General features: G+C 56.2%; 50 protein-coding genes (1 of these 50 running past the window's edge). 19 read left to right on the top strand and 31 right to left on the bottom strand.

Translation table 11 applies throughout. The features are described 5' to 3' along the window. The 6 genes from ACUNV4_RS21285 to ACUNV4_RS21260 form a co-directional block, all read left to right on the top strand. On the top strand, positions 1-215 hold the end of the coding sequence (locus ACUNV4_RS21285; protein ID WP_430880636.1) for an ABC transporter permease. Its footprint begins 829 nt before the window's first position; 215 of the gene's 1,044 nt are visible here — the last part of the coding sequence; its start codon lies beyond the left edge, outside the window; its stop codon occupies positions 213-215. Positions 216-256: 41 nt separating this feature from the next. Next, the gene (locus ACUNV4_RS21280) at positions 257-1,240 is read left to right on the top strand and encodes a sugar-binding protein (RefSeq protein WP_430880635.1); all 984 of its coding nucleotides are present in this window, start codon (positions 257-259) and stop codon (positions 1,238-1,240) included. Positions 1,241-2,016: 776 nt separating this feature from the next. After that, positions 2,017-2,277, top strand: coding sequence for a hypothetical protein (locus ACUNV4_RS21275; RefSeq protein ID WP_430880634.1), 261 nt, complete (start codon positions 2,017-2,019; stop codon positions 2,275-2,277). A 43-nt stretch (positions 2,278-2,320) separates the two neighbouring features. Further along, positions 2,321-3,385: a radical SAM protein gene (locus ACUNV4_RS21270; protein WP_430880633.1), complete on the top strand. Its 1,065-nt coding sequence runs from the start codon at positions 2,321-2,323 to the stop codon at positions 3,383-3,385. 2 nt (positions 3,386-3,387) lie between these two features. Then, positions 3,388-4,635 carry an HlyD family secretion protein gene (locus ACUNV4_RS21265; RefSeq protein WP_430880632.1) on the top strand — a complete coding sequence of 416 codons (1,248 nt, stop codon included), beginning with the start codon at positions 3,388-3,390 and terminating at the stop codon, positions 4,633-4,635. Between the two features lie 2 nt (positions 4,636-4,637). After that, the gene (locus ACUNV4_RS21260) at positions 4,638-6,791 is read left to right on the top strand and encodes a peptidase domain-containing ABC transporter (protein ID WP_430880631.1); all 2,154 of its coding nucleotides are present in this window, start codon (positions 4,638-4,640) and stop codon (positions 6,789-6,791) included. A gap of 109 nt (positions 6,792-6,900) precedes the next feature. Here the strand turns inward: ACUNV4_RS21260 and ACUNV4_RS21255 are convergent, their stop codons facing one another. The 4 genes from ACUNV4_RS21255 to ACUNV4_RS21240 all read right to left on the bottom strand — a co-directional run bounded on the left by ACUNV4_RS21255 (position 6,901) and on the right by ACUNV4_RS21240 (position 11,705). Beyond that, positions 6,901-8,163: a TRAP transporter large permease gene (locus ACUNV4_RS21255; RefSeq protein ID WP_430880630.1), complete on the bottom strand. Its 1,263-nt coding sequence runs from the start codon at positions 8,161-8,163 to the stop codon at positions 6,901-6,903. Positions 8,164-8,221: 58 nt separating this feature from the next. Continuing rightward, positions 8,222-8,860 carry a TRAP transporter small permease subunit gene (locus ACUNV4_RS21250; RefSeq protein ID WP_430880629.1) on the bottom strand — a complete coding sequence of 213 codons (639 nt, stop codon included), beginning with the start codon at positions 8,858-8,860 and terminating at the stop codon, positions 8,222-8,224. Between the two features lie 97 nt (positions 8,861-8,957). Beyond that, complete coding sequence (locus tag ACUNV4_RS21245) at positions 8,958-9,986, bottom strand: TRAP transporter substrate-binding protein (RefSeq protein WP_430880628.1); 1,029 nt, start codon at positions 9,984-9,986, stop codon at positions 8,958-8,960. Positions 9,987-10,133: 147 nt separating this feature from the next. Continuing rightward, positions 10,134-11,705, bottom strand: a complete 1,572-nt coding sequence (locus ACUNV4_RS21240; RefSeq protein WP_430880627.1) for an FAD/NAD(P)-binding protein — start codon at positions 11,703-11,705, stop codon at positions 10,134-10,136. Positions 11,706-11,984: 279 nt separating this feature from the next. On the opposite strand from ACUNV4_RS21240, the gene ACUNV4_RS21235 reads away from it, so the two are divergent. Next, positions 11,985-12,854: an RluA family pseudouridine synthase gene (locus ACUNV4_RS21235; protein ID WP_430880626.1), complete on the top strand. Its 870-nt coding sequence runs from the start codon at positions 11,985-11,987 to the stop codon at positions 12,852-12,854. Positions 12,855-13,000: 146 nt separating this feature from the next. Here the strand turns inward: ACUNV4_RS21235 and ACUNV4_RS21230 are convergent, their stop codons facing one another. Beyond that, complete coding sequence (locus ACUNV4_RS21230; RefSeq protein ID WP_430880625.1) at positions 13,001-13,354, bottom strand: phasin family protein; 354 nt, start codon at positions 13,352-13,354, stop codon at positions 13,001-13,003. Between the two features lie 132 nt (positions 13,355-13,486). Next, the gene (locus ACUNV4_RS21225) at positions 13,487-13,837 is read right to left on the bottom strand and encodes a phasin family protein (protein WP_430880624.1); all 351 of its coding nucleotides are present in this window, start codon (positions 13,835-13,837) and stop codon (positions 13,487-13,489) included. A 443-nt stretch (positions 13,838-14,280) separates the two neighbouring features. On the opposite strand from ACUNV4_RS21225, the gene ACUNV4_RS21220 reads away from it, so the two are divergent. The 3 genes from ACUNV4_RS21220 (at position 14,281) to ACUNV4_RS21210 (ending at position 17,232) form a co-directional block, all read left to right on the top strand. Then, positions 14,281-15,657: a tetratricopeptide repeat-containing glycosyltransferase gene (locus tag ACUNV4_RS21220; protein ID WP_430880623.1), complete on the top strand. Its 1,377-nt coding sequence runs from the start codon at positions 14,281-14,283 to the stop codon at positions 15,655-15,657. Between the two features lie 253 nt (positions 15,658-15,910). Further along, positions 15,911-16,606, top strand: a complete 696-nt coding sequence (locus tag ACUNV4_RS21215; protein WP_430880622.1) for a CoA transferase subunit A — start codon at positions 15,911-15,913, stop codon at positions 16,604-16,606. Further along, complete coding sequence (locus ACUNV4_RS21210; RefSeq protein WP_430880621.1) at positions 16,606-17,232, top strand: 3-oxoacid CoA-transferase subunit B; 627 nt, start codon at positions 16,606-16,608, stop codon at positions 17,230-17,232. The genes ACUNV4_RS21215 and ACUNV4_RS21210 overlap by 1 nt, the downstream gene beginning before the upstream one ends. Positions 17,233-17,381: 149 nt before the next feature. Here the strand turns inward: ACUNV4_RS21210 and ACUNV4_RS21205 are convergent, their stop codons facing one another. Beyond that, complete coding sequence (locus ACUNV4_RS21205) at positions 17,382-17,810, bottom strand: MerR family transcriptional regulator (protein ID WP_430880620.1); 429 nt, start codon at positions 17,808-17,810, stop codon at positions 17,382-17,384. A gap of 266 nt (positions 17,811-18,076) precedes the next feature. On the opposite strand from ACUNV4_RS21205, the gene merF reads away from it, so the two are divergent. Continuing rightward, on the top strand, positions 18,077-18,295 hold the full coding sequence (gene merF, locus ACUNV4_RS21200) for a mercury resistance system transport protein MerF (protein ID WP_430880619.1): 219 nt from the start codon (positions 18,077-18,079) through the stop codon (positions 18,293-18,295). Positions 18,296-18,319: 24 nt separating this feature from the next. After that, on the top strand, positions 18,320-19,747 hold the full coding sequence (gene merA, locus ACUNV4_RS21195) for a mercury(II) reductase (protein ID WP_430880618.1): 1,428 nt from the start codon (positions 18,320-18,322) through the stop codon (positions 19,745-19,747). Positions 19,748-19,881: 134 nt separating this feature from the next. On the opposite strand, the gene ACUNV4_RS21190 is transcribed toward merA, so the two are convergent. The 14 genes from ACUNV4_RS21190 to ACUNV4_RS21125 all read right to left on the bottom strand — a co-directional run bounded on the left by ACUNV4_RS21190 (position 19,882) and on the right by ACUNV4_RS21125 (position 36,865). Continuing rightward, the gene (locus tag ACUNV4_RS21190; RefSeq protein WP_430880617.1) at positions 19,882-22,185 is read right to left on the bottom strand and encodes an MGH1-like glycoside hydrolase domain-containing protein; all 2,304 of its coding nucleotides are present in this window, start codon (positions 22,183-22,185) and stop codon (positions 19,882-19,884) included. Next, entirely contained in the window at positions 22,182-22,790 is a 609-nt protein-coding gene (locus ACUNV4_RS21185) for a cysteine hydrolase family protein (protein ID WP_430880616.1), read from the bottom strand. Before ACUNV4_RS21185 ends, ACUNV4_RS21190 begins: the two co-directional genes overlap by 4 nt. Before the next feature lie 44 nt (positions 22,791-22,834). Beyond that, positions 22,835-23,914 (bottom strand): ABC transporter ATP-binding protein, encoded by a 1,080-nt coding sequence (locus ACUNV4_RS21180; RefSeq protein ID WP_430880615.1) that lies wholly within the window; start codon positions 23,912-23,914, stop codon positions 22,835-22,837. Then, entirely contained in the window at positions 23,914-24,705 is a 792-nt protein-coding gene (locus tag ACUNV4_RS21175) for an ABC transporter permease (RefSeq protein WP_430880614.1), read from the bottom strand. The genes ACUNV4_RS21180 and ACUNV4_RS21175 overlap by 1 nt, the downstream gene beginning before the upstream one ends. After that, positions 24,702-25,571, bottom strand: coding sequence for an ABC transporter permease (locus ACUNV4_RS21170; RefSeq protein WP_430880613.1), 870 nt, complete (start codon positions 25,569-25,571; stop codon positions 24,702-24,704). Before ACUNV4_RS21170 ends, ACUNV4_RS21175 begins: the two co-directional genes overlap by 4 nt. A 42-nt stretch (positions 25,572-25,613) precedes the next feature. After that, positions 25,614-26,696: an ABC transporter substrate-binding protein gene (locus ACUNV4_RS21165; RefSeq protein WP_430880612.1), complete on the bottom strand. Its 1,083-nt coding sequence runs from the start codon at positions 26,694-26,696 to the stop codon at positions 25,614-25,616. A gap of 163 nt (positions 26,697-26,859) precedes the next feature. Then, entirely contained in the window at positions 26,860-27,978 is a 1,119-nt protein-coding gene (locus ACUNV4_RS21160) for a 4-oxalomesaconate tautomerase (RefSeq protein WP_430880611.1), read from the bottom strand. Between the two features lie 89 nt (positions 27,979-28,067). Further along, a complete protein-coding gene (locus ACUNV4_RS21155; RefSeq protein ID WP_430880610.1) occupies positions 28,068-29,426 on the bottom strand; it encodes a class-II fumarase/aspartase family protein in 1,359 nt (452 codons plus the stop codon). Between the two features lie 49 nt (positions 29,427-29,475). Beyond that, positions 29,476-30,300, bottom strand: a complete 825-nt coding sequence (locus ACUNV4_RS21150) for an HpcH/HpaI aldolase/citrate lyase family protein (protein WP_430880609.1) — start codon at positions 30,298-30,300, stop codon at positions 29,476-29,478. Between the two features lie 20 nt (positions 30,301-30,320). Beyond that, on the bottom strand, positions 30,321-31,502 hold the full coding sequence (locus ACUNV4_RS21145; RefSeq protein ID WP_430880608.1) for a CaiB/BaiF CoA transferase family protein: 1,182 nt from the start codon (positions 31,500-31,502) through the stop codon (positions 30,321-30,323). A gap of 1 nt (position 31,503) precedes the next feature. Next, complete coding sequence (locus ACUNV4_RS21140; RefSeq protein WP_430880607.1) at positions 31,504-32,358, bottom strand: FAS1-like dehydratase domain-containing protein; 855 nt, start codon at positions 32,356-32,358, stop codon at positions 31,504-31,506. A gap of 123 nt (positions 32,359-32,481) precedes the next feature. Further along, positions 32,482-34,494 (bottom strand): tripartite tricarboxylate transporter permease, encoded by a 2,013-nt coding sequence (locus tag ACUNV4_RS21135; protein WP_430880606.1) that lies wholly within the window; start codon positions 34,492-34,494, stop codon positions 32,482-32,484. Positions 34,495-34,616: 122 nt separating this feature from the next. After that, positions 34,617-35,723, bottom strand: a complete 1,107-nt coding sequence (locus ACUNV4_RS21130; RefSeq protein WP_430880605.1) for a Bug family tripartite tricarboxylate transporter substrate binding protein — start codon at positions 35,721-35,723, stop codon at positions 34,617-34,619. Between the two features lie 23 nt (positions 35,724-35,746). Further along, positions 35,747-36,865 (bottom strand): 2-methylaconitate cis-trans isomerase PrpF family protein, encoded by a 1,119-nt coding sequence (locus tag ACUNV4_RS21125; protein WP_430880604.1) that lies wholly within the window; start codon positions 36,863-36,865, stop codon positions 35,747-35,749. A gap of 141 nt (positions 36,866-37,006) precedes the next feature. On the opposite strand from ACUNV4_RS21125, the gene ACUNV4_RS21120 reads away from it, so the two are divergent. Then, positions 37,007-37,912: a LysR family transcriptional regulator gene (locus ACUNV4_RS21120; protein WP_430880603.1), complete on the top strand. Its 906-nt coding sequence runs from the start codon at positions 37,007-37,009 to the stop codon at positions 37,910-37,912. Between the two features lie 95 nt (positions 37,913-38,007). On the opposite strand, the gene ACUNV4_RS21115 is transcribed toward ACUNV4_RS21120, so the two are convergent. The 10 genes from ACUNV4_RS21115 to iolG all read right to left on the bottom strand — a co-directional run bounded on the left by ACUNV4_RS21115 (position 38,008) and on the right by iolG (position 49,540). Further along, a complete protein-coding gene (locus ACUNV4_RS21115; protein WP_430880602.1) occupies positions 38,008-38,862 on the bottom strand; it encodes an SEC-C domain-containing protein in 855 nt (284 codons plus the stop codon). Positions 38,863-39,003: 141 nt separating this feature from the next. Then, entirely contained in the window at positions 39,004-39,786 is a 783-nt protein-coding gene (locus tag ACUNV4_RS21110; RefSeq protein WP_430880601.1) for an ATP-binding cassette domain-containing protein, read from the bottom strand. Position 39,787: 1 nt separating this feature from the next. Next, a complete protein-coding gene (locus ACUNV4_RS21105; RefSeq protein ID WP_430880600.1) occupies positions 39,788-40,891 on the bottom strand; it encodes an ABC transporter permease in 1,104 nt (367 codons plus the stop codon). Positions 40,892-40,971: 80 nt separating this feature from the next. Next, positions 40,972-41,898: a sugar ABC transporter substrate-binding protein gene (locus ACUNV4_RS21100; protein WP_430880599.1), complete on the bottom strand. Its 927-nt coding sequence runs from the start codon at positions 41,896-41,898 to the stop codon at positions 40,972-40,974. A gap of 208 nt (positions 41,899-42,106) precedes the next feature. Next, complete coding sequence (locus ACUNV4_RS21095; protein WP_430880598.1) at positions 42,107-42,901, bottom strand: TIM barrel protein; 795 nt, start codon at positions 42,899-42,901, stop codon at positions 42,107-42,109. Between the two features lie 45 nt (positions 42,902-42,946). Next, entirely contained in the window at positions 42,947-43,753 is an 807-nt protein-coding gene (iolB, locus tag ACUNV4_RS21090; protein WP_430880597.1) for a 5-deoxy-glucuronate isomerase, read from the bottom strand. Then, complete coding sequence (gene iolE, locus ACUNV4_RS21085) at positions 43,753-44,682, bottom strand: myo-inosose-2 dehydratase (protein WP_430880596.1); 930 nt, start codon at positions 44,680-44,682, stop codon at positions 43,753-43,755. Before iolE ends, iolB begins: the two co-directional genes overlap by 1 nt. Then, positions 44,679-46,523, bottom strand: a complete 1,845-nt coding sequence (gene iolD, locus ACUNV4_RS21080) for a 3D-(3,5/4)-trihydroxycyclohexane-1,2-dione acylhydrolase (decyclizing) (protein ID WP_430880595.1) — start codon at positions 46,521-46,523, stop codon at positions 44,679-44,681. The genes iolE and iolD overlap by 4 nt, the downstream gene beginning before the upstream one ends. Then, complete coding sequence (locus tag ACUNV4_RS21075; protein ID WP_430880594.1) at positions 46,516-48,423, bottom strand: bifunctional 5-dehydro-2-deoxygluconokinase/5-dehydro-2-deoxyphosphogluconate aldolase; 1,908 nt, start codon at positions 48,421-48,423, stop codon at positions 46,516-46,518. Before ACUNV4_RS21075 ends, iolD begins: the two co-directional genes overlap by 8 nt. Before the next feature lie 124 nt (positions 48,424-48,547). Beyond that, entirely contained in the window at positions 48,548-49,540 is a 993-nt protein-coding gene (iolG, locus tag ACUNV4_RS21070) for an inositol 2-dehydrogenase (protein WP_430880593.1), read from the bottom strand. A gap of 306 nt (positions 49,541-49,846) precedes the next feature. On the opposite strand from iolG, the gene ACUNV4_RS21065 reads away from it, so the two are divergent. The 6 genes from ACUNV4_RS21065 to xsc form a co-directional block, all read left to right on the top strand. Further along, complete coding sequence (locus ACUNV4_RS21065; RefSeq protein ID WP_430880592.1) at positions 49,847-50,860, top strand: LacI family DNA-binding transcriptional regulator; 1,014 nt, start codon at positions 49,847-49,849, stop codon at positions 50,858-50,860. Between the two features lie 869 nt (positions 50,861-51,729). Further along, positions 51,730-52,110 carry a nuclear transport factor 2 family protein gene (locus ACUNV4_RS21060; RefSeq protein ID WP_430880591.1) on the top strand — a complete coding sequence of 127 codons (381 nt, stop codon included), beginning with the start codon at positions 51,730-51,732 and terminating at the stop codon, positions 52,108-52,110. A gap of 139 nt (positions 52,111-52,249) precedes the next feature. Then, entirely contained in the window at positions 52,250-53,626 is a 1,377-nt protein-coding gene (locus ACUNV4_RS21055; RefSeq protein WP_430880590.1) for an NAD(P)/FAD-dependent oxidoreductase, read from the top strand. A gap of 125 nt (positions 53,627-53,751) precedes the next feature. Next, a complete protein-coding gene (locus tag ACUNV4_RS21050; protein ID WP_430880589.1) occupies positions 53,752-55,320 on the top strand; it encodes a BCCT family transporter in 1,569 nt (522 codons plus the stop codon). Between the two features lie 164 nt (positions 55,321-55,484). Beyond that, entirely contained in the window at positions 55,485-56,075 is a 591-nt protein-coding gene (locus ACUNV4_RS21045; protein WP_430880588.1) for a helix-turn-helix domain-containing protein, read from the top strand. A gap of 145 nt (positions 56,076-56,220) precedes the next feature. Beyond that, a partial coding sequence (xsc, locus tag ACUNV4_RS21040) for a sulfoacetaldehyde acetyltransferase (protein ID WP_430880587.1) occupies positions 56,221-57,671 on the top strand: 1,451 nt, incomplete at its 3' end.

Genomic DNA, 57,671 nt, shown 5'->3' with positions numbered 1-57,671 from the left:
TGAATGTCATTGCCGCCAGTGTGATCGGTGGAGCGAACCTGATGGGCGGGATGGTTTACGCATTCGGCGCACCCATTGGTGCAGCATTGGTCGAGCTGATTCGCAATTCTCTGTTACTGGCCGGCATTCCGGCTCTGTGGCAGCAATTCTTTGTTGGGCTGTTTCTCATACTCGCCGTACTGCTGGAACAGCTCCGCAATCGCAGGGGAAGTTGATTCCCATTACTTCTTGTCACCAATTGTTGGAGAGGAAAAAAATGAAAAAAGTACTCTTGTCATCGGCGTTGGCCATGATGGTCACGTCGCTGGGGGCGCAAGCCGACTATACGTTTGCATTGGTACCCAAGGCGATGAACAATCCGTTCTTCGATCTGGCACGTGATGGCTGTTACAAGGCTCAGGAAGAACTGGCCGATGTGACTTGTGAATACATCGGTCCGGGTGAACACACCGAGCTTGCGCAACTGCAGATTGTTCAGGATCTCATCACCAAAGGCGTGGATGGAATTGCTGTCGCTCCATCGAACGCACCAGCCATAGCCAAGGTGTTGAAGGCAGCGTCCGATGCAGGAATACCGGTCATGACCTGGGACTCGGACCTGCTCGAGGAAGACATGGAATTGCGTACCACTTATGTAGGAACCAACAATTACGATATCGGTGTGAACCTGGCCGAACTGGCCATGGCACGTCACCCGGATGGTGGGACGATCTGTCTGCAGACCGGTGGTGCGGCCGCTGCCAACCATAACGAGCGATTGAAAGGAGCTCGGGACACACTTGCCGGCGAGGATACCGGTACGCCTCCGGGTTCCATGCTGCAAGGCGAGGGAGGCTGGACAGAGGTTTCCGGTTGCCCTCTGATCACCAATGACGACGGCAACGTTGCCGTGCAGGGAATGACTGATATCCTCGCGGCCAATCCTGACCTGACCGTATTCCTCTCGACCGGCGCTTTCACACAATGGTTCGACAATGCCTATCGCAAGGCAGCGGAACCATACAAGGACAAGATGGATGCCGGTGAGCTGACGATCGTCGTTGCCGACACCTTGCCGATGCAATTGGAACAGACCAGAGACGGTTTGGGTAATGGTCTGGTTGGTCAACGACCCTTCGAAATGGGGTACAAGTCGATGTATATCCTGAAGGACATTGTCGAAGGCAAGACAGTCGAAGATCCGATCTACACCGGACTCGACGTTTGCAATAACGACAACGTCGACACCTGCGTTCAGTAGCTAGCGAGCATCCTGATCAAGGGTGGCGGTACGTGGACCGTGTCGCCACTCTTTCCACTTCATTACGTGCGGTAAGCCCGTGTTCCCGGCTTCCGCCTGACTGGTGACGCAGACCGGTGTTTCAACGAAGCACACCTCTATAGGTTCTGACCTGGTTATTCCATGCAGTACCTATCCAGCCTTCAACGTTCGGCCAGTCAATGGCGCTATCCGAAGGGCTGAACTCGAGAGGGCTTGCCATACCTTGTTGCGTCTCTTCTGCAAGAACGACAATCAACGCCATCTGTCTCCCAGCCATTCGTCTACTGTCCCTTTGGACAGTTGCTGCGCAACGACTGTCTTCGCACTTGCATTATCTTCAAGACCTTGACTGTATCTGCCTTTGACGGTTGTTGAAGCCCATTCCCGGTAAGCGATACCACCATCAATTCGGTCAGTCTGCTACCGAAAATCGCCACATCCCGATGGCCGTAGTGACAGCAGTCAGCGTCATTGACCTGCACTCCTGAGTGAAAAAGACACTTGTTTTACAGTGGAAATCGACAACGGATGCAACCAAAGATTAGTTGATTGACGGATGGCAACATGATTATCTTGGCTCCCGTGAAAGGCGATATGCCTGCTCACCCGGTGATGATATTCGAAGAATCGACTTCGATATCCACGGAGCCCAGAGGTCATCCATGAAATGTTTGGAATGATAAAGACATTGCGAGATGGTTGATGCGAAGGGCATGACGTTCGAATAAGGAAACAACCTCAAGGAGAACAGAATCATGACTACAGAAAAACGCGGATCCGAAAAACTCTTGAACGCAGACGGCGGCTTGTGCGAGTTGACTGCGGAAGAAGTCTCTCAGGTAGCTGGCGCTCAGAAACCATTGAATGGACTTTGGCCCAGGGATAGCTTCCCGCTTGGAACAATCGATCCGGACCTGTTCCGGGAATTGGCGACTCTCAATGTGCAGATCAACCCCGACAAGCTGATCGATGTTGCGGGTATATCCGAACGCATGGACATGACCAAGCGCTACTGATCCAGAGCAGTCTGCAAACGGAAGCCACGAGGAGGTGAGTACAATGGGACCTACTGGAAAAACACGAATCGTTCAGATCCATCCGACACGAAAGTGCAATCTCAGTTGTCGGCATTGCTACTCATCCTCCTCTCCTAAGGAAACGGAAATAATCGAGCCTGCCTTGTTGAAACAGGCCATGACCGACCTTGCGCATGAAGGCTATGAATGGACCACATTCTCTGGCGGTGAGCCTCTGGTTTACGAGGCATTGCCGGAACTGCTCGATCATGGCCGAAAAAATCACATGCGGACCAGCCTCGTGAGCAATGGCATGTTGCTCAACGGAAGTCGCCTGCAGGCTATCGAGGGAAAATTCGACGCTCTCGTCATGTCACTGGACGGAAAACCGGCATCCCACAATCGCATGCGCAACTCTGCACGCGCATTTCAGGGTATGGCGAGGAACCTCTCGGGGTTACACCAGCGTGGTATCAGCTTTGGCTTCCTGTTCACCCTGACGCAGAACAACCTCGACGAGTTACCCTGGGTTGTCAACTTCTGTCTGGAAGCCGGTGCCAGGGGGCTACTCATTCACCCGCTGGAGAATACCGGCAATGCCGCAGCGCAGCTGACGGGAAAATCACCCGATGCGCTGGAGACTGCTCACGCATGGGCTTTGGTCGAACACTACAAACGAACAGTGGCTGGGCGATTGAACATCCACCTGGATCTGGTGCATCGTCAGGCGCTTGAGCTCTATCCCGATCAGTTCTTCCTCGGACCAAGCGACATCCCCTTGAAAGGCCGTCTTGCCGACTTGCTGTCGGTACTCGTCATCGAACCTGATGGCGAAGTTGTCCCCTTGCAGTATGGCTTCCCCAGACGGTACTCCCTCGGAAATCTCAGAGAGTGCCGCATCAGAGACATGGCTGAAGGCTGGCGTCAGCGCACAGGCCCCGAAGTCCACCGATTGAGTATCGGATTGCATGAATCGCTCGAGGCCGACAACGACACAGGCTTCATCAACTGGTACGAAAGACTGAATCAATACGCCAGGCGGTCTCACACTGTGACGATTCCCATTGAGGGATTGAGTCAGGGGAGCGCTGTAGCCGGAGCGGCCTGATCATGAGAACGTCACTGTTCCGGAAGGAGGCGCTGGAGCAACAGAATCAACCACTGGAGGGAGCATTGCTGATCGCCGTCTCTCCGCGTGCAGGCCTGCTGACCTTGCTGGCCGCTGGTTTCGCCATACTGCTGTTGATCTATCTGTGTGTCGGAGAATTCAACAGAAAGGCCAGTGTTCAGGGATATCTGTCTCCTGACAAGGGACTGGTCAAGGTATTCCCCCAGGTCGTGGGCACACTACGTGAACGCAGAGTTGACGAAGGAATGTCGGTACGCAAGGGTCAGGTTCTGGCAGTGATATCAACCGAGCGAGGCAGTCTTCAAGTACGCGATGCCAACGGTGAGGCCATTCGATTCGTGCAGGCGCGACTGGATAGTCTGCAAAACGAGTTGGAATCCCTGAACGAGGAGGATGCCTTGCGTCAACAGAGCATCGAGGATCAACGCAGCAGCTTGTCCGAAGAACTCGAGCAACTGGACAAGGCTATTCGCACGTTCAGGTGGCGAATGCAGAAATCCCGTGAGGAAAGTCAACGATTCGAGGAGCTGAAGTCATCCGGCTTCATAGCCAGTGCAGATGTCTACAGACAACAGGATATCTCGATGGAACTGCGCGGAAAGTTGCAGGTGCTGGAGCGTGATCGCATAGCTCTGACAGGGCGACTGCAAGTGCTCGCCAATGAGGGAGCCAGCAGTCAACTGGATTCACGATCAAGGCAGGAAACACTGAAACGCAGCATCATGGAACTTCAGCAGCAACAATCGGAATTCAGGACCAACGATGAGATCGTGGTTGCTGCACCAGCAGACGGTATTGTCACCACGATACTGATTCAGCCCGGGCAGCAGACCCGCCGAGATTCACCGTTATTGAGCATCATCCCCGAAGGGGCTCGACTGGAAGCGAAACTGCTCGTACCCAGCCATGCAATCGGGTTCATAACACCAGGACAGGAAGTGGCTTTGCGTTACGCCGCCTTTCCATTTCAGCGATTTGGCCACTATCGAGGATCTGTGGACTCCATAGCGAGAACCTTGTTGCTGCCGGGCGATGTGGACATGCCAACGCCTCTGACAACGCCAGCCTACCTGGTAACCGTTGAACTGGAGAAGCAGTCTGTGGCTGCCTATGACAGGGAATTTCCCTTGCAGGCAGGTATGTCGTTTGAAGGTGATGTACTCCTGGATAGACGAACGATCATCCAGTGGATGTTCGATCCCTTGTTCAGCCTGACACAGAGGAGCTGAACATGTCTCTGATCAGCATGCTGGATTTCATCGGCAACCCCAGAACACCCATCGTTCTGCAGAATGAAACAAGTGAATGCGGACTCGCCTGTCTGGTGATGATCGCCAGTCACCATGGTTACAAGACGGATCTGGCCACATTGCACCGACGTAACCTGAGCACAGCTCGAGGCGCACGTCTAGCCGATCTCATGCAAACTGCCGGTCAGCTGAAATTGTCCGCTCGTCCGGTAAAAGCCGATCTGGATGAATTGCACAAACTGCAACTGCCAGCGATTCTGCATTGGGACTTCAACCACTACGTGGTATTGACTCGAATCGGTTCCAGATACCTCGAGATACATGACCCTGGCCAGGGTAAACGGCGTCTGCCTTTCAAGGCATTTTCGAAACATTACACCGGTATTGCATTGGAAGTACTTCCGGAAGCCGACTTTGTCGCCAGGGAAGAGCGTCGCAGGATCAGTCTTCGACATTTGATGGGAAGAATTCAGGGACTCTCCAGAGCCATCACGACAGTACTGGTGCTCGCGCTAGCGCTGGAAGTGTTCACGCTTGCTGCACCACTTTTCCTGCAACTGGTGGTAGACAGCGCCATTGTATCCAACGACCGGGATCTGCTTGCCTTGCTCGCCATTGGATTCCTGCTACTGGGCATCGTTCAGGTCAGCGTCAGTCTGCTTCGTGGCTGGGTAATCATGGTGATCAGCAATCAGCTGAATCTGCAATTGCTCGGCAATCTGTTTCGTCACCTCGTCCGATTGCCGATGATCTGGTTCGAACGCCGTCATCTGGGTGATGTCATTTCACGGTTCGACTCCATGGGCACGATTCAATCGACACTGACTGGCAGCTTTCTGACTGCGATGATCGATGGCCTCATGGTCATCACGACACTTGTAATGATGCTGTTCTATGCGGGAAGTCTCTCCGCAGTGGTCGTCACCGCGGCGCTGAGCTACGCTGTGGTCAGGCTGATCCTGTACAAACCGTTGAGACAGGCGCAGGAAGAGGAGATAATGCGCGGCGCCAAGCGACAGACTCACTTTCTGGAAACTGCACGAGGCATTCAAAGCATCAAGCTGTTTGGCAGGCAGATGCTGAGGCGTACTCAATACGAGGGCCTGATGGTGGAACAGTTCAATGCCGGTATTCGCGTACAGCGGCTTGGCCTGGCCTATCAATGCGTCAACGGATTGATTTTCTCGCTCGAAAATATCGCTGTCGTGTGGCTTGCCGGCTTGATGATTCTGGATGGTCATTTTTCGGTTGGTATGCTTTTCGCGTTCCTGGCCTACAAGCAGCAGTTCGTTTCGCGCACCACCAATCTGATTGAAAAGGGCATCGACCTGAAGATGTTGAGCCTGCACACGGAACGTGTCGCAGATATTGCCTTGAGTGAGGTCGAGGCAGAGCCTCACAACGCAGAACATCTGGATAACGAGGATGAACTGGATATACGTGTCGACTCGATTTCCTATCGGTATTCCGAGAACGAAGAGAGGGTCCTTGATGATTTCAGTCTGCGCATTGCACCGGGTGAGTCGGTCGCGCTGGTCGGTGCATCAGGCTGCGGCAAGACGACGCTGGTCAAACTGCTGCTCGGACTACTGCAGCCGGAGCAGGGTGAGATCTACATCGGGGGGCGGTCGCTGGAAAAAATCGACCTGACAGAATACAGACGACTGGTTGGCACCGTGATGCAGGATGACCAGCTGTTTGCCGGCTCGATCAGCGACAACATCTCCTTCTTCGATCCTGCGCCCGATATGCAGCTGGTTCAGCAGGTCGCCAACATGGCAGCCATTCACCGCGAAATCGTCAGCATGCCCTTGCAATACCACACCATGATAGGCGACATGGGGTCCGTACTGTCCGGGGGTCAGAAGCAGCGATTGCTGTTGGCTCGGGCCCTGTACAAGAATCCCCGAATACTGATTCTGGATGAGGCTACCAGCCATCTGGATGTCGCCGGAGAGCAACTGGTCAGTGCCGCTGTCATGCAATTGTCCATAACGCGCATCATCATTGCTCATCGACCCGAGACCATTGCATCGGCTGATCGAGTCATCGAGATGCAGAATCGATTCAGCACCGACATTTCCGGAAACCAGGCATCGAATCGGGCGACGCCTGACAGGCAGCTCGTCAGCTGAGCGGCAAGGCACCGAACATCCCGGCAACACCAACGCGTAGTGGCCTGGTTGTCGAAAGAATCGGGATGCCTGCGTCTGATCAGCACTTCAACCAGATAGATGAGTCCATCTACCTGATTGCTATCCAGGGAAACATGATCAGAATGGCGACCGCGAAAATCTGAATGGCGATGAACGGTAAAAGAGACTGGAATATTTCGCCCAGGGAGATATCCGGTGGCGCGACACTTTTCAGGTAAAAGGCGGCTGGTCCAAAGGGTGGCGACAGGAAGGAGACCTGCATGTTCATGGCAAACAGTACACCGAACCAGATCGGGTCATAACCCAGAGATACGATGATGGGCACGAAGATCGGCATGGTGAGCAGGGCTATACCAACCCAGTCGAGAAACATGCCGAGTATGAAAAGAATGGCCATCATGAACAGGATGACGATGGTTGGATTGTCCGAGATACCGGTTATCAGATCGGAGACGAAATTGATGCCACCCATCAGGTTGAATACACCGACCAGAGCGCTGGCACCGATCCCTATCCACACGATCATGCCGCAGGTAGAGAGAGTCTGCAGAGCCGCTGACTTCATCATCTTCAAGGTGAATTCACCACGGATGACCGTCGAAAGCAGCACACCTGCAACGCCCACCGCCGACGCTTCAGTGACCGAGGCAATACCACCGTAGATGGATCCCAGCACGAAGAAGACCACCATGAGAGGCAGGATCAATCCTTTCAACAGCCTCAGCTTTTCTGCGCGCGAGCGCTTGTCCACGGTTGGTGGTGGTGCCAGGCTGGGGTTGATGGCACAGCGCACCAGCACATAGATGACGTAGAAGGATGCCAGCATCAATCCCGGTATGAATGCCGCAGTAAACAGCTCGCCGATGGAGACATTGGCGGTCAGGCCATAGATGATCAGCACGATGGACGGTGGCACCATGGTACCGAGCGAACCACCGGCACAGATGACCCCGATGGCCAGCCGCCGATCATAGCCAAGGCGCAACATCTGCGGCAGTGCCAGCAAGCCAAGCAGGACAATCTCGCCACCGATGATGCCACTCATGGCAGCCAGGATCACCGCAACGAAAATGGTCTGGACAGCTTCCGAACCGCGTAGTCGTCCACCCACCAGTTTCATCGCATCGAACAGATCCCGCGCAATACCGGAGCGATCCAGCAATGCTGCCATGAGCACGAACATCGGCACCGAGACAAAAACGAATGATGAGACAAAGCTGTAGACCCGACTCGTGATCAACGGCACGGATGCCGGGCCAAACCAGCCGAGGGCGAATACCAGTGCTACCAGCAAGGTGACGAAGGCCAGCGGTATGCCCAACAGCAGCAGACCCAACAACATGGCAAACATCAGCAGGGTACCGTATTCGATACCTAGCGACTTCAGATCGAATAGCGTTTCCAGTGCCTTAGTTCTCTTGTGAAGAAGCGGAGGTGGTCATGCTCGCCTTGCGCGCGTGGTTCCAGGCCAGTATCAGAAACTGCAACGCCATCACACTCAGCGTTGCCAGCAGGAACAGCTTGAGCCAGGCCGGGTAGGTCGGATCCCAGGCACTGCCCGAGGTCTCGAAATGCAAGCTGCCATCCGGACGATAAATGGCGCGTTTGACCATGATCCAGGCCGCCCAGGCGAAGAACAGGGACGCGATCATGCTGACAATGGATATGGCAACATCCAGCACGCGCCGAGCACGGCCCTTGACATGATCGTAGAGAAGTACAACCCGGATATGCTGGTCACGGGCCGTGCAATAGAGTCCCCCATAAATGAAGGCCAGTGCACACAGGAACACCGTCGTCTCATGCGCCCAGATGGTCGGTGCCCCGAACACATAGCGCAGAACGATCTCCTGAATGAGGATAAGCATCGAACACACAATGCCTATCGAAAACAGGATGCCGCCACGGTCGATGAGCCTGCCCAACCAGCCAGCTTCGGCAACGGCAGTTCTTCCGTCGCGGTCGAACTCGACAGCAGAAGCGATCTCGATGATATCCGGCTGATTCGCATCAGACGATGGAATATTGTCTGGTTCTCGAGGTGTCATCTGTCAATCCTGAAAAAGTTGTCACGCACGGACAGGGACAGCGACGCGGATTTCTGCAGCTTGCTGTCCTGTCCGGATCACGACCTTGATTACAGATTCACTTGATCAGACCTTCTTGCTTCAGATAGGCCGTCAAGTGGTCATAGACCTTTTGTGCGTTGGGAGACTTCTCGGCAACAGTCACCCATTTTTCAGCAGCGATACCACGAAACTTTGCACGTTCCTCATCGGACCAGTCATGGATCGTGATTCCTTTTTCAGCCGCTTCAGCCACGGCCTTTTCATCATTGGCTGCAAGCTGGGAAACCATGTTTGCGGAGAAGTCCAGAACCGATTCTTCCAGCAGGGTCTGCAGGTCTTCAGGCATGGAATCCCACTTCGCCTTGTTCATCGAGATCTCGATCAGTGGCATGGAATGGAACCCCGGATATATGGGGTGCTTGGCGATGTCATTGAGGCCTTGTGCCTGGTTGGTCGAGAACACGGAAAAGTCCGCCGCATCGATGACACCTTTGTCCAGTGAGGTGAATACCTCGGAACTGGGCAGGTTTACCGGTGTTGCACCTGCGGCTGCAAACACCTGGTTCACCAGGCCTTCCGGTGCACGCATCTTCAGACCTTTCAGGTCCGCTACCGAGTCGATGGGGACCTTGGAGACAAAGGCTTCCAGACCCGGGGTTGTCGCACCGATGAACTGCAACCCATAGGGCTGTACCAGTTCATTCATCAGCTCCTTGCCACCGCCCTTGTTGATGTAATCGAGCATCTGCTGTGGCGCAGACCAGGCACCCACCGGGTTGCCAATGAGTGAAAAGGCAGGATCCTTGCCGGCAAAATACGACGCATCTGTCACATGACCGTCAATGATTCCAGCACCGACCGCATCCTGAGTTTCCTGATACTCGACGATGGATCCTACCGGCAACAGCTCCAGAGACAATCTGCCACCACTGCGCTCCATCAGTGATGCCGCCCACTCCTGACCGATCACATAGTTCGGGTTGCCAGCCTGATCCGAGTGCTGGAAACGCAAGGCGTATTCCTGAGCGTGTGTGCTGGTGCCGACTGTAGCGGCCAACAGACCGGCAGCCAGAGTCAGGGTGCGTAAAGGGTACGTGGTCTTCATGTCTTGCCTCCAGAGCAGTGTTTCTAGTTCGGGACTGAATCCTCTTGGATAAGTATAGTGCCTTGTCCTCACTACACTGTCCAGCACACTGTCCAGGTGCCGTTCAACACCTCTCCGCTAGCCGTATGCTGGAAAACGACACGTTGTCTAACCCAGTGCATCCTCGACAGCCGTCTTCGAAAGCTCGCAGCAATTGGGCAATCCTTGCGAAAAGGGGTAGCGCTCCAGCAGTTGCGGCAGGGCCAGACAATAGACTCGCACATCAGTCGTTGGCGAGACGGCCACTCTGAAAGGTGCGCGTATGGGATCGTTGCCGTCGTCGAGAATGGCTGTCAATGAGGGGAAGGGGAGCTTGGAGAGGCTGGCAGGTGATTGCCCTCGCGCATCGAACATGCAATCGAAGCGCAGCATCTTGCCGCCGTGATCGACCGTTATCCGCCCGTCGTCCGCACGGGTGAAGGACGCCTCATCACCCGAGGCAACAATGGACAGAACGCCGGCTCGGTGCATGGCCAGGATGCGTGCAATGGACAAGTGTGGCACTGCAGCATAACAATCGGCGAAGACAGGCAGCAGATATTCCCTGAACTGCTTCCAGTCTTGCTCGTACAGATGCGGGAGAGCAATTTCGACATTCTCATGTCCTCTGAGCAATGCATAACGATAAGCGATGGTCTCCTCGCGTCGCATCGATTCTCTGACCGCCTGCAGGTCGTCGCGAACGGCCTCCAATCCTCCTCTTTGCTCTCTGTCCCTGAAATAGGCGGAGGCAAAACCTTCAATCGTGCGGGCACCCGCCCCCAGATGGTCAAGGTAATCCGGGTCGGCTGCTGCCAGTTCGTCAAGAAGCAACTGGAAAACACGCCCCAACAACCCCTCCTTGCCACGCTCCACTTCGACAGTGACAGCCTCTTTCGTGATGCAGTCCAGAGGCTCATAGGGAAAGGGATAATGGAAGTCTCCCTCTGGCATGATGCCGTCACGAGAAACCATGGTCACGTGCATGTCATCAACACCAGTGTTCGGCTTCCAGGAGATCTGTCCAGGCTGTTCGATGAAACTGCCATGCGCGTGACCCAGGGCCACCACGATATCAACCGCTGACAGGGAAGAACCCAGTATCCCTATCTGGCCAGGCAGCTGCCGTTCGATGTTCGTATACGGCCAGGGCGATAGCAGTTCAACATCTCCGATTGTCGGATGGGTCGGCCAGTCATGCCCGGTTGCGATGATGACAGTGTCGAGTGCCACCTCCAGGCTGTCACTTCTTGGACCAAGTACCACAGTGGCGGACCGTTTATCGACAACGATGTCGTTGACCCGGCATTCCGGCAGAGCATGCACTCGATGGCCTGCCTTCCGGGCGGCCTCGCACACGGCCTTGAATTCGGCAATCAGAAATCTTCCGATCAGGGTTCGCGGATAGAATGCACGAGCATCGACGTCATCAGGGCTTGATTCCCACTCATCAAGTTCGACGGCAGACTGCGTCTTCAGCCATTGCGCCAGAGTGCGGGTCAGCGGCGGAATCTCTCGGCTGAAGGCATTGCACAGCATGTAATCCGCATTCAACCCCTCGCTATAGGGCATGCCGCACCCCGGCTGCGCCGCCGAGTCGAAGATATGAATATCCAGCTCTTCCTGGCTTTCCACCAGATGCTTCAGCGAGTACAGACCCATGGCCCCGCAGCCGACGATTCCTACGCGTTTTCTACTCATGCTTGTATCAGACTCAGGCAGTAAGTGCCTGTTGCCGCGATACTGACGAATGCCAGCTCTGCTGTAATGCTAATAGCGCGAGCCAGGGGAATTTTTCGTTTGGAAAACTTGCATCGTCCAGGGTAGTTCCGGCCTTTGACTCGCTGTGGGAATCGTTGGCTGCGGGGCCATGGGGCGTGAGCCTGGATTGAGTTGTCAACTGGCAATTGCATGAACCCATGCGGCGTGGAATTGCAACAAATGGGGTAGAGTGGGCATCCGCAACTCGCCTTGACTTCAATGTCTGACATCATCGAACTCTGCTTGACCATCGATGCAGATAGCCATTGCATGAAAGCCAGTCAATTGCTGGCCACCCAGACTGATCTGCCCCAAGCCCGCATCAAGGATGCCATGCAGAAAGGCGCCGTCTGGCTGGTGCGAGGCAATGGCAGAAAGCGGCTGCGACGGGCCAGTAAACCCTTGCAGCCCGGAGACCAATTGCTCCTCAACTACAATGCGCGTTTACTTGAGCAATCGGTGCCCGCGCCGCATCTGATCCACGATGCTCAGGAATACAGCATCTGGTTCAAACCTTATGGACTGTATTGCCAGGGAAGTCGTTGGGGAGACTTTGCCAGTATCAACCGCTGGGTGGAAGTCCACCTCCCTGAACTGCTCGGCTGTCCACAGCGGCCTGTGTTCATCGTGCACCGACTGGATCGAGCAACCACCGGGCTGATTCTGCTCTGCCATGGCAAGAAGAGTGCACAGCTGTTCAGCACGCTGTTTCGCGAAGGGGGTATCGACAAGCGATATCAGGCGATCGTGCATGGTGACTTCAGCACGCACCCGCAGAACCACGAGGTGAATCTGGACGTCGATGGAAAGTCGGCTCGGAGCCTGTTTTCCCATGTGGAGCACCGGCAAGGCTACTCCCTGGTGGACGTCACACTGGTGACCGGTCGCAAGCATCAGATTCGCCAGCATCTGAGCGCATTGGGGCACCCCATTGCAGGGGACCGGCTCTATGGGGGTCATTCCGTAAATGCCGAAAACCGGGATCTACAACTGCAATCGGTGTCCCTGGAGTTCGTGTGTCCAATCAGTGGCACCGGGCAGCGCTTCACGGTTGCTGACAAGCAGCGATTACAGCTGTTTCCGGATTGATCCGAACCACGACCAGGATTGCTCGCCCGAGCCTGGAGACACTGTCTCAGCCAGCGGCCTGTTACGGCTCGGGCGAGTCAATTGGTCGAAGTCTCTCGTCGCTGTCTTGTCTGGCGACGAGGACCTCATCAAGCGCTAATTGCAGGTCAGGCTGCTTCGGCTTCCTTTTCCTTCACGGCAGGAGTGACCACCTTCGACTTCGCCAGCTCACCGAGCTCGTTGGCAAGTTCAACATACTCTGACGCACGGGCATTGACCTTTTCGGCAAACGCCTTGGTGTCTGCCATACACTGCTCGTAGGTTTCCTGCGGGTTTGCAGTATTGACCGGTGTCTTCACCTGAGTAACGGCATAGTCGACCATGTCACCCATCAAGTCGTAGTTCTTGCGAGCGATTCGCTCGAACGCCTCAGCGGCCACGGCAGTCATGTTCTGCATGGGTTCGAGGCTTTCCAGGGTCTTTTTCTGCAGTTCTGCAAATTGTTCGTTCACGTTTTTCATCGGTATCTCCTTTTATTGATAAAACAGGACAAGAGCATTCGGTGACACATGTCACCGAGCGCCTTTTAAGGCAGGGCATCAGCCAACCGTCAGACAAGTCTCGAGGAACTGCGAGCAGTCCTGAAGAGCGGCTTACTTGAAAGAGGCCGAGACAGTCTCTGAAGCTTCTTTCACCTTGCTGGAGAACTGCTGAGCAATCTCTGCGTATTCGTTGACACGGGTGCTCATCAGCTCGGCGAGAGCCTTGGATTCGGCCATCTGGGCGGAAGTCACATCGGCGAAGTTTTCGCTGGACAGAGGCAGTTGAGCCTGCTTGGTAGAGTATTCGAGTACATCACCTACCACTGCATAGTTCTTTCGAACGATCTGTTCGAATGCATCGGCTGCAACTTCGGCGTAGACGCGCATGGGCTCGAGGGTGCGAGCTTGCATATCCACCAGTTGCTTGAATTGTTCGGTCATGTTGTCCGTTACGTTCTGCATGTTCTGACTCCGATTGATTGAAAAAGACAGTCTCCCATCCCTCAGAACGGATTGTAGGAACGTTGATTTTGCAATGCAATATGTAAAGGGCTAGTTTTCACTTAAAATCCTGATGATTTTTTATATTATTCTAAATCAATTACTTACGATATTCATAGGACTTGTGAATCAGATTGACATTCAGCCATTGCTTTCCGTCAACACTCTGACATATTGCATTGCAATGTAACCTTTTCAAAAGAGCCCTGTCGTCGAGAAAAGGGAATGGCGGCCGGTCGAGATGCCTTCATTCGCCCATTCGTCGCTCTTCAATCAGGATTCGACTTGCATGGCAAGGTCACGATAGTCAGCCGCTCGCAAGGATGGATGGCCAGAGCCGCTTGTCCACGGAATGGCTCGGTACGAATTCTGCAGTTCGCAGCTCGGGACAGACGGAAAACGAGTTGCATGATGACACTGATACTGCCGCACACCGGCAAGTCTTCGACTGCGCGTTCGAGAACGGCATGATCAGCGCGGTGCTTATCGTCAAGGACGAAGCCAGGGTCCTGCAGCACACGCTGGAAACACTCAGAGAGGTTGTGGATGAGATCGTGGTAGCCGATACCGGCTCCCGTGACGAGACCATGACCATTGCCGAATCGATTGCCGATGTAGTGTGCAGCATTCCGTGGCAACAGGATTTTGCCAGCGCTCGCAATCAGGCCCTGGAGAAAGCCAGTGGGGACTGGGTGCTGTCGATCGATGCCGATGAAGTCGTGCGCGAACCTGCCGCGGCGCGCCAGCTGTTGATTGACTTCGTCAACCAACACTCCAGCCAGACGTCAGGCAGCGTGGAAGTGGTCAGCGCTACCTGCCAGCATGGCCAGCGAAGCAGTGTACGTTCGCATATGCAGCGCTTCTTCCATCGCGCATCGGTACGATTCGAGGGAGCCATGCATGAACAGCTCGTGCCGCTGGAAGGGCATCTGACGACTGCCTGTACGCAACTGATTGTCGACCATTCCGGCTATGCGCATGAACCGGATGACCCGGATCACAAGGCCCGGCGGAACATTCCCCTGTTGCAATCGCTGCTGCTGCAACAGCCCGATAACGAGTACTATCGCTTTCAACTGGGGCAGTCCTGTTTCACTGTCGATCAGCATGACGATGCTGCACGCGAGCTGACTACAATGCTCAATGGTCTCGATTACAGTGAATCTGACACTCCGACAGGACATGCTGGACCCGTTGCCCGGGAAGTACTGACCACGGCCATTGTCAGTCTTGCCTATGCGCAAGTGAATCGGCATCGTCTGGATGAGGCGCGCGCGCTGCTCGACCAGCACCGGAACATGGCCCACGGCGGTACTCGCTGGGCCGATTTTCAGCATGTCTGCGGTCATGTCGGATTCATGCAGGGTGATATCGATTACGCCAAAGCGGGGTACCAGGCAGCTCTGGAGCTGGGTGTGGCTTGCGAAGATGTTGACGGAACCGGCAGCTACGCCAGTTCCTATCACCTCGGATTGCTCGCTGAAGTGGAGGGAGCACCACTAACGGCCATTGACCATTACACCCGAGCGCTGACAGCCAGAGCCGATTACGATCCCGCTCTCGACAGGCTGGTTGACTGCCTGGTGGAAAACCGGCTGGACCAGGCATTCGCTGCCAGAGACATTGCCGATCCTGCCCCATGGCGGGAAAAGCTTCACTACAAGCGCCGACATTATCAGAAGGCTGGCGATGCATCGTCCGTAGCCATCATCGACTACCTCCTGACCAGTACCGACAGCCTGCCGCTTTCGTCCGGGGGAAATGTCGCGGACGCGGCATGACGAGTCCGGAATCTGCAGATGCTGCCCTGATAGAGTGCAGGAGTCGATGGGTCATGCGTCGATCATGAGGCAAAGCGTGATTCCAGACCGGTTCTGACCTACGCCGAACCTGCATATTCCGACCTGCAGATAGCCATTTCTTCAGTTATTATGTAGGGAATAGTGCATCACCTGTCTGGCAAAGACTACGAATATCCCCCCGTCTCTGGATGCTGGGGAGCCAGCCCCTCCTTGAATCAACAAAGGTCGCAGCATGAATAAAGTGTATGGCAGTGCCGCAGAGGCTCTTGACGGAGTTTTGCAAGATGGCATGCTCATTGCCGCCGGAGGCTTTGGCCTGTGCGGAATTCCTGAACTTCTACTGGGTGCCATCAAGGATGCAGGCACCAAGGATCTGACATTCGCCTCCAACAACGCGGGGGTTGATGACTTCGGTATCGGTATCCTGCTGCAGACCCGGCAGGTTAAGAAGATGATCTCGTCCTATGTGGGCGAAAACGCCGAATTCATGCGGCAATATCTGTCGGGCGAGCTGGAACTGGAATTCAATCCGCAAGGTACTCTTGCCGAGCGCATGCGGTCAGCAGGCTGTGGCATCCCCGGCTTCTATACCAAAACCGGTGTCGGTACTGTCATCGCCGAAGGCAAGGAGCACAAGGAGTTCAACGGCGAGACCTACATCCTGGAGCAGGGCATCTTTGCCGACCTATCGATCGTCAAGGCCTGGAAGGCTGACGAAACCGGCAACCTGGTATTTCGCAAGACTGCGCGTAACTTCAATCCCCCAGCGGCGATGTGCGGCAAGATCTGCGTGGTTGAAGTCGAGGAAATCGTGCCGACAGGATCACTCGATCCGGACAGCATCCATCTGCCGGGTATCTATGTGCACCGGATCGTTCAGGGCGAACACGAGAAACGGATCGAACAACGTACAGTGAGGACTGCATAATGGCTTGGGATCGCAATCAGATGGCCGCACGTGCCGCACAGGAACTGCAGAACGGCTGGTACGTGAATCTGGGCATAGGCATTCCAACGCTCGTGTCGAACTACATCCCGGAGGGTGTGGAAGTCACGTTGCAATCCGAGAACGGCATGCTCGGCATGGGACCATTCCCGACTGAAGACGAAATCGATGCGGATCTGATCAACGCGGGTAAACAGACCATTACCGAACTGCCCCAGACTGCCTATTTCGATAGCTCACAGAGTTTTGGCATGATCCGGGGTGGCAAGATTGCGATGGCCATTCTGGGTGCGATGGAAGTGGCTGAAAACGGCGACCTGGCCAACTGGATGATTCCGGGCAAACTGGTGAAAGGCATGGGCGGTGCCATGGATCTGGTGGCAGGCGTTGGTCGCGTGGTTGTCGTCATGGATCACACCAGCAAGCATGGTGACAGCAAGCTGTTGAAAGAGTGCACGCTACCGCTGACCGGCAAGAACGTCGTCGATCGAATCATCACCAATCTCGGGGTGCTGGACGTGGTAGAGGGCGGTCTGCAAATCGTCGAGTGCGCTGACGGCGTTACCGAAGAGGAAATCCGGGCAGCTACCGAGGCGACTATCGTCTGATCCACACGGTATCTGTGTAAGCCCTCCTGCCAGACAGGAGGGCTGTTGTGCTGTCAGGCTCGCGCATCAGAGCAAATTGGCTCAAATCATGATTGGGATCGTGTCTCCAGTTGGACGAGTCATCGTGATGGGGCAAGCGAGTTCATGGATCACACTCCACTCTGTGTCTCGGGATCAAAGAGCGCTTCAATGATCGGACATTCTGGCACATCACCGCGACTGCATTCGTCGGCCATGTGTGTCAACACCCTCTCAAGCTTGCGCAGATCCTTTATCTTCTGTCGGATATCCGCGACGTGTGCCGTGGTGATGCTGTGGACCTCGGCGCAAGTCACGTCTTCATGATCGACCATCGCCAACAACGCCCTGATTTCCGATTGACTGAACCCGATCCCTCGACAGCGTTTGATGAAAAACAGGCGCTGCAGTTGCTCATCGTTATACAACCGGTTTCCACCTTCTGAACGGTTGGGTTTGGGCATCAGACCGATTTTTTCGTAATAGCGCACTGTCTCGACGTTCACACCCGTGCGTCTGGACATCTCACCGATGGCGAATACATTGCCGTTTGAGTTCATAGTCACATTTTTCTCTTGCATCTGTAGTTACTACAGATCGGATAATAGTGAGTATGACAAAGAAAACCCATCACCTACGTCCACTGCCAGACTTTTGGTTTGACAACCTGCAGCCAGCCATCCACACCAGAATGGCCGGGATGGTAGCCGCTGGCGGAAATACTCCGGGCTCTGACGACACTCGCGTTAACGTGGACCATCGTGCTCCCACCCATTCCGGATCGTTGAGGAGGTACTCACATGAATTTGACTGCTGGTGAAGACTTGTGAAAGACAAGACACTCCTGACTACCGGGTTAGTAGGAACCGTTCTGGCTGCACTGTGCTGTTTCACGCCTCTGCTGGTCGTGCTGTTGTCCGCCGTTGGGCTGGCGGCTGCCATCAGCTATCTCGATCTGGTCTTGCTGCCGGCGCTGGCTGTTTTCGCTGGTATTACGGTTTACGCCTTGTGGCGGCTGAAACGCAACACCAGTACATCTCCGTAATTTCCCGTGCTGCCTGGAACCTCCATGTCTGATTGTCACGACCTCTCTGAAAACAACACCTTCGATCTTGCCGTGATTGGCGCAGGGTCAGCCGGTTTCTCTGCAGCGATTACCGCTGCGGAAGCTGGTGCTCGTGTAGCACTGATTGGTGACGGCACGATTGGTGGCACCTGCGTCAACGTCGGCTGTGTACCCTCCAAAACACTGATACGAACTGCAGAGTCGCTACACCACGCCGCAGCTGCAAAACGCTTCGACGGTATCGAAACCTCAGCGCGCGTCACCGACTGGCAAGCGGTTGTTCGACAGAAGCAGGCACTGGTGGACGAGCTACGCCAGGCGAGGTACACCGATTTGCTCCCGCGCTACGACTCCGTCACCTACATGGAGGGCAAGGCGTCATTCACTGACACCGGCTTACTGGAAGTCGATGGTGAGATCATCAATGCCGCCAAGGTGATCATTGCCACCGGATCGCAGCCTGACGTACCCGCGATCACTGGTATGGAACAGGTACCGTACCTCACCAGCACGACAGCTCTGGAATTGGAACATCTACCCGCTTCTCTACTCGTGATCGGAGCGGGGTATATCGGTGTGGAGATAGCACAGATGTTTTCCCGGGCAGGAGTGGAGGTCAAGCTGGTCAGTCGCCGGGGACTTTTGCCGAAGATGGAACCCGAAATCGGAAAAACCTTGACGCGTTATCTGCGTGAGGAAGGTGTCCATATCGTGACAGTAGATGCCTATACCGGCATGGATGTCATCGACGGAGGCGTTCGCTTGCAAGCGCAATTGAATCAGAAAGAGCTCATTCTCATAGCCGAGAAGGTGCTTGTCGCAACCGGTCGCAAGCCGAACACGGACAGTCTCAATTTGTCCGCTGCTGGTATTGAAATGCTGATTGACAATGGCGTGAAGGTCGATGATCACATGCAGACATCCCGACCTGGTGTTTACGCCGCTGGCGATGTCACCGGTGCCGACCAGTTTGTCTATATGGCAGCCTACGGGGCGAAGCTCGCAGCCAGGAATGCGATGAACTGCAACTCTCTCTCCTATGACAATGCAGCCATGCCAGCGGTGGTTTTCACCGACCCCCAGGTGGCCAGTGTTGGCTTGACAGAAGCTGGCGCCAAAGCAGCTGGGTATGAGATCCGGACCTCTACACTGACACTGAGCAATGTCCCGCGCGCATTGGCCGCCCGCGATACGAGAGGATTGATCAAGCTGGTCGCAGACCGAGAATCCGGCCGACTGTTAGGGGCGCACATACTAGCGCCGGAAGGCGCAGACAGTATTCAAACGGCAGCGGTGGCGATCAAGATGGGCATGACTTATCAACAGCTGAGCGAGATGATATTTCCGTATCTCACCACGGTGGAAGGCCTGAAGCTTGCTGCGCAGACTTTCGACAGGGATGTGAAAAATCTGTCTTGCTGTGCTGGTTGAGCCAATCAATTTCCCGACGTCCATTTGCAGCTACCACAGCATGGGATCAGATTACATGGAACGAACGCGAAAGTTGAAGCGCCGTGCAAGGCTCTCTGTTTCAGCCTCTCGAAAACGCCAAACCTGGATGTTCATCATCTTCCTGTGTCGAAACGCAGAACGAGCTGTCCTCCGTCATGACCGGCGGACAATGTGACAGTATCCGAGTTGACCATCAGATCAGATTGACCCAAACGTGCAGCAATAATGGTGCGACCGGTAAACCTGAGCGTCTCATCGATGCCTGACGCGTCAAGTTCCGCATGGAAAGACGATTCAGTCAGCAACACATGACTCAGGCGGCTGCATACCGTGCCCGACATCAGCTCAGCATCCTTGGCTCTGATAGTCCAATGCGACCCTTCATTGACAATGCTCAACACGCCCCATGCCGTTGTGATCGGTCCGAACTCGCCTTCAGCCTGAAACGGCGACAGACTCATACCTTGCCAGGGCGTATCATCGAACACCTCCTTGACATGCAGTGCAGGCAGCATGGCCCCCCAGGTGTAGAAGGTATCCGTGTCGGACTGGTCTGCAATGGCACCGGTCTCCGCGTGATAGTTCTCTCCACATTGTCGTTGTTCCCATCCCTGCTTGAACAGGTTCAGGCTCTTGCTGGCAAGTGTGCTGGCCTCGATCTCGCGCCCATAGCGGCGCAGGCCTTCATATACCCAGTAATTCAGGGGAGCCCAGATTCGGCCTCGCCAATAGACATTGTCCTGGTAGGCGGGATCATCGCGAGTGGCGGAGGGCAGCACGAATTGCCCGCCGAATTTTTCTTCCGGTTTCAGGTAGTTCCTGATGAGACTATCCACCTGAGCCTCCGTGGCAATTCCTGCGGCCATGGGAAAGAAGGAAGTTGGCGCCAGTGCTTGTACGAAACGACCATCCATCATGCGGTTGGCAAAGACCCCACGACTGTCATCCCACAGCCACTCCGCAATGCGTTTCCTGTGAGCCTCGCCTTGTTGTTCGAGACGTAAGGCTTCATCGTCCAGTTCGAGCAGCCTGGCCATCTGCGCAAGAATCTCACCGTCCAGCGCCAGTAGGGAATTCAGGCCGACATCAGCTGCCTGAATGAGGCCCGTACTGGCATCAAACTCTGCCGGATCATGTACCGCCATATTGTCCATCGATGATTCATCCTTCGCGGCAAGCTTGGTGCCCTTGTACAAACCATCGCCTACATCAAGACTGGTACCGTATGCCACCAGCCCGGTGTCATGCAAACTGCGTCTGCGCCACCACCAGTCATGGTTGGCCAGCAGTCGTGGAAAGGCCCATTGCAGTAGCTCCTTGTCCTGCGAATTGCGATGGCAACACCAGATGACATAACTGACGATGGGAGGTTGCGATCGATCCAGCCAGGCATCGTTGCCAGTGACCAGGCAGGGGAAATTGCCCTCATCCGTTTGCCAGGCAAATACGGCGTCTATATTGCTCCGCGCCTTTGCAGCATCGAAGCGACTCCACATCAGGGCGTGGTACATGACGTCGTTCATCCAGATGCCGAAACCGCCAAACTTCTGCTGATTCCAGAAGCGTGTCAACACGGTGTAGCTGCGAGCATTGATGGGATCATGCACATGGTTCCAGGCCAGGACGTCGTGCATGGCTTCAAGCGCATGCTGCGCCGCAGAGGTGTCATGTTCTGTTGATGGTCCTGATTCGTCAGATCTGGCACTGGTACCACCTGATGAGCCCTGCCTGTTCTCCGACAGTGCAGCGACCTCACTCGCCAGTGGCGCGACGGTGTTCGGCAAGACCGACTGGTCATTCGGCTGCCCGGATCCGGCAATGGTCGACTCGGCCATGCTCAGTGAAATGTGACAGGACATCGCTGGCGCTTCTTCCAGATTGAAGCGCAATACAGCGAAGGCACCAGATGTGCCACGAGAACCGAGATAGAAGTAGCCCTTGTCGCCATACTCATCGAGCAGTGCCGCCAGGTCGTCGTGGAAGGTTGCCATCAAGGGCAGCTTTGCGGTACGAACCGAGAGTTGCGGACCCGTCTCATTATCGCTGCGCAATACACCCGTGGCACGATCGAATCGGAAACCGATCCCCGCTGGTGCGCTGAAACACAGATTCACCCAGTAGCGTAATCCCCACTCACCGTGCGCGTCACAATGCCAGTGAATATGCGTGCTGGCCGACTCCGCCAGATCGTATCGCCAGCGAAGGTCGGTCTCCTCATGACGGGTCTCGAAACAGACCTGTCCATTGGTGATACCGCGTCGACCGAAGCGAACAAGCTCTCCGGGGGGAATGGCTGTCGCGCTGTTGGCCCGTGCCGAATACAGCACAGGGGTCATGGCAAACCCCGAAGAAAGATGCGACAGCTCGAGGGGTCTGTCCGCCGTCCAGGTGCCCCAGTCTGATTCTGCCCGAGTCATGCTGCGCTCCACGCTTGCAACAAGGTTGCGGTGTCGATCAGTTCGATCTGCTGATCGAATCTCGGGTAGATATGCGTCAGGCAGGCCGCATGCGACTCCGGAGCGGAACTGGCACAGGCGTCGGTGACCACGATGACGCGGTAACCCAGATCGACCGCAGAGAGTGCCGTTGCCAGCACACACACATCAGTCTCGATTCCGAACAACACCAGGGCGTCTGGCTCTGCGGCGCGAATGTGCTTGGCGAAGGTCTCACTGTCGAACGCATCATGAGTCAGCTTGTCAAAGCATTGCTCGGGCCTGGCAAATGCCTGTAGAGAGGGATGGACTGCCATGACCGCATCACCCACATGGTCACGCGTCACAGACGCCCAGTGACGGTAATAGCGCTGCCAGGTACCCTGCGCAGTGGCGGCATTTCGCGCAGTGATGAACCGGGTGAAAAGACAACGCTTGCCACCCGCCTGAGCCAGTCGCTCGCACTGAGGCAGAATGGACAGTCCTGTCTCGGCAAACCAGTCCCCAGGCTCGAGAAACAGCCGCTGCATGTCGATGCAGACCATCAGGCTGCGCGTGCTCAAGGGAGAATGAAGTGGTGAGGTCATAGTCTGTTCAAACCAGTCCGTAATCAGGGTGCATGACCAACTGCTCAGGCATTCATCACAATGGTGTGTGAGGGATGCCAGGCCACCGTCACCGGGCACCCTTCTGCAAACAGTGGCGCGCCGTTGTTCTGAGCGAAGACGCGAAGGGTCGTTTCGTGCCATGCCAATTCGTAGTTCAGGCTGCTGCCGGCGAAGAGGTGACGGATGACCGTCGCCGGCAATACGTTCATGCCAGGCTCGGGAGTTTCGTCTGCACGCAAGAGGAACATTTTTTCGGGACGAACGGCGCATACGATATCGCTGCCGTCAGCATCGCCCGTGTTGGTACTGTGGATGGTACTTCCACTTTCAAGGCGAACACTGCAACCGGCAGCATCCGGCAGATAACTACCGGCTTGCGTGGACAAGAGATTGGCGTCGCCGAGAAACGTGGCAGCGAAGGGAGTCGCCGGACGCTCATAGATATCCAGAGGAGCGCCTTGTTGCACCAGAACTCCGTGATCAAGGATGCCGATACGATCGCTCAGCGTCAACGCTTCTTCCTGATCGTGCGTGACCAGCAAGGTGGTGATACCGACTTCACGCTGGATGCGCTTCAGCTCTACCTGCATGTCCAGCCTGAGAGATTTGTCCAGCGCACTCAGCGGCTCATCGAGCAGCAAGACGCGAGGTCGAAAGACAATGGCGCGAGCCAGTGCCACGCGCTGTTTCTGGCCGCCCGAAAGTTCGGCAGGCTTGCGTTTTTCCAGCCCCTGCAGACGTACCAGCTCAAGCACTTCGTGCACACGATGACGAATCTCCGCTCGAGCAGTGTGTCTCACCGTCAGACCGAAGGCTATGTTGTCGTATACCGACATGTGAGGAAACAAGGCGTAATTCTGGAACATCAAGCCAACCTGTCGCTTCTCCACGGGAATGGACTCCACCGACTCTCCGCCGATGGTGATCGTGCCGGTATCGGGATACTCGAAACCGGCAATCACTCGCAACAATGTCGTCTTGCCACTACCCGAGGGACCGAGCAGCGCATGAAAGCCGCCGTCAGCAAATTCGATGGAGACCTTGTCCAGCGCACGAAACGAACCGAATTGACGACTGACGCCCTTCACCGATATGGCGGCCATCAACGATCTCCTCCGAATTTGTACAAGCGTGCAACAGCCAGCAGCAATACCATGGAGACACTGATCACGATGGTGGCAATGGCGTTGACTTCGGGGGTAAACCCCTTGCGAATGGCCGTGTAGATCTCCACTGGCAAGGTCGAGACACCGGGCACTGCCAGAAAATAGGAGATAACGAACTGATCGAATGACACGGCAAAGGCAAACAGGGCGGCCGCAACCACGCCGGGCAGCAGATAGGGAAGGGTGACGTAACGAAGCACCTGCAATGGTCCGGCACCGAGAGAACGTGCCGCCTCCTCGAGCGTTCTGTCAAAGCCTGCCAGACGCGCCGATACCACAATGACCACATAGGGCAGGGCCAATGCCACATGACCCAGCAACATGGCGTGCAGTCCGCGTCCGATGCCGATCCAGAAGAAGAAGATCAACATGGATGTGCCGATGATCAACCAGGGAATGGCGATGGGTGGATACAGCAGGGTCTGTAACAGACGCTTGCCGGGGAACTCATATCGAAAGAATGCCAGCGCAGCAGAGGTGCCCAGCAATGAGGCGATCACCGTGGTCATCACCGCCAGCTTGAGACTGTTGATACCAGCATCAATCAGTTTGTGATTGGAAGCCAGCGAGCGATACCAGTCCAGTGTCAACTCCAGTGGCAGCGCGTACAGAGGAGATGCGTTGAAGGACATGACGGCCATGACGACGATGGGCACGTACAGAAACAGCAGAATCAGTCCAAGGTACACTTTGCTCAGTGTGATCAGGTAGTGGCTGGGCCGCTTCATGTCGATACCCTGCGAATCACCGGTGCTGCCAGCAGAAACAGTATCAGTACAAATCCGAGCATGATGAACGACAAGGCTGCCCCGAGTGGCCAGTTGAACACGGCAGTGAACTGATCCTCGATGACCGTACCGATGAAGGTGCCATTTCGGCCGCCCAGCAAACGCGGCTCCATGAAGGAACCGATGACCGGGACGAACGTCAGAATGGCGCCGGCCATGATACCGGGCAGAGCCAGCGGCAGAAGGATACGCCGGAAAACCGTGACACGCCCGGCACCCAGAGAGCGCGCCGCTTCGATCAGGTCATCATCGATCGCCTGAATCGATATATAACAGGTAAGTATCATGTAGGGCAGGTAGGAGTGCACCAGGCCGATCAATACGGCAGGGTAGGTAAACATCAGGTTCAGGGAGCCCGCGTCAGGCAGGAACACGTTGACCAGACGTTCCAGGACGCCATTGCCGCGAAGCACCATGGTCCAGGAAAAGATGCGAACCAGCGCATTGCTCCAGAAAGGCAGGATGACCAGCAGGAACAGCGCTTCGCGCCAGCGTCCCTTGATCAGCTTGGCCAGTACATAGGCGCAAGGAAAACCGAGGAGAAAACACAACAGCGTGACTTCGGCGCCAAGCTGAAACGAGCGCCACATCAGAGTCCGATAAAACGCCTTGTCGAAAAACTCGGCGTAGTTGGACAGGCTCCAGAGCGCTTCTCGCCCACCGATGGGGGCTTCACTCAGAAAGCTGAAATACACCATGGCCGACAGCGGCAGGAATACCGTGACCGCCAGCCACAGATAGGCGGGGCCCAGCAGAAATGGTAGCGCACGGTTGGCAGGACGTCGAACACCGTCGGTCCCGCTCATCAATACAACTCCGTTGACGTCAAGTGCAAACGAGAGGGCAGATTATTCCTGGAGGAAAGTCTTGGTCTCCTGCCACAGCGCAAGAAAAGCCTCCCGCTGTGCATCTTCCATCGCCCCCATGAACTGCACGTTGGCAATCTTCTCTGCATCTCCCAGGATCTGGCGGTTGAAAGCCGACTCATCCAGCTGCGCCAGTGCCTTCGCATTGGCCGATGCCGGCGCACCAACCTCGGTGTCCCACTGCACATAGAATGCCGGATCGATCATCCAGTCGATGAATTGATAAGCGGCGGACTCATGAGGTGCGTCGGTGGCAATCGACAGCCCATCCAGCCAGCCAATGGCCCCTTCAGTCGGAATGACGAACTCCACCGGCAACTTGAACTGGCTTCTGGAACGCGATGCAGAACCACTCCAATAGGTGGCGAGATCGAACTCGTTGGACGACATGAACTGATTCCATTCGTTTTCCGACGACCAGAAGGTGCGTATCTGAGGCTTCAAGGCACGCAATTTCTCACGGATGGCATCCAGATCATCCGGATGGTTGATGTCCTGACCCGTGGCGATGGCCGCAAGCATCACGGATTCTACCGCGTCATCTCGCCAGCCGACTCTGCCTGCATGCGCCTCATCCCACAAGGCATTGATGCTGTCGGGGACAGGCTCGATATCAGTCGTATCCACCGCGAATGAGGTCAGCCCCCAGACCCAGGCAGCACCGAATGTCTTGCCATCGCGGTTCAGGCCAGCACTGTCTCGCATCTCCGGTGACAGATCCGCTGCGTTGTCGAGCCTGGACAGATCCATTTCCTGAATCAGGCCTTCATCGGCGGCGACGGATGTAAAAGCACTGTTGATCAATACCACATCGTAGACGCCAGGATTGGTCCGCAGTTTGGTCAGCATCTCCTGCTCGGAGTTGAAGTAGTCATGCACGACCGATATACCGGTCTGTTCCTCGAATGCTTCCAGCGCCCAGGCTTCATCGGTGCCGTACCCTTGCCAGTTCAGTACACGTATTTCCTCGGCAGCCAGCAGCACACCGGGAAATGCGACCAGTGCTGCAACGGCGATGGCTGATCGCTGCAATCGTTTTAGTAGAGTGCCTGCGTTGACAGTCATTGACTGAAACTCCCTGAATGAAGAAGGGTTCATTGTTCTGGACCGGGAAATCACACTATCGGGTAGGCAAGCATATCACGACATTTTGAGGGAGATATCGCATCACTCCCGATCGACTGTCGTGCTGTTTCCAGCCTGATGAGTTCCGCCATTCTTCAGACCGTCATGACGGCAGGCATGCGTTTGCAAGACTTGACGGCTGATAGTCAACCTGGACATGCACTGTTCCAATGAACAATGGCCTCGCTGTACGCACCAGTCCAGCCATCGAAAAGGAAGGGTTTTCCGCCGTTGAATGTCTTGCCGGACTCATGCGAATGTCAAGGGCACCGGCCGGGTGCTCGATACGATTCAGGTTCGGGTCGTTCCTGCGGTGCTGCGCGTACTGCGCAGGGACTGTTCCAGCGATGCTGGATGCGGCCGCAAGACACAAGGCTCCCGTCACGGCAAATGCCGAGTGGCATGTCCACGGTGTGAAATACCGGGCGGCAATGGTGCCATCACCGGCCGCTGCTCCTACCAAAGCGACCTTGGGCAACACCGATTCACTCACATCGCCGAGGCCTGCGCGTTTGCCGATCTCGATACGTATCTCTTCGATTCCGGCTTTCAGTGCCTTGTCAGCATCCAGCTCCTGTCTGGATTCGTGAGCAGTAAGACCAAAGGACTCCGCAGCGATGAACACCAGTGGCGAGGCGAAATCGACACAGCTCACACTGATGCCGTTCACCACTTCCATACGCTCTCCGGTGGGAAAAAGCTTACCTGTTCTGGCTCCGGCAGCATCGAGGAAATTGAGTACGATCGGAGCCCCCGTGCCGGGCACACCATCGATGCCGACGCTGCCTTGATAGGTCACTCTTCCGCCCGGGGTCTGAATGCTTGCCTCAACTATCTTGCCGGTATTGCGGTTGAGAATACGCAAGGTGGTAACGGGATCCTGAGCCTGGACCAGTCCACTCTCGATGGAATAGGGGCCTACCCCGGCCAGCATATTGCCGCAATTGGGCATGGTATCCACACGCATCTGATCAACCGACACTTGTGCGAACAGATATTCGATGTCGATATCGTCGCGTGTCGATGGACTGACAATGACCACCTTGCTCGTGAGAGTGTCTCCTGCGCCTATACCATCAACCTGACGAATGTGGGGCGAACCCATCGCCGCCAGTAGAACGCGATCGCGTTCTGCCGGATCGGAAGGAAGATCGTGTGCCTGGAAGTACGGTCCCTTGGAGGTGCCGCCGCGCATCAGGGTGCAGGGAATGTCGAGGAACATGCGTGTTTCACCATATCAGCAAGTTGAAGGTACGTGGCTCAAGCTGCCTCGGACAGACGCCACGAGGCAGATTCACAACAGGACTCGACCTATGCAGCGTGTTTCGCGGCGCGGCTGAGCACCTTGTCAACCATCACGCCGGCCTGGCCCAGATAGTTGGCCGGATCACACAAATGCGCCAGTGCAGGACGGTCCAGATGGGCACTGATTTCCGGGTGGTCGACCAGCAAGTCAAGCAGTGGTCGCTTGCTCTGTATCGCCTCGCGGCACAGGTCATACACCAGATCGTGAGCGTACTCCCGCCCAATGTAAGGTCCCAGTCCCATCATCACCGCCTCGGACATTACCAGTCCATTGGTGAGATCGATATTGGTTCGCATGTTCGCTTCATCGACTTCCAGGCCTTCCAGTACAAAACGGGTTTGCCTGAGAGCGCCGGCGAGCAGACAGAAGGCTTCTGGCAAAGCTATCCATTCGATCTCCCACGGGCCGGTGGAACGCTCATGGTCGGCAACCATGGCGTCCATGAGAGAGGCGGAATGCTGGCGCACCACGGAGATGGCAGCATGGATGTAACAACTGGATATGGGGTTGCGCTTCTGCGGCATGGTACTGCTCGATCCTCGTCCGGGCGCGAAGGGCTCATAGACTTCGGCCACTTCGTGCTGCATCATCAGCTTGACGTCCATCGCGATCTTGCCCAGAGAGCCACCCACCAAACCCAGAAAAGCGCCAACTTCGGCGATGGTATCGCGTACGGTGTGCCAGGCGATGTCCGGTTGTGCCAGCCCCAGTTCTTCCATCAGACCGGCTTGCGTTTCCATGGCGCCTTTCTCGATCGATGCCAGGGTGCCACAGGCACCGCCGAACTCTCCCATCAGTACGCGAGGACGTAGCTGTGCAAGACGTTCCCGGTGTCGTTCGATACCAGCGAGGATCGCTGCCGTCTTGAACCCGAATGTGACGGGTATGGCCTGTTGCAGATTGCTGCGGCCGATGACCGGCGTGTCTCGGTAGCGCGTGGAGAGCGACACCAGAGCCTCGGAGATGGCTTTCAGATCTTCATCGATGATCTCCAGGGCTTCACGAATCTGCATCACTGTCGCTGTGTCAGTGATGTCCTGCGTCGTGGCCCCCCAATGGACGAACTCGCCCAGTTTGTCACGACACAGTCCGTTGATCTGTGTGACGACACCCAGCACCGGATAACCGATACGCTCGGTCTGTTCACGCAACTGTTCCATGTCGATCTTGTCGATATGGCAATTGCTGACGATTTCGTCGGCAGCCTCCTGCGGGATGATGCCCAGTCTTCCCTGGACGACAGCCAATGCCCGTTCGAACTCGACGTAATGCCGCGTTCGATTGCGATCGGACCAGACGTCACGCATGGCGTCTGTACTGAAGATGTTTCCGAAGATTTGCGAGTCTATGATGCCAGCGGCCATGATGTCAGCTCCTTGTATTATCGGGATGTTGGTTGTTGATGAGAGAGGATCAACGCGCCGCAGAGACGTCACTGCGCGCGAGGATGGCCTGCGCCTTTAGCACGACGGGGCGATCGATCATCTTGCCGTCAAGCTGAACGGCGCCATCGGATGATCGCGCGGCCTGCATGACACGTTGCGCCCATGCCTGATCAGCTGCCGTTGGCAGACAGGCGGCATGTACGATGTCGATCTGTGCAGGGTGAATGCACAGCTTGGCAGCAAATCCGTAGTTGCGAGCAAAGGCAAAATCGCTCTTGATGCGCTCGATATCCTTGATAGAGGGGGTGACCCCTGCAACCGGGGAGGGCAGCTCAGCACAACGCGAAGCGATGGCGATTCGTGCCGAGGCGTAAGCAAGACCGCTGTTCTCGCCGGTAAGATCCAGATCTACGGCATAGTCCAGAGTGCCAAAGACCAGCCGCTGAACGCCTTCGGTTTCGGCAATTTCATCCACATTGCGTATGCCACGGGCAGTTTCGACAAGCGCCAGGACACGGACTCCGTCAGGACCATTGCCGATAACGGTCTCTATCTGCTGGCGATTTTCCGATTTCGGCAACATCACCAGAGGTATGCCGATACTGCGTAGCCATGCAAGATCGCCTGGGAACCATTCGGATTCGCTGTCATTGATGCGAACGGCAATGCGACCCGAAACTTCTGGATGATTACGAAAGCAACGAGCAATATGGTCGCGAGCGACAGCCTTGTCGGCTGGAATCACCGCGTCTTCAAGATCCAGAATGACAACGCCGGCGCTGGTCGAAAACGCTTTGTCAAAGCGATCAGGACGATTGCCGGGAACAAAGAGATAGGTAATGGGGAAACTCATGATGGCTTGCTCCTGGATACTCAGATCACACCCGTGCTCTTGAACTCAGCCACCTGTTCAGCGGTATATCCCAGTTGTGCCAGAATTGCTGCCGAATGTTGACCAAGAGCAGGGACAGGGTCCATGCGCGGCTCTCCTGTTTTCCAGGAACCAGGTGGCAGCAGTGCAGGGACCACACCTGCCGACGTTTCCACCTGACGCCAGCGCTTGCGGGCCTCGAGCTGCGGGTGATCCCATACAGCCTGCATGTCGTTGACTTGCGCGTTGGCGATATTGGCGGCGTCGAGTCGCTCGACAACCTGTTCCGCCGAAAGATCGGAGAAAGCATCCACGATGATCCGGCGCAGTTCCACACGCCCGGCACTGCGTCTGGAATTACCGGCAAAGCGCTCCTCCTCAGCCAACGCTGGTTGCAGCAGCACCGTGTTGCAGAAGGCAGACCATTCGCGCTCGTTCTGCAGACCGAACATCACCGTCTTGCCATCACCCGCTGGAAACGGCCCGTAGGGATAGATGGTGGCGTGACTGGCACCTGTACGTGGTGGAGGTGTAGCACCGTCAAAGGCGTAGTACAACGGGTAGGAGGTCCACTCCGCCAGACTCTCCAGCATCGAGATATCGAGATGCTGTCCGCGGCCGGTCTTCTGGCGTTCCATCAATGCTGCCAGAATATTGGTATAGGCGTACATCCCCGCAGCGATATCGGCGATCGACGGACCTGCCTTGCACGGTTCTTCTTCCGTACCTGTCACCGACAGAAATCCCGATTCGCTCTGAATCAACAGATCGTAGGCCTTCTTGTCGCGGTAGGGTCCGTTGTCTCCATAACCGGAAATATCACAGACAATGATTTCCGGCTTGCTTGCAGAGAGAACCTCATGGGACAGCCCCAGCCTCGCTGCAGCACCTGGCGCCAGGTTCTGAACGAGCACATCAGCCTCATCGACTATCAATCGCTTGAGCGCAGCCAACGCGTCAGGGTGCTTGATATCCAGGGTCAGACTCTCCTTGGAACGGTTGATCCACACGAAATGCGAGGCGAGACCCCGTACCCGTTCGTCGTAACCCCGGGCAAAATCACCCACACCTGGTCGCTCGACCTTGATGACTCGGGCGCCCAGATCGGCGAGTTGCCGAGTGGCGAAGGGTGCAGCAATGGCATGCTCGAGGGTAACTACGGTTATACCGTCAAGAGGTCTCATCTCATTCCCCCTGTCTGATGACCGCGGTTGCCTGCATGGTCAGCCAGCCTTCGTGGTCCTTTGCCCACAGCCGAAACGTCTTGCCATCGGGCTCGGGTTCTCCGCAGACATGGAAGTGATTGATATCGAATACGGGCCGTACTGCTCGGAATTCGAAACTGGCAAGCTCCGCGTCAGGTAACTCGTGGCGCAGCAGATCGAGCAGCAGGGTGGCGATCATCGGCCCATGTACAATCAATCCGGGATAGCCTTCGGTTTCCGTCACGTACTTGCGGTCGTAATGAATGCGATGACCGTTGAATGTCAATGCGGAGTAGCGAAACAGCAATACATCATCTGGCACCCATCTTCTTTCCCAGGTAGAGCTTGCCGGCGCGGCCACGGGCGAAGGCGGAACATCATCAGGCTTTGCTGCCTGCCGGTAGACGATATCGTGATACTCGGTCAAGGCTGTTTCCGTCTCTCCCTCACGACGTATCTCGTGGCGCACCTTGACGAACACCAGCGGCCCGGTTCGGCCGTTCTTTTCAGTGACATCATGAATTGTCGAGGTACGAGTCAACGCATCTCCGACACGCAATGGCTTGTGAAAGGTGAACTGGCTTCCTGCCCACATGCGTCGTGGCAACGGTACCGGAGGCAGAAAGCCACCGAGCCTTGCGTGACCGTCATGACCTATTTCGGACTGACGATGCAAGGGCAGAAAGTAGAGCCAATGCCACAAGCCAGGTAGTGGGGTACCCGCTTCCGGTCGTTCCGCAGGACGATCGAAGGTGGCAGACAAGGCCGCATAGGGCGTGGCCGTAACACTGTCAGAGACTTCTTCCGAACGACCGATCCATTCTTCAAGCTTCATTTCAAATACTCCTTCACGCAATGCGGCGCCACTGTCTGCTACCAGCCCTCTGCAAGAGGGCTGGCGACGAGCTGACTCCAGCGATGATTCAGTGGAAAACAGGATGTTTTTCAAAGGCCCGATCTACTTCAGGGGCCATGGCATATCGGTGTAGTGCTGCAATAACCCTGGCGGGAAATCCAGTGTCAGGAAGTGACCCAGAGTGCACATGAAAGCAATACACAGCACCGTGTAGATCACGCTGCGTGACACGCCAAGAGAGGTTCGTACCATCAGGAAAGTCATGATGAAAACGGTTATCGACAGGATGAACCCGAACAGTGCTGTCATACCGAACAGGAACACGAACCATCCCACCGATGGCCAGACCGTCGTGCCGTCATCGGCTCCTCTGGCCCTGGCAGCCACCTCCTGGTCAAAATGAGCCGAGTGCCCAGGCGCCCCATTCAGGAGCATCATCACCATATAGCCCATGAACGCGACCATCAAAACCGATGTGTAGAACGGAAACACGGACCCGAGAAAGCTCAGAGGTGCACTGCTCAGGACACCATACAGAAACGTTACGAACAGCAGAACGGCAAACACGATCTGCGGTCGTCGCTCTTTTCTGCTCGCACCACCCAGTATCGGCTTGTCCACCTTCTTGCCATCGGCATCGAGATTCACGGCACCATCCTCCGACACCCTGCTGCGCAGCGCCATGAGCGTGGAGCCGATTGCCAGCGCACCGATGATCAACACCCCGGGGCGTTGAACGAATTCCCAACCGTAGAATTGCAATGCCTGGTACAGGTAGTTTTCAGCCTGACTTGAAAGCACAAAGCCGATCAGGAATGCTGGCCTTGGCCAGCCGAAGCGGCGTAGAAAGATGCCGACCATTCCCACTGCAAACAGCACCAGAAGATCAGTCAGGTCCCGTCGCGCCTGAAAGGCGGCAAAACAGATGATCATGATCATGAAGGGCGCAATCAGATTGAATGGAACGAAGGTCAGTCGAGCGATCGGTACAGCGAGAAAAAAGCAGAAGGCCGCTCCGACGATGCTTGAAAATGCCAGCGTCCAGGCAATCGTGTAAGTCAATTGCAAGTCTGTGGTTACCATCGATGGACCGGGCTGCAAACCCAGCAGCGCCATGCCACCCAGAAACACCGCCATGCTGCCCGAGCCGGGGATTCCGAAGAGCAATGTCGGCATCAACGCGCCACCCTGAAGCGCATTGTTGGCAGCCTCGGGGGCAATCACTCCCTTGACTTCGCCCTTGCCGAACTCGCTGGAGTCCTTGCTGGCCTGCACGGCATGACCATAGGCAATCCAGTCAACCACGCCACCACCCAGACCGGGAATGGAGCCGATGAAAGTACCCAGGGCCGAGCAACGCATGACCAGGAACCAGTTTTTCAAGGTATCTCGCACGCCTTGCAGCCAGCCGTCTCCCAGACCTGAACCGGACGCTATCGGGCGAGAACGGCGAATCAGATCGGCAATTTCGGGAATGGCGAACAGACCCAGTCCGATGATGACCAGCGGAATGCCGTCTTGCAGGTAGTCGATACCCAGATCGAAACGACTCTCGCCGGTAGCAGGTGCGGCACCCATCGCGCCTACCATAAGCCCCAATCCGGCTGCTACCACGCCGCGCATGATGCTCTCGCCAGCCAGCACACCCACGACCGACAATCCGAGCAGGGAGAACATGAACAGTTCAGCCGTTGTGAATGACAATATCAGTGGCTTGGCGACAACCACGAAACCGGTCAGCATCACGGCGCCGAATACCCCGCCCAACAACGAGGCTGAAAACGCAGCACTGAGTGCGCGCGCCGCCTGCCCCTTCTTGGCCAACGGAAAGCCGTCGAGAACAGTCGCCTGACTGGCGCTGGAACCGGGTATACCCATCAGAACCGACGTGAAGGTGTCGCCGGTGGGGATTACCGCGACCATGCCGACCAGCATGGCCAGAGCTGATGTCTGATCCATGCCGTAGATGAAAGGCATGAGTAGCGACATTCCCGCAATACCGCCCAGACCGGGCAGGATACCGACGCCCAGCCCGACAACGATGCCGAGGAACATATAGGCAAAGTGATGAAACGATATGAGCGCGACGAAAGCACTCTGGATGGCTTCGAACATGAAATGACTCCGTGAAAGTGGACGGCCGGCGTGGCACGGCTGTTGCCGTGACGGGCATCAGTCAGGCGGAATCACCAACAGGGCAATTCCGCTGACTGACGCTTGAAGCGGCTTCGCGACAATCAAAAGCGCGCGTTGTAGTCTTTTTCAAGCAGCGCTCTCACCCAGTCTCGTGCCACCGGGTCGATCGTCGTGCCCTCGGCAAACAGTGCATCAGCCGCTTCGTCGGTGACCTGTTCATAACCTCCCAGTGCATCGACCTTGGCTGCCTGGTATTCCGGATCATCCTTCATGTTGCGCACAGCCTCGCGGTAGGCTTCCACGATATCCGCGGATGTCCCCTTGGGCAGCATCAACAGTTTCTGGGCTGGAAACCCGGCAATCAGAAAGGCCTTGAACGCATCCCATTCGATACCTTCGGGTGGCTTGCCAGTGACGGTTTCAACGGCTTCACCGATGTGCGGCAGATCGGGAAAGTTCGGATCACGAACGATGATGCCATTGTCGTCAGCAGCCCCCATGCTGAACAGGGGGACAGCCTTGCCTTCCTCAACCATGGGCAGTGAGCTCTTGAGATAGGCGGACGTGGTCTGGAAATCGATATTGGCTTCACCTCGTTCAAACGCCAGACGCCCTTCACCGCGGCTCTTCATACCGAAGACATGTTGTACATCGAGACCCAGCAGACGAAAGGCCAGTAACGGTACGAGATCCAGTGAAGTCGCGCCCTGGCTCCCATAGATCAGCCGCTGGCCTTTCAGCTTTTCCAGATCAGCAAGGGATTCGACACCCAGCTCGCTATCGAGATAGGCAACACCACCGGTTGGTGCCGCAAGCACCACCTGCCAGTCCTTGTATTCGTACTTGACGCGTTTGTCATCGAGCAGATAGGGGAACTGGGTAGATGCCGATGTACCCAGCACACTCATGCCGTCCGCTTTGGCACGCTTGGTAAACTGGTTGGCACCAGTGATCGAGCCGCCGCCGGGCACGTTCTTCACTACCACCGTGGGTTGTCCGGGCAGGTGCCGGGACAGAAACGGCGCGTTGAAACGAGCCCAGGTATCAGAGCCTCCACCTACGCCGAATGGCATGAAGAATTCTATCGTCTCATCACTGAAGTCGACTGCTTCAGCGTAAGCCGGCAGGGGTGAGAGCACGGTTGCAGCGACAAGGGCCGCCGTTGCGCCGAGCAGGTCTCGACGTGTGAGATTCATGGCGTTTTTCATGGTATTTCTCCGTTGTGGGTACATCAATTTTGTGGTGAAACGGTAAAAGCCGTTTCTGGAATGGTGTGTCTTTCAGGAATCACCACGACACCGCTGAGCAGCGGCCTTGCCGTGGTGACCACAGAGCCGCTGGCCACCAGCGGCATGTTGCCGGGTGTGTGATCGGTGACATCGACATGGCATTGCATGCTGCCGCCCGGATGCTCGACGACGATTCGGTCGTAGTGCTTGACATCCAGCTCAACGCAGGCTTCCGCGACAGAATCCGTCACATGACAGGCCGCAGCCAGTCCCAGCGCGCCAGAGATGGCAAACGTTGCGTGGCACCAGGTCGGTGAAAAATAGCGTGCCGCGATACTGCCGCCGTGGCGCGGAGATGCGACGATGGCGACTTTGGGCAGCGCGATACTTGCAGAATCCTCAAGTCGCATCAGCCTGGCCGCCTCCAGTCGAATGCGTTTCAGATTGCTGGAAAACTCGATGTCGGCATCGAGCTCTTCCTTTGACTCGTGACCTGTTTTGCCAAGCGACTCGGCTTCAACGATCGCCAGAGGAATCGCACAATCAATGCAAGTGACTTCTACGCCGCAAATGATGTCCCGCGCCTTGCCGGTCGGCAACAACACGCCGGTACGCGTACCGGCAGGATCGAGGAAACGCAGTTGCAGCGGTGCAAAACTGCCAGGCACGCCATCGAGACGACAGTCGCCCTCATGGTTGACCTTGCCCTGTGGCGTCGACAATGTGACCTCGACAATCTTGCCACTGTTGAGGTTGAGCACACGCACACAGCTCTCGGGGGAGGAGGCGGGAATGATTCCCTGCTCTATCGCGAAAGGTGCTACAGCGGCAAGCATATTGCCGCTGTTCGGCAGATAATCGACAAAGTTTCGGGCGACGGACACCTGGGCAAACAGATGTTCCACATCAACGTCCTCCCGGGCGGATGCCTGAACGATAACCACTTTGCTACTCTGGCTGTCACCACCGCCCATGCCATCAATTTGCCGAAGATCCGGAGAACCCATTGCAGCCAGCAACAGTCGATCTCTCTCATCTGTCGCTGTCGGTAGATCCTGTGCAAGGAAAAACAGTCCTTTGGACGAACCGCCTCGCATCAGAACGCAGGGAATGCATCTCATCCGTCTTGTCTCCTCTGCCCACTGCTCTTGCCTGGTTGTGCCAATAGTAGGGTGGAAGGTAGTTTGTACGGAAATGCAATAAATCGTATGATTGATTCGAAAAGCGCATAAGAGAAAGTCAGCGAACGAGGAAGCCAATCCATGAAATTCGACTTCGACGGCATTCAGGCCTTTGTCGCAATCGCCGAAACAGGCGGATTCACCGCAGCTTCCGAATACCTGCATGTCACACAGACGGCATTGACGCGTCGCATCCAGAAGCTGGAATCCTACCTCGACCTACGCCTGATTGATCGGACGACACGATATGTCGAACTCACGCCCGTGGGCCGCGAATTTCTCCCACAGGCCAAGTCCATTGTGGAAGAGGTCACAAGGGCTGTAGACCGCCTGAAGGACGTGTCAAAACACGGCGTCGGTCATTTCACGATTGCCAGCATCCCGACGATGGCCTCCTACAAACTACCCGAGGCCATCAAGCGCTATTCGCTCACCCACCCCGGTAACCACATAAGAGTCATCGACACCAACGCATTCGATGTGCGCGATGCCGTACTGCATGGCAAGGCCGAGCTGGGAGTCGGTATGTCCACCGAGCACCACCCCGAACTTGAGGAGACTCCACTGCTCGAAGAGCCGTACATGTTCTTTTGTCCGGCAGATCACCCCCTGGGTAACAAGAAGCGAGTCGTCTGGTCGGATCTCAACGACTCTCATCTGATTACCATCAGCACCTTGAGTGCAAACCGCGTGCTGATGGATTATCAGCTGGCCAAGCATGGCATCAAGCTGTCCGGCACCTATGAAGTACGCCATCTGTCCACAGCTCTCGGTCTGGTATCAGCAGGTGTCGGCGTTGCCATATTGCCTGAATCCACACTTGAGCCCCGCATACGCTCAGGCATCAGCAGAATCCTGCTCAGCGGTCCAACCATCAAGCGTCAGATTGTCGTGTTCCGCCGGCGAAAGAGCACGCTTTCACCAGCGGCCAGCGCCTTCTTCGATCTGCTCGTGAAGAACCAGGGCAGGGAAGACGACACACATTGATCGCCTGTCGAAGGTCGTTCGAAAGGCGCGCTTCTGGCGACGGCATGTGCAAACCGTGCTGAACGAGTGAAATCACGCCCCGCGAGCAGTAGCGCTCAGTGCAATCTGGATTTTTGCGCTTTTGACAAGAGCACGAAATACAGGCGTCTCAGCTCTGTGTCATGCAGATACAACAGCCGGCGATCCAGCTTGCCACCTTCTTCGGCCCGCCATTTCTCACGATGTGCCTCTATGGTTGCCTGTTCGTTGGCTGTCAGAACATTGGGCATGCACCCCAGAATTACCGACACACCATTGACCCCGACCACGGTACAGAACAGCACATCGCCTTCGGCAAAAGACCGGCTGCCAACAGCCTCCACCACGACATCCTGCTCCGTGTAGATTTCTCGCAAGTGCAGGCGGTCATCTTCGGCTACGGCCGTCACCGAATAAAAGCTGTACGGTGCCGTGGTGGCAACATCGATCGTGCCTTGCTCGACCGGACCCAGCTCACCCCGGTTGGCCTTGAGAAATTCAGCGGCAATCGGGTGGTCTGACAACTCGGAGGCGAAGGAGTCACGGCCCAGTGCCGTATCATCCGGTAACCAGGCATACAGATACCAGTCGTTGAACGCAGCCTTGTAGGCCTGTTCTTCACCGGCGATGGCCTCATGCCCCCAGCGGCTGAAATCCTGCCAGGCGGCATTCTCGACTGACTCTCCGTATTGCTCCCGACCGGCTTTCTCCAGCCTGGGGCACAACTGCCGCACCACCCGCAGGATGTCGTCTCCCGAGAGCCCTGTCTCGGTTTGCATACAGCATTTCTTGTACTTCCTTCCACTGCCGCAATGACACGGATCGTTGCGCTTGCTCTTCAAGATGTGTTTTCCGGACCGAAAGAATGTCGCTAGTGTAAGCGAGCTGAGACTCGAGGTCCATGAAGGCAATGGATACGCGTATTCCCTCACAATCGGCGATATTCGCCAATATCGGGAAAACCTCTGTTGTACTGTGCCAGCACCGATACTTTATCAAGAAGAATCCGGTACAGTCCCTGAACCGACGCAGTTCGACGTCCGTTCAGGGTATCCTACTTACCAGACTACCGGCTATACCGTACCACCCAGCGAACCTTCCAGCGTCGCCAGTTCCTGCCCACCCGCCATCAGATCCTGCAATTCCTCGGCAGTGATTTCGTCCTTGAGTGCCGTACCCAGCGTCTTGCCACGATTGAGAACGGTGAAGCGGTCTCCAACGGCCATGGCATGTCTGACGTTGTGTGTGATGAAGACAACGCCCACACCTTGCTTGCGCACCCGATCAATCGTGGCCAGTACATTCGAGGTCTGCCGCACGCCCAGTGCCGAGGTGGGTTCATCCAGAATCAATACCTTCGCACCGAAATAGACCGCACGAGCGATAGCCACCGTCTGCCGTTCGCCACCTGACAAGGTACCCACCGCCTGATCGGGGGCTCGCAGGTTGATGCCCATCTTCTTCATCTCCTCGATAGCGGCCTTGCTCGCAGCTTCCGTATCAAAGCGTTTGAACAGTCCTTTTCCTTTCGTAGGTTCACGGCCCATGAAGAAATTTCGGGTAACCGACATCAAGGGGATCATCGCCAGATCCTGGAACACAGTGGCAATGCCTGCTTCCATGGCATCCCGCGGACTATCGAAATTCATTGGCTTGCCTTCGAAATGAATCGAACCATGCGTCGGTTTGTGTACCCCGGACATGGTCTTGATGAACGTCGACTTACCTGCACCGTTGTCACCCAACAAGCAATGACACTCACCGGCACGAACATCAAATGACACCCCGTTCAAGGCAATGACGTTACCGAAATGCTTCTCGATACCTTCCATATGGACAATAGGATCGGTGGACATATCAGCGTTCTCCCGTGACACGCTTGCGTATCATGTTGTTGAAAAGTACGGCGATCAGTAGCATGCCACCCAGGAATACCAGGTACCAATCCTGATCGATCTGCGTATAGCTGAGGCCGATCAGTACCATGCCGAATATGATGGAACCGAAGAACGCACCGATGGCCGATCCGTAGCCCCCCGTCAACAGGCAGCCTCCGATGACCGCTGCGATGATGGCTTCGAATTCCTTCTGAAAACCTCGTCGTGCATCTGTCGAACCACTGTCAAGCACTGTTATGATGGCAACCAGCGCAGCACAGGCCGCCGTCACCACGAACAGGCCGATCTTCACCTTGCGAACGGGCACACCGGAATTGGATGCCGCATTGGCGTCACCTCCAGAGGCAAAGATCCAGTTGCCAACCGGCGTACGCAACAGCACATAGGTGGCAATACCGGCGATAAGGATGAACCAGAGAATTTCCACGGGAATGCCTTTGACCTTGGGCGTGCCATTCTGGAAAGTATCGATGAGTCCCATATCTGCCAGAGCCAGGAACAATCCGGGGAAGGCATCGCCGCTGAAGATCGGCGTCAGAAAGTCATTCTCCACGGCAGGGCGTATCCCGCGCAGCTGCGTTGACCCGTCGGTGGCCGCCTTCAAACCGACCAGTGACAGACCACGGTAAATGAACAGGAATGCCAGGGTCACGATGAAAGAGGGCAGGCCTGTTCGGATCACGATCTGCCCATTGACGGTACCGACCACCGCTGCGAACAGGAAGGTCAACGGGATGGCCAGTATCAATGGTTGCCCGAAGTTGACCACGCAGGCCCCGAAGAACAGGCCGATAAACGCAATCATGGAGCCGAGCGACAGATCGAACTCACCACCGATCATGAGCAGTGCTGCACCGATGGCCAGAATTCCCAGCTGCGCCGCCGGGGACATGAAGTTCATGAAGCCAGCCAGCGTGAACATGGCGCTGTCGGCAGTTATAAGAAAAAATATGGTGACCAGTACGACGCCGGCTATGGCTCCCAGCTCTGGCCGCTTCATCAGGCTGGCCATCGTGGATTCGGACTTCAGCCGTTCGTCGTCTACCGTTGTCTCACTCGACATGATTTTACCTCTCGGGATGCTGTATTTGGATTGGAGCGAGGTGACAATGACCACCTCGCTCCACAGGTTCCGTTAATGTATTAACGGATACCCTTGGACGACAGATCGATTACCTGCGCAGCCTTTTCCTGCGTGATCAGGTTAGGACCTGAAGGCACATCGCCACCTGGCATCAGGCCGTATTCTGCGTGCAGTGCCAGAAAGGCCACTGGCAGATAACCCTGCAGGAACTGCTGCTGGTCAATGGCAAAGGCTGCATTGCCTTCGGAAACCGACTTCAGGAAATTGCCGGAAAGGTCGAAAGAGCCCACGAGAACCTCACCCGTACGACCGACTGCATCGACAGCGGCAACAGCTGGCTCGCCGGCAAGCGACGCACCCAGAGCAATCACTGCGTCGATGTCAGGATTGGACTCCAGAGAGGCTTGTACCTTGGACTGGATTTCACTCGGATCATTGGTTGTCGGCATGACATCTACTGGTCCACCAAACCCTTCGGCAAAACCTGCACAGCGATCGTCAAGTGAAATGTTGCCCACTTCGTGGTTGATGCACAGACCGTGGTTACCGCCCAGCTCAGCCATCTTCTCGCCAGCAGCCTTGCCCGCATCGAATTCGGACTGTCCCACATGCAGCAATGCGCCAAGCTCTTTCGCCGCATCGCCACCCGAGTTCATTGAAATTACCGGTATACCAGCTGCAACGGCATTCTGGATGGAGGGGCCGAGTGCATCGGCATCCGGTACCGAGACAACCAGGCCATCTGGCTCCTGGTTGACGGCAGCATCGATCAGCTGACTCATCGCGATCATGTCGAACGTTTCGGGTGCCCGATATTCGACGTTTGCGCCAGTATCCGCCGCCGCTCTCTCGACACCATTCTTGACGACTGACCAGAAGGGATCACTGGCCTGTCCGTGACTGACGACAATGATATCGGCAGCCATCAAGGCGGGTGCTGCGACCAAGGTCGCGGCGGCGATAGTTGTTTTAACAATTCTTCTCATTCTTTACTCCTGTTGGAATGTCATGAAAGACAAGCGAGTGGCTTGCCGGTGTGTGCAGAATTTCTCCGCGTGGTAATTCGTCAAGCGATCCTATCCGGGAACACTCAGAGAGTTGTTCCGACATCGATTCGAATGACAAATATCTGGTCTATCTTTTCTTGAAAAGACAATGTGCGTGCAATTGCGCCAGTGGTCTATCAAGCACTCATCAGCCGATACTCGACGTCACGGTAAATGCCTGCCTGAATGCACTCAGTGCCACTTCCGGATCGCCGGAGGCAAATGCTTCCATGGCGACCGGTCCCCGGTAGTTCATCGCGTCGAGTGCACTTGCGATATGGGCGTAGTTGATCTCTCCGGATCCCGGCTCACAACGGCCCGGATTGTCCGCGACTTGTATTTCACCGATCCAGGGCAGGCATTTCTCGCACCAGCGCACCAGATCACCTTCTCCAATCTGCGTGTGATAAAGGTCCAGATTGATTCGCAGTTGCGGTCGGTCCACGGCCGATACCAGTGACAATACATCTGCCGTGGAATTGAAGGGACAGCCTGGGTGATCTTGCAGGTTCAGGTTTTCCAGCGTAAATACGACACCTTCGTCCTCCGCCAGATCACACAGCCTGTTCAGCGTATCCCGGGCTTTCAACCACATCGCGCCCGTAATTACATCAGTCTGTAACTTCGGTATTCCTCCTTCACCCAAACCCGTACCGTGCAGGTTGAGACGCGATACACCCAGCCGTCTACCGACCTGTATGGTCTCGCGGGCTGATTTCAGCAGTGCCGCAGCACCTTCATCGTCAGCCAGCCTGCCTTCCAGGTAACCATTCATGATGGTGTAGTCGGCACCCACGGCTTCGAGTCTGGCCAGGTCGTGCTCTGGCCAGTTCCATAAGCCGACACCAAAACCGAGTTCCGTCAGTCTTGACGCACGCCACTCTATCGGTTTGTCCTGCCACAACATTTCAGCGCAGGCGGCCAACTGGAAAGGGATGGTCATTGCATTTTTGTCCGAGGCGTTCAGTGATTCGAAGCGTGTATGCCTTCAGGCGTCGCGCTCGAGAATCCACTCGACTTCCGGAGCTGGAACAAAGCGCCACTTGCGCAGTGGGCCGGCCATCACGTTCAGGTAGTACATGTCGAATCCGTGTGGTGCGGCGCAGGGATGATGCCCGCGCGGCACCAGTACGACGTCGCCATCGGCTACGGCCATGGTCTCATCCAGTGAGCCATCGTCGGTATATACCCGTTGCACACCAAATCCGCTTGCCGGATTCAGGCGGTGGTAATAGGTCTCTTCCAGATAGGTGATACGGGGAAAATCATCCTCATCATGGCGATGACTGGGGTAGGACGACCAATTGCCGGCGGGGGTGAAGACTTCCGTGACCAGCAGGGAGTCGCAAAAATCCTCGTTCTCCATGGCGATATTGTTGATATAGCGCTTGTTGGAACCCTTGCCGCGTTCGGTCAGCGTGATCCCGTCAGGGCCTATCCTGCGTGCTTCATGCCCGCCCTTGCCGGGCGCAGTGCACACGGCAATGACGCAGTCGGTCTCGGCTTTCGCATCCCATTGCGTATCGTTGGGCAGATACAGGCAGTGCGGAGCCAGTCTTTCAAAGACATTCATGCGGTTGCCCAGTACGCCCCAGTGCTGGCCTGCGCCGTTGATCTCGGCCTTGCCTTCCACCATGACGAGAATCACTTCTCTGTCGCCCGTGGCTTCGCTGGCTGTTTCGCCGGCACGCAATCGATACAGAGAAAATCCGACATAGCGCCAACCGGCGCTGGTGGCTGTTATCTCATGGACCTTGCCATGATTCCCGAAGGGTTTTTTCAACAATACTGACATCAGATCGACTCCTGGTCTTGCTTGTTGGTGTTGATCATGAGCCCTGATTTCTGGCAGATCCTGACGATATGCTCATAGCCCATGTTGGCGTATTCATAGGGTGGCGCCTTGGCAGGATCCTGCTCGGCTTCAACGACAATCCAGCCCGCATAGTCCTGCTTGCGCAACAGGTCGGTAACACCCTGAAAATCGATGCAACCTTGCGGGTCACCCGGTACGGTAAACACGCCTGCTATCACGGCATCGAGGAAACTCATGTTCTCGCGTCGAGCTCGCTGCATGACATCTTCTCGCACATCCTTGAAATGCACGTGGTGTACGCGATGACCCCAGGTATCCAGTGTGCCGAGTACATCAGCGCCACCAAAATGCAGATGGCCTGTATCAAAGAGCAAGGTGACGTCATCCGAGCTGCCTTCCATCAACCAGTTCACATCGTCCTGATCCTCGATCATCGAGCCCATGTGGTGGTGGTAAGCCAATACCAGCCCCTGGCTGGCTGTCCAGCTTGCCAGCTCGGACAACTTGGCGGCATAGCTCAAGATGTCGTCTCGCGTCAGCTTGGGCCGATCGTTCACGGCAACCGACTGATTGCCCTGAACGGTGTTGGAACACTCTGCGTAGACGATGCACGGAGAACCCAGAGCCACAAACTGCTCGACTTGCTGTGAGATCATCTGCTTTTCATCGGCAACCGATGAATTCATGAGATTGCCGGAACACCAACCGCCACACAAGGCCAGCTGATTGTCAGCCAGGTAGCTGCGCAGGCCTTCCGTATCCTGTGGCATGCGTCGACCACGCTCGACCCCGGTGTAGCCGATCTTGCGTGCTTCCTGCAGTGCCTGCTCCATGGTGTAGGCGGCAGTCAGCTCTGGCAGATCGTCGTTTTGCCAGGAAATTGGGGAAATACCGATTTTTATGCTCATCGTGTTTTTCTATCTGTCACTGCAGCCTCGTAGGCAGCTCGAATCTCGTTCATGTTTTCTCGTTCGCTCACCTCAGGGACCGCGACATCCCACCAGGTACCGCCATGCGGGGTAGAGGGGTATGGGTCAGTGTCGATGACGATCACATAGGGACCCTTGATGTCCGCTCGTCTGTCCAGAGCCTCCTCCAGCTCGCCGATGCTGGATACCGACAATGCCGTTGCGCCCATGGAGCTGGCGTGTTGCACGAAGTCGATGCGCGACGGCTGCTCGTGGATGGCGTGTTCGAGCAGATTGTTGAACTCGGCGCCTCCCGTGCCCATCTGCAAGCGATTGATACATCCATAGCCGCGGTTATCAGTAACAACCACGGTGAAACTGATGCCCATCATCGCCGCCGTTGCCATTTCCGAATTGGCCATCATGTAGGTTCCATCGCCAGTGAAGCAGATGACGTCACGATCAGGTTCGGCCATCTTGATACCCATGGCACCTGCAATCTCATACCCCATACAGCTGAAACCGTATTCCATGTGATAAGCGCCCGGACGGGGGGCTTTCCACAGCTTGTGCAGCTCTCCGGGCATGGTCCCGGCAGCAGACATGACCGCTGTGTCCTGATGGGAGGCACGTTGCACGGCACCGATGACCTGCATGTCTGTGGGCAAGGCATTGGTGTCTGTTGGCGATGACGCTGGTGCATCAGTGAGCACGTCCACTTTCCCGAACCAATCCGCTTTCAGAGACTCAGCAGGTGCATCGAAGCGATGTGAACCAAGTTGTTCCGACAACTCATTCAGGCCCACCCGTGCATCCGACTGCAAGGGCATGGAACCGCGTTTCGCGGTGTCGTGCGCCGCGGTATTGAGGCTGATCACCGTACGGTCAGGGTTCGAGAACAGAGACCAGGAGCCGGTCGTGAAGTCCTGAAAGCGCGTGCCGACACCCAGTATCAGATCTGCCTCGGCACATACCGCATTCGCCGCTTCGCCACCGGTCACACCAATGGGGCCGAGGTTGAGTGGATGGTCCCATGCCAGCGCAGACTTTCCTGCCTGCGTCTCGGTAACCGGCACCTGATGCTTCTCGGAAAATTCCAGCAGCGCAGCAGTGGCATCCGAATAATGCACGCCGCCGCCGGCGACAATCACCGGGTGAGTTGCCGAGCGAATCGCATCGACTGCCCGTTGCAGCTCGGCTTCATCCGGGCGGATACGTCGGCGGTGCCAGACCGTGGGCTCGAAGAAGGACAGGGGGAAGTCATGGGCTTCCGCCTGTACATCCTGGCAGAAGGCCAGCGTCACCGGTCCGCAATCGGCAGGGTCTGTCAGCGTGCGAAAGGCTCGCGGCAGCGCCGTCAACAACTGCTCCGGACGCATGATGCGATCGAAGTAACGACTGACCGGCCGAAATACATCGTTGGCACTGATGGTGCCGTCATTGAAATCCTCGATCTGTTGCAACACCGGATCCGGCCCGCGGTTGGCAAAGACATCACCCGGAATCAGCAGCACCGGCAGACGGTTGACATGCGCGAGCGCTGCCGCAGTCACCATGTTGGTGGCACCGGGACCAATCGATGAGGTCACCGCCATTGCACGGCTGCGGCGCAGTTGCTTGGCATAGGCAATGGCGGCATGCGCCATCGTCTGCTCGTTGTGGCCACGCCACGTCGGCAGGGTTTCGCGTGCCCCGTACAATGCCTCACCAATGCCAGCGACATTGCCGTGACCGAAGATGGCCCAGACGCCGGCAATGAAGGGTGTTCCATCTTCCGTCAGCTGCGCACCCAGGTAGCGCACCATGGCCTGAGCCGCAGTAAGTCGAATCGTCTTACTCATGTGAGTCTCCTCGTGCCAGCGCTTTGTCCCAGAGCGTGCAAAGTCGTCGGTAGTTGTCTGCCATGGTGGCTATCGCGTCCTTATCAGAGAGTTCGCCTCGCATCCATCGGCTGGCGCTGTCTGCAAAGATGGTTCGTCCTACGGCAAACCCCTTGACCAGCGGATAACGGGCCGCAATGTCGAAGCTCTCGGCCAGCTTCTCTTCGCTTTCGCCCAGGCCCAGTACGACAATGCCGCGAGTATTCCGGTCATGCCGTTCTATCGCATCAATGGCCTGCTGCCAGGCTTCCGGCGTAGTCATGGGTTCCAGCTTCCACCAATCGGGATAAACACCGGCGGCGTAGAAGCGCTCGATGATCTGTGCGGTCGTGGTGTCGTTGACCGCTGCGACCTTCGATGGGATGACTTCCAGCAGAAACTCCAGACGATTGCGACGACAGGCCTGAAAGAGACGCACGATGGTCGCTTCATGATCGGCCCAGGTTGCCTCATCATCATCCGGGTGGCAGAAACACAATACTTTCACGACCTGGTCCCGAGGCCATTCGGACAATCCACCATAATCCGGTCCGATACCGGGCTCGAGAGTCAATGGGCGTGAACCCGGCCATTCAACCGGACGACCGATCCACAACGGGGTATCGACAGCCCGATAGAGGGCATCACGACCGAGGCGCTCATCGCACAGCAGGCCGTAACCGGGCTGACCTTGTGCGACCCTGTTGGCGGCGTCCAGGCACAGCAATTTGAACTGGCCGATTTTCTCGTTGGTAGCGCCTTCCAGCTCTTCCAGCTGTATTCGGTGGTCGAATGCAAAGATTCTGACCGAGGGCCAGTCCAGATGGCGGTTGCTCGCCCAGTGAACTTGTTCAAGCGCCACGTCATTGCGCAGATCCGGTTGCTTTATGCCTCGCTCGAAGAAGAACTGCAGCTCTTGCCAGCTGGGGTAGGCCGGTGTGCAACCGTGTCGACTGACAGCAAATGCACCGCAGGCGTTCGCGTACTTCAGAGCGGTAGGCCAGTCTTCACCGTCAAGCCAGCCTTTGAGTAAACCGGACATGAAGCCATCTCCGGCTCCCAGCACATTGAAGACTTCAATGGCAAAGCCAGGACCGCTTTCGCCATCATCCAGCGTGTCCGGAATGTCACCCGTAAACGCAACCGCGCCAGCGGCTCCACGCTTGCAGATCAGAGCGGCATTCGAGACGGCTCGAACCGCCTTTAGCGCCGCTATCGTATCCGTCGTTCCACCGGCAATATGAAATTCTTCTTCTGTGCCGACTATCAGGTCAAACAGATGCAGAGTCGACTGCAGCTTGGCCGTTACCTGATCGGAAGCCACGAAACGGCTCTCCCCCTCACCATGACCCGCAACTCCCCAGAGGTTGGGGCGATAGTCGATATCCAGCGCGGTCTGCATTCCTTCCTGACGGGCAATATCCAATGCCTTGAGAGTCGCCGCTTCCACTTGCGGATGACTCAGGTGAGTACCCGTGGCCACGACTGCACGAGCATCGCGAATGAGTGCCGGATCGATGTCGTCGACCGTCAGCCCCATGTCCGCACATTGCTCACGATAGAAGATCAGCGGGAACTGTTCCTGGTCACGTATGCCCAGCAATACCAATGCTGTCAGACGCTCGGCATCCACCTTGACGCCGCGTGTGTCGACACCTTCGCGCTCCAGTTCTTCAAGGATGAAGCGTCCCATGTGTTCATCACCGACACCGGTGATGACCGCCGACTTCAGCCCGAGTCGGGCCGTACCACAGGCGATATTGGTGGGGCTGCCACCAATGTACTTGTCGAACGAGCGCATGTCCTCGAGGCGGCCGCCAACCTGAGCGCCATACAGGTCTACTGAAGAACGACCAATCGTAACAAGATCAAGTTTTTTCACATCCGTTCTCGGCTGATAATCAGATTAGGTGAGTATTCGTATTTGCTGAAGCTGCTGATCGACTACAGGCAGCTCGACGCGCTGCCAGCCCGGCCAATCCTGGAATCTCCGGGCTGGCTGACAATCAAACGTCTGCCAGTCTTACCGGCAGACCTGTCTGCATCGATGTCGTCGCAGCTTCGGCCATTGCCAACGCGGCAACCCCATCTTCCAGAGTGATTGGCAGAGCCTTGTTGTTGATGACCGCGTCGACGAAAGCGGCCCATTCAGCATCATAGGCCGGCATGTAGCGCTCGAGAAAGAAGTAGGTAGGCCTGGCGTTGATGACACCGGTACTGGTGCTCTTGACAAGTGAGTTTTCGGGCACATTCACGACCTGAAGCTGACCTTCCGAACCGAGAAGCTCTACGCGCTGATCGTAGCCGTAAGCGGCTCGTCGAGAGTTCTTGATGACGGCAATACGCCCATCGGCATAGCGCAGGGTTGCAACGGCGGTGTCCACATCGCCTGCTTCGCCGATGGCGGGGTCGACTAGGGAAGACCCGATGGCCGTAATGGACTCGGGTAGATCGCCCATGATGAAATTCGCCATGTCGAAGTCATGAATCATCATGTCCCTGAACAAGCCACCGGACACATTGACGTAGCTGACGGGAGGCGGGGCAGGGTCGAACGAGGTGATGGACAGCAATTCACTCTTGCCGATTTCACCAGCGACAGAGGCGGCTTTGAGAGCGGCGAAGCTGGGATCGAAACGTCGATTGAAGCCGACCATGACGGGCTTTCCATTGGCACTGGAGACCTTCAGACAGGCCCTGGCACGCTCAAGGCTGAGATCCACCGGCTTTTCGCACAACACCGCCTTGCCGGCAGAGGTGGCAGCCTCGATCAGATCGGAATGCGTATCGGTAGAGGTCGCGATGAGGACGGCATCGATCTCCGGATCGGCGATGATCTGATCCACACTGCGGGCTGCCGCGCCGTGGAGAGCGGCCAGTTTTTTGGCACTCTCCGGGGCAACATCGGCAACGGCGGCCAAGGTGCTGCCGCGGTGAGCGGCGATGGCTTGTGCATGTACGGTGCCGATCCGGCCGGCACCCAGAAGGCCTACTCTCAACATATTCCTCTCGTTCCTTTTAGTGAAATCCAAACATGGGAGTGATGATGCCCCATCTTGCACGCGCGTGCAAGCTGTTTTTGCTCGCGCGTGCAAGATGGTAATGTTGATGAGAATGCGGGGCGATACCGTATCGCTTCAAAAGAGAGACACCGATACCCTGTAAACTGAAAAGAACGATGACGGGACAGATCTATGACCGGAGTCGCACTATCTTTCGGTAGTCGGCGACGGCAGACTCTTCAGCGGAACTCGGCCGGTGTGCAGGACATCAGCGATTGATCAGCATTCAGTGCAACAACAACCATGAAACCGGACAAACTCCGCGAATCCATAACCGCAAATGACGTTGCAGAACTGGCTGGAGTCTCGCGCTGGACTGTCAACAGGGCCTTCAAACCAGATGCCTCTATCTCGTCAGAGAGTCGCAGAAAGGTTCTGGAAGCGGCAGACCAGCTGGGCTATACACCGGATCTGATCGCCGCCAGCCTCGCATCTGACAGGAGCAATCTGGTATCGCTGCTCATCGATGACTTTTCGAACCCGCACAAACTTGTCATGATGGAGCGGCTCACGCGCATCCTGCGCCATAGTGGCTGGGGCACGCTACTGGTGAACACACTGGATGAGGATGATGCCGCGCTGGCTCTGGTGAATGCGCGACAACACCGTGTCGATGCCGCCGTGTTGATTGGCAGTCAATTCAGCGAATCCATTCTTGCGGCAGCGGGCGGAGCACAACAGGTAAAGAAGCTGATTCTCTTCGCTCGCTACTCGGCAGACCCAGGCACCATTTCCGTGTGTTGTGACGACAAGGCGGCGATGGAGAGCATCGCGGATCATGTCATCAGCCGCGGGTTCAGCCATCCCGTTTTCATTGCTGGACCGCAAACACAAAGCGCTCACCTGATGCGCAAGGAAACTTTCCTGAAACGATGGCAGGACGCCAAGGGCAAGCAAGCGGCATTTGCACCTGTCGAGACCTACGATCCTCAGATAGCATACCGGGAAGTCACTCGTTATCTGTCTGGTCTGGAGCGCTCAGAGTGGCCGGATATCCTCGTCTGCGAGAATGATGCACTGGCCATGGGCGCCATTGACGCCGTACGGCACGAGTTCGGACTACGAGTGCCTGATGACATCGCTGTCACCGGGTTTGACGACACCCCAGTGGCTGCCAACCCCAACTATCGACTGACCACATACCGACAGCCGATTACGGCTATGGCAGAAGGCCTGGTCGATGTATTGAGAGGGGAGTACGATCCGGATGCGCTCAGCCGTTTCATCGGACGCCTCGTCGTTCGCGAAAGTGCCTGAGCACAGACTCGCACGACAGAGGTTCGATCCATACCCTTCGGCGCGACCTGGAAAATTGCTCGTGGTTTGCGCGTACGGCAGTGATTGACCATGCGGTGCCTTGGGAGCCTGCAGTCGACACGCACAAGCGGCCAATTGCTGACAGGGCTGTTGATCGAAAATCATCGAGATACCGCGAATCAATGACGTCGGTACATTGCGTCGTCGCATGACGACTTGCATTACTGCAAGCGTCCAGTGACAGACCGACCAGGAGCTTGCCGGCAGGTCCACACTGCCTGTCCATGTCAGCGAACCGGACTGAAACCGTGAAAACAGCGTGAGCTGCATTCAGGCCACCCGGGGTTTCGCGCCGGTTCAAGCTCATGGTCTGGCCTCTTGCCTCCTCCTGTCAGAGGCGAACTCGCTGGCTGTCGCAGTGCCCCCAACATTACAAATCTTCAATTGCATGAAAATATGTTTGTTTATTTCATGAAAATTGATATTATTTTTTCACCGACTGATACGATCCTTTCATGGAACGGGGGGCAGACAAACCGTGAAGACGAAACACCAAGACCTTTCGGGTCACGTGAATCGCACGCGCAAGATGAGCAACACAGCCTGTTTCCGTGAATTGAAACAAGGTGTCTGCCGCGCAGAACAGCAACGCCTCAAGGCGAATCCACCCTGCGACAGACCCACTACCGTGAGTTGATCAATGACTGAAGACTGGCCGGTCCCCGCCTGACCGAGCCATCTTCCTGATACCCCGACCCTTGCAGGTCGAATCTCCATACAGAACGGCAATTACCGTTCTGTACGGGAGAGTAGTGCCTGACCGCTCTTCCTGAGCGATTGAACCACAACCAAACTTGAGGAATATCCCCATGACCGCGGACGACTTTGACGTTCTGTTCGATGCATTCAATCGTCACGACATAGATGCCGTGATGCCATATTTTCACGATGACATTGTCTTTGACACCGTGTCTGGCCCCGAGCCCTACGGCACGCGCATCGAAGGAAAAGATGCCGTGAGGCAACAGTTCGAGAACACGTGGGGGACCATGCCCGACGTGCAATGGAAAAACGGCAGCCATTTTCTTGTATCCGACGATCGAGTGGTATCAGAGACCACCTTCATTGCAACCAATCCTGATGGCAGACGACAACATGCCGATAGCGTGGATCTGTTCACCATCAAGGATGGAAAGATCATTCGTAAACAGGCATTTCGAAAAAATCGTCCACTGCTGGATCCGATCTGAGGCACAAGCCTCCCACACGAAAGCGTCGACTTTGCAAGCATGACTCCCTGGGAGAGTCTGCATGGCCGGCACCTGTCCATTGGAAGGCAGGTGCCTGTATCAACGTCGTCTGTTCACCACACACCCCATGGATAGTTCAATGTCAACCAAACAGCCCTATAATCCCGGTTACGATCCACTCTACGACAAGAACCCCGGTACCGGGGTGGAGTACGCCCCCACCTATTGGGTCGATAATGCAGGCCCGCCTCCAGAGGATGATGGACCCGTCAATGCCGATATGGATGCCGATGTCGTTCTGATCGGCGGTGGATTCACCGGCACGGCCACAGCCCTGTTTCTCGCCCGCGAGCATGGCGTCAAGGCCGTGGTGCTGGAAGCCAATCAGATCGGCTGGGGTTGTACCAGCCGCAATGGGGGGCAGGGACACCTGGCATGGGGACGCTTGAGTCGTAGTGACTGGGTCAGGAAATGGGGTCTTGACATGGCACGCCGATTACACGCCAACAGCCTGGAAGGGTATGAAGTCTTCCGATCCATGACCGAAGACCCGGAAATCGATTGTGACCCACACGGCGAAGGCAATATGTGCATCGCACATTCGCAGGATGCCTACAAGTATCTGAAAGGTGAAACCGAGCTTTGCAACAAATTGCTGGGCTATGAGGTGCGAATGCTCAGCCGTGGCGAAGTGCACGAGCAATACATCGGCGATCAGGAGTCACACGGTGCAATGCTGGAACCGGTGGGTATCGCCGTGCAACCTCTCAAGTTGTGCTACGGCTATGCCCGCGTGGCCCGTCGACTGGGGGCGAGAATCCATACCAGCAGCCCGGTTCTGGAGTGGACAAGCAGGGAAGGCTTGCATTATCTGCGCACACCCGGTGGCACCGTACGTGCCCGCTCGGTGGGGGTGTGCACTGCTGGCTATACAAGTCCCAATCTGCACAAGCTGACTCGCTTCAAGAACATGCCCATCATGGCCAATTCAGTGGTGACTCGCGAATTGACCGATGATGAAGTAGAGGCCTGCGGATTCCGATCCAACATCATGTTCACGGATTCCCGCAAGCTTCGTTATTACTACCGTTATCTGCCCGAGAAGCGACTGCAGATCGGATCACGCAGTTCCATCAGCGGTGCTGATGCGCAGAACCCCAAACACTTGCAGATTGTCCGTGAAGCCATTGCCCGAAAATTCCCGGCGTTGGCAGGCATCGAAACACCGTACTTCTGGCACGGCTGGATGGATATCTCGCATGACATGATGCCTCGAGTCCTGCAACCGGATCGCAAGCAACAGATCTTCTATGCGCAAGGCTATAGCGGCAACGGTGTTTCCTTTTCGGCCTATGCCTCACGGCAACTTGCAAACCTGATATCGGGGAAAGGCATCAAGGAATCGGATATTCCCATCTTCAACTCACCGCTCCCGGCTCATCCACTTCGGCCGATCCGTCGATTGGGTCAGCACGCCCTGTATCGCTATTTCGAAGTGTTGGACAAGATGGGCTGACAACCCATTCACCCAGGGGGAGGGTGCAACTCCCCCACTCACCATCGTACTTGAACATGCTGCCGGAATGACCAACGGGCGAGCGCCTGCGTCTGTCCCTGCACAAACAGGATGTGACACTTCTTATGGCAAATACCGATTCGATACGGGACGACCTTGATGTATCCAATGGTCTGTTCGGAAAATATGATCACAGTCTCTTCTGGCCAATTCTGATTGCCTACACCGCTATCATGCTTTGCGCCTACCTCCTGCCTGACGCAACAGGTGCTGCACTCTCGGGCATGCGAGACTGGTTGATCAGGAACTTTGGCTGGAGCTTTCTATTGGGCGTCGGCGCGACACTGATATTCTGCTTCTATCTGCTATTCAGCCCTTTCGCATCGCTCAAGCTAGGGGCGGATGATGCAGTACCGGAGTTTTCCTATCTCGCCTGGGTCTCGATGATGTTCAGTTGCGGCCTGGGTATCGGCTTCGTTTTCTTCAGCGTTGCCGAGCCGCTGTATCACATGTATACCTCCTCTCATGTCGAGGATATGGGAGTGACAGGGCAGGAGGCCAGCGTGGCCAAGGCTGTCCAACTGACCCTGCTGGACTGGGGCATGCACGGCTGGGCGCTTTATGCCATTGCAGCCTGGGCCATTGCCTTTCCGGCATACCGCCTGGGTCAGCCCTTGACAGTGGCAACCGGCCTCTACGGGATTCTGGGTGAGCGCAGCAACACCAGCGTCTGGGGACGTATCGCCAACTTCCTGGGGATTCTCGGCACCATTGGTGGCAATGCAACCATGATCGGCCTGGGTGTCGCTTCGATCAGCTACGGTCTCAACGTGCTGTTCGGTCTGGACCTGGGCGACCTGGGAAAAGCTCTGGTCATGTTGGTCGTGATCATCGCCTATGTCATCTCGGCGGCCACCGGCGTTGAAAAGGGCATCAAGCTGCTCAGCGAACTCAACATGATTCTGGCCGGCGCAGTTCTGGTTGCCATTCTGTTTTTTGGCGCGGCCCCGACCAGCTACCTGTTGAATCTGACGACCCAGATGTTCGGCGACTATTTCAGTGGCGTGCTGGGATTATCCTTCTGGAGCGATGCCGGCAACTTCGAGCAGCGTGACTGGGTCGGTGGCTGGGTGGTGTTCTACTGGCTCTGGTATGTTTCCTACATCCCCTTCTGTGGTGGCTTCATCGCCCGAATCTCGAAGGGTCGTACGCTTCGCGAATTCATCTCCGGGGTTATCCTGGTCCCCATGGTTCTGACCGTGGCCTGGTTCAGCATCTGGGGCGGTACGGCGGGATATGTCGAGGTCAATCAGATCGCCCCCCTGTGGGACGGCGTTCAGGCAAACCCCGAATCCGGAATCTACGCGCTTCTGGACACCATTCCGGTAGGCGGTTGGTGGCTCAGTGTCATCGTGTTGTTCAATCTGATCATCTTCGCGGTAACCACATCCGACTCTGCATCCTTCTTTGTTGCCATGCAAGTGTCCAATGGCAATGAGAATCCCCGCATCTCCATGCGTCTGCTCTGGGGCTGTGTCATCGGGTTCACGGGCATCGTTTTCCAGCTTGCCGGAGGATTCGATGCCATCAGGGCTCTCGCGATCGTGGTCGGCGCTCCGTTCTTTCTGGTCGGTATCGCGTACATGGTGTCTGTCTACAGAATGCTTGTCGCGACCAATGAAGGACGCCTCTGATACAGCGGAAACGTCAGCCTGAGCCAGTGACTACCTCAGCACAGGCCTGCCACTGCCAGCCAATCTGCGTTGCGCCTGGCGTGTCAGTCAGATCGATCATGATTGACAAACCTTGCCAAATTCCTGTTCCTGCCCGTCACGGTGAAAACCCCTTCGAGAATTTCATGTCGAGTGTTACCATTTTGACGAATGCAGAGCAGGAGACGAATGTGCTGACAGGTGCCGATCTAAGAACATTGCGAAAGAATCGTTCGATGACACTGGCCGAGTTGGCATCCGCCATCGGCCGGTCAGTGGGGTGGGTATCTCAGGTGGAACGCGGGATCTCACAGGTCAGCGAAGCGGAAGTCGAGTTATTGGCGAAGGTGCTGGACGCTCCTCTCGCCATGCTGACAGTGGCAGAAGCGGAGAGCGAAGAGGAAGCCGGCCGAATAGTGAGGGCCGATAATCGTCGCATCGTGGAGCATCGGCGTGACGGTCTTTTCGAAGAACTGATTTCACCGGATCTGACCGATGATTTCGAGATACTTCACTCGACGTTCGAAGCCGGTGCATCACTTGCCGAACCGATTCAACGTGCCACTCAGGAAATAGGCTTCATCATTTCGGGCAAGCTGGATCTCTGGTTTGATGGCGACGTTTTCACGGTAGGGCCCGGCGACAGTGTTCGAATCAGGAATGAGCCCTATCGCTGGGCCAATCCCTACAAGAAGCCTGCGATTGCCCTCTGGGTGATCGCCCCACCGGTGTATTGAGGATAAGCCAGATTCTATCAGCTCCCCGATACCGCCACGGTTCGGGGAGGCATTCGATCAGCCGCTGATCCGAACATTTTCAACCTCAACCTGCTCGGCCAGTATGGGCGGGCGTCTTTACAGCAAGCGATAGAGAAATCACACAATGAAGATGACCACCGAAGAAGCCTTCGTGAAGGTCTTGCAGCGCCATGGTATCGAGCATGCGTTCGGCATTATCGGCTCCGCCATGATGCCCATCTCGGACCTGTTCCCCGCAGCGGGCATCAAGTTCTGGGATTGCGCCCATGAATGCAATGCCGGTATGAGCGCCGATGGCTACACACGAGCCACTGGCAAGATGTCCATGGCCATCGCACAGAATGGCCCGGGTATCACCAACTTCGTCACGCCGGTGAAAACCGCCTACTGGAACCACACCCCCATGCTGCTGGTCACGCCGCAGGCGGCCAACAAGACCATCGGTCAGGGCGGGTTCCAGGAAATCGAACAGATGGCTCTGTTCGAAGACATGGTGGCCTATCAGGAAGAGGTGCGTGATCCGTCGCGTATCGCTGAAGTGCTGAATCGCGTCATCCAGCAGGCGCATCGCCTGGCCGGTCCTGCGCAGATCAACATTCCACGTGACTACTGGACGCAGGTCATCGATATCGAACTGCCACAGGTGGTTCGCATCGAACGTCCACGTGGCGGCGAGAGCGCCATTGCCGAAGCAGCCAAACTACTGTCAGATGCAAAGTTCCCGGTCATTCTCAACGGTGCCGGTGTTGTACTGGCCGGTGGCATCGAGGCCTCCGCCAGGCTGGCCGAGAAGCTCGATTCGCCGGTTTGCTGCAACTACCAGCACAACGATGCGTTCCCGGGCAGTCATCCTCTGTCCATGGGCCCACTGGGCTACAACGGTTCCAAGGCGGCGATGGAAATCATCGCCAAGGCTGACGTCGTGCTGGCACTGGGTACTCGTCTGAACCCGTTCTCCACCTTGCCGGGCTACGGTATCGATTACTGGCCAAAAGAGGCCAAGCTGATTCAGGTTGACATCAATGCCGATCGTATCGGACTGACCAAGCCGGTCACCGTTGCCATCCAGGGCGATGCCAAGCGTGTCGCCGAGCAACTGCTGAGCCAGCTCTCCGGTAGCGCCGGCGACAACAACCGTGACGAGCGACGTTCACTGGTGGATCAGTCCAAGAAGCGCTGGGCCCAGGAACTGGTGTCCATGGAGCATGAAGATGATGATCCGGGTACCGACTGGAACGAGCGTGCTCGTAGCCGTGATCCCGAGCGTATGTCGCCGCGCAATGCCTGGTTGGCGATCCGTGATGCCATGCCCGAGGATGCCATCATCTCCAGTGACATCGGCAACAACTGCGCCATCGGTAATGCCTATCCAACCTTCGAACAGGGCCGCAAGTACCTGTCGCCAGGTCTGTTCGGACCGTGTGGCTATGGTTTTCCGGCGATTCTGGGTGCCAAGATCGGTTGTCCCGACGTACCGGTCATCGGTTTCGCCGGCGACGGTGCCTTCGGTATCTCCATGAACGAGATGACGGCCTGTGGCCGTAACGACTGGCCGGCGATCACCATGGTGATCTT

It is taken from the genome of Granulosicoccus sp. 3-233 (assembly GCF_052681095.1).
Note: the sequence above shows the minus strand (reverse complement) of the source record. Positions and strands in the feature narration are given on the sequence as shown.

Bases quoted from the DNA above. Each gene is read 5' to 3' on its own strand.
- ACUNV4_RS21270 (WP_430880633.1), top strand. From the start codon at position 2,321: ATGGGACCTACTGGAAAAACACGAATCGTTCAGATCCATCCGACACGA.
- ACUNV4_RS21225 (WP_430880624.1), bottom strand. From the start codon at position 13,837: ATGCAGAACGTAACGGACAACATGACCGAACAATTCAAGCAACTGGTG.
- ACUNV4_RS21045 (WP_430880588.1), top strand. From the start codon at position 55,485: ATGTCGAGTGTTACCATTTTGACGAATGCAGAGCAGGAGACGAATGTG.
- ACUNV4_RS21210 (WP_430880621.1), top strand. From the start codon at position 16,606: ATGGCTTGGGATCGCAATCAGATGGCCGCACGTGCCGCACAGGAACTG.
- ACUNV4_RS21170 (WP_430880613.1), bottom strand. From the start codon at position 25,571: ATGAGCGGGACCGACGGTGTTCGACGTCCTGCCAACCGTGCGCTACCA.
- ACUNV4_RS21150 (WP_430880609.1), bottom strand. From the start codon at position 30,300: ATGAGTTTCCCCATTACCTATCTCTTTGTTCCCGGCAATCGTCCTGAT.
- ACUNV4_RS21125 (WP_430880604.1), bottom strand. From the start codon at position 36,865: ATGAGATGCATTCCCTGCGTTCTGATGCGAGGCGGTTCGTCCAAAGGA.
- ACUNV4_RS21165 (WP_430880612.1), bottom strand. From the start codon at position 26,696: ATGACTGTCAACGCAGGCACTCTACTAAAACGATTGCAGCGATCAGCC.
- ACUNV4_RS21255 (WP_430880630.1), bottom strand. From the start codon at position 8,163: ATGTTTGCCATGTTGTTGGGTCTGCTGCTGTTGGGCATACCGCTGGCC.
- ACUNV4_RS21215 (WP_430880622.1), top strand. From the start codon at position 15,911: ATGAATAAAGTGTATGGCAGTGCCGCAGAGGCTCTTGACGGAGTTTTG.
- merA (WP_430880618.1), top strand. From the start codon at position 18,320: ATGTCTGATTGTCACGACCTCTCTGAAAACAACACCTTCGATCTTGCC.
- ACUNV4_RS21280 (WP_430880635.1), top strand. From the start codon at position 257: ATGAAAAAAGTACTCTTGTCATCGGCGTTGGCCATGATGGTCACGTCG.
- ACUNV4_RS21060 (WP_430880591.1), top strand. From the start codon at position 51,730: ATGACCGCGGACGACTTTGACGTTCTGTTCGATGCATTCAATCGTCAC.
- ACUNV4_RS21230 (WP_430880625.1), bottom strand. From the start codon at position 13,354: ATGAAAAACGTGAACGAACAATTTGCAGAACTGCAGAAAAAGACCCTG.
- ACUNV4_RS21065 (WP_430880592.1), top strand. From the start codon at position 49,847: ATGAAACCGGACAAACTCCGCGAATCCATAACCGCAAATGACGTTGCA.
- ACUNV4_RS21235 (WP_430880626.1), top strand. From the start codon at position 11,985: ATGTCTGACATCATCGAACTCTGCTTGACCATCGATGCAGATAGCCAT.
- ACUNV4_RS21260 (WP_430880631.1), top strand. From the start codon at position 4,638: ATGTCTCTGATCAGCATGCTGGATTTCATCGGCAACCCCAGAACACCC.
- ACUNV4_RS21265 (WP_430880632.1), top strand. From the start codon at position 3,388: ATGAGAACGTCACTGTTCCGGAAGGAGGCGCTGGAGCAACAGAATCAA.
- ACUNV4_RS21180 (WP_430880615.1), bottom strand. From the start codon at position 23,914: ATGGCCGCCATATCGGTGAAGGGCGTCAGTCGTCAATTCGGTTCGTTT.
- ACUNV4_RS21140 (WP_430880607.1), bottom strand. From the start codon at position 32,358: ATGAAGCTTGAAGAATGGATCGGTCGTTCGGAAGAAGTCTCTGACAGT.
- ACUNV4_RS21205 (WP_430880620.1), bottom strand. From the start codon at position 17,810: ATGAACTCAAACGGCAATGTATTCGCCATCGGTGAGATGTCCAGACGC.
- ACUNV4_RS21110 (WP_430880601.1), bottom strand. From the start codon at position 39,786: ATGTCCACCGATCCTATTGTCCATATGGAAGGTATCGAGAAGCATTTC.
- ACUNV4_RS21155 (WP_430880610.1), bottom strand. From the start codon at position 29,426: ATGGCCGCTGGCATCATAGACTCGCAAATCTTCGGAAACATCTTCAGT.
- iolD (WP_430880595.1), bottom strand. From the start codon at position 46,523: ATGAGTAAGACGATTCGACTTACTGCGGCTCAGGCCATGGTGCGCTAC.
- iolE (WP_430880596.1), bottom strand. From the start codon at position 44,682: ATGAGCATAAAAATCGGTATTTCCCCAATTTCCTGGCAAAACGACGAT.
- ACUNV4_RS21250 (WP_430880629.1), bottom strand. From the start codon at position 8,860: ATGACACCTCGAGAACCAGACAATATTCCATCGTCTGATGCGAATCAG.
- ACUNV4_RS21240 (WP_430880627.1), bottom strand. From the start codon at position 11,705: ATGAGTAGAAAACGCGTAGGAATCGTCGGCTGCGGGGCCATGGGTCTG.
- ACUNV4_RS21245 (WP_430880628.1), bottom strand. From the start codon at position 9,986: ATGAAGACCACGTACCCTTTACGCACCCTGACTCTGGCTGCCGGTCTG.
- ACUNV4_RS21175 (WP_430880614.1), bottom strand. From the start codon at position 24,705: ATGAAGCGGCCCAGCCACTACCTGATCACACTGAGCAAAGTGTACCTT.
- iolB (WP_430880597.1), bottom strand. From the start codon at position 43,753: ATGTCAGTATTGTTGAAAAAACCCTTCGGGAATCATGGCAAGGTCCAT.
- ACUNV4_RS21105 (WP_430880600.1), bottom strand. From the start codon at position 40,891: ATGTCGAGTGAGACAACGGTAGACGACGAACGGCTGAAGTCCGAATCC.
- ACUNV4_RS21145 (WP_430880608.1), bottom strand. From the start codon at position 31,502: ATGAGACCTCTTGACGGTATAACCGTAGTTACCCTCGAGCATGCCATT.
- ACUNV4_RS21050 (WP_430880589.1), top strand. From the start codon at position 53,752: ATGGCAAATACCGATTCGATACGGGACGACCTTGATGTATCCAATGGT.
- ACUNV4_RS21135 (WP_430880606.1), bottom strand. From the start codon at position 34,494: ATGTTCGAAGCCATCCAGAGTGCTTTCGTCGCGCTCATATCGTTTCAT.
- ACUNV4_RS21055 (WP_430880590.1), top strand. From the start codon at position 52,250: ATGTCAACCAAACAGCCCTATAATCCCGGTTACGATCCACTCTACGAC.
- ACUNV4_RS21160 (WP_430880611.1), bottom strand. From the start codon at position 27,978: ATGTTCCTCGACATTCCCTGCACCCTGATGCGCGGCGGCACCTCCAAG.
- ACUNV4_RS21095 (WP_430880598.1), bottom strand. From the start codon at position 42,901: ATGACCATCCCTTTCCAGTTGGCCGCCTGCGCTGAAATGTTGTGGCAG.
- ACUNV4_RS21120 (WP_430880603.1), top strand. From the start codon at position 37,007: ATGAAATTCGACTTCGACGGCATTCAGGCCTTTGTCGCAATCGCCGAA.
- ACUNV4_RS21190 (WP_430880617.1), bottom strand. From the start codon at position 22,185: ATGACTCGGGCAGAATCAGACTGGGGCACCTGGACGGCGGACAGACCC.
- ACUNV4_RS21100 (WP_430880599.1), bottom strand. From the start codon at position 41,898: ATGAGAAGAATTGTTAAAACAACTATCGCCGCCGCGACCTTGGTCGCA.
- ACUNV4_RS21275 (WP_430880634.1), top strand. From the start codon at position 2,017: ATGACTACAGAAAAACGCGGATCCGAAAAACTCTTGAACGCAGACGGC.
- ACUNV4_RS21185 (WP_430880616.1), bottom strand. From the start codon at position 22,790: ATGACCTCACCACTTCATTCTCCCTTGAGCACGCGCAGCCTGATGGTC.
- ACUNV4_RS21130 (WP_430880605.1), bottom strand. From the start codon at position 35,723: ATGAAAAACGCCATGAATCTCACACGTCGAGACCTGCTCGGCGCAACG.